The organism is Haloplanus sp. C73 (genome assembly GCF_051195115.1).
In the GTDB taxonomy this organism is placed as follows: Archaea; Halobacteriota; Halobacteria; order Halobacteriales; family Haloferacaceae; genus Haloplanus.
Map to the genome: position 1 here is coordinate 654,492 of NZ_JBNTJZ010000001.1, position 53,517 is coordinate 708,008.

General features: G+C 66.4%; 59 protein-coding genes and 1 pseudogene (2 of these 60 running past the window's edge). 40 read left to right on the forward strand and 20 right to left on the reverse strand.

Annotation, left to right across the window (positions count from 1 at the left end; translation table 11 throughout):
• The 10 genes and pseudogenes from ACQUSQ_RS03505 to ACQUSQ_RS03550 all read left to right on the forward strand — a co-directional run.
• Positions 1-1,065, forward strand: partial view of a proton-conducting transporter transmembrane domain-containing protein gene (locus ACQUSQ_RS03505; protein WP_435067109.1) — the 3' portion only. Its footprint begins 429 nt before the window's first position; the window shows 1,065 of its 1,494 coding nt (coding positions 430-1,494); the start codon falls outside the window, past its left edge; its stop codon occupies positions 1,063-1,065.
• On the forward strand, positions 1,062-2,702 hold the full coding sequence (locus tag ACQUSQ_RS03510; protein ID WP_435067110.1) for a proton-conducting transporter transmembrane domain-containing protein: 1,641 nt from the start codon (positions 1,062-1,064) through the stop codon (positions 2,700-2,702). The genes ACQUSQ_RS03505 and ACQUSQ_RS03510 overlap by 4 nt, the downstream gene beginning before the upstream one ends.
• Complete coding sequence (locus tag ACQUSQ_RS03515) at positions 2,702-4,408, forward strand: Na(+)/H(+) antiporter subunit D (RefSeq protein WP_435067111.1); 1,707 nt, start codon at positions 2,702-2,704, stop codon at positions 4,406-4,408. Before ACQUSQ_RS03510 ends, ACQUSQ_RS03515 begins: the two co-directional genes overlap by 1 nt.
• Positions 4,409-4,441: 33 nt before the next feature.
• Positions 4,442-4,879, forward strand: a complete 438-nt coding sequence (locus ACQUSQ_RS03520; protein ID WP_435067112.1) for a type IV pilin — start codon at positions 4,442-4,444, stop codon at positions 4,877-4,879.
• Positions 4,880-4,922: 43 nt separating this feature from the next.
• Positions 4,923-5,489 (forward strand): hypoxanthine/guanine phosphoribosyltransferase, encoded by a 567-nt coding sequence (hpt, locus tag ACQUSQ_RS03525; RefSeq protein ID WP_435067113.1) that lies wholly within the window; start codon positions 4,923-4,925, stop codon positions 5,487-5,489.
• An 88-nt stretch (positions 5,490-5,577) separates the two neighbouring features.
• Positions 5,578-7,428 (forward strand): ABC transporter substrate-binding protein, encoded by a 1,851-nt coding sequence (locus ACQUSQ_RS03530; RefSeq protein WP_435067114.1) that lies wholly within the window; start codon positions 5,578-5,580, stop codon positions 7,426-7,428.
• Positions 7,429-7,453: 25 nt separating this feature from the next.
• The gene (locus ACQUSQ_RS03535) at positions 7,454-8,422 is read left to right on the forward strand and encodes an ABC transporter permease (RefSeq protein WP_435067270.1); all 969 of its coding nucleotides are present in this window, start codon (positions 7,454-7,456) and stop codon (positions 8,420-8,422) included.
• Positions 8,422-9,582, forward strand: coding sequence for an ABC transporter permease (locus ACQUSQ_RS03540; protein WP_435067115.1), 1,161 nt, complete (start codon positions 8,422-8,424; stop codon positions 9,580-9,582). The genes ACQUSQ_RS03535 and ACQUSQ_RS03540 overlap by 1 nt, the downstream gene beginning before the upstream one ends.
• Entirely contained in the window at positions 9,579-10,613 is a 1,035-nt protein-coding gene (locus ACQUSQ_RS03545; RefSeq protein WP_435067116.1) for an ABC transporter ATP-binding protein, read from the forward strand. Before ACQUSQ_RS03540 ends, ACQUSQ_RS03545 begins: the two co-directional genes overlap by 4 nt.
• A pseudogene (locus ACQUSQ_RS03550) lies at positions 10,610-11,824 on the forward strand (ABC transporter ATP-binding protein); the annotation flags it as partial. The gene ACQUSQ_RS03545 and the pseudogene ACQUSQ_RS03550, both read left to right, overlap by 4 nt.
• Before the next feature lie 331 nt (positions 11,825-12,155).
• On the opposite strand, the gene ACQUSQ_RS03555 reads toward ACQUSQ_RS03550, so the two are convergent.
• Complete coding sequence (locus tag ACQUSQ_RS03555) at positions 12,156-12,437, reverse strand: transcriptional regulator (RefSeq protein ID WP_435067117.1); 282 nt, start codon at positions 12,435-12,437, stop codon at positions 12,156-12,158.
• An 88-nt stretch (positions 12,438-12,525) separates the two neighbouring features.
• On the opposite strand from ACQUSQ_RS03555, the gene ACQUSQ_RS03560 reads away from it, so the two are divergent.
• The gene (locus tag ACQUSQ_RS03560) at positions 12,526-13,494 is read left to right on the forward strand and encodes a sugar phosphate nucleotidyltransferase (protein ID WP_435067118.1); all 969 of its coding nucleotides are present in this window, start codon (positions 12,526-12,528) and stop codon (positions 13,492-13,494) included.
• Here ACQUSQ_RS03560 and ACQUSQ_RS03565 read toward each other — a convergent pair.
• The 9 genes from ACQUSQ_RS03565 to purB all read right to left on the reverse strand — a co-directional run bounded on the left by ACQUSQ_RS03565 (position 13,491) and on the right by purB (position 19,428).
• Entirely contained in the window at positions 13,491-14,198 is a 708-nt protein-coding gene (locus tag ACQUSQ_RS03565; protein ID WP_435067119.1) for a diphthine--ammonia ligase, read from the reverse strand. The two genes, ACQUSQ_RS03560 and ACQUSQ_RS03565, sit on opposite strands and share 4 nt — an antisense overlap.
• A gap of 57 nt (positions 14,199-14,255) precedes the next feature.
• Positions 14,256-15,224 carry a phosphoadenosine phosphosulfate reductase family protein gene (locus ACQUSQ_RS03570; protein ID WP_435067121.1) on the reverse strand — a complete coding sequence of 323 codons (969 nt, stop codon included), beginning with the start codon at positions 15,222-15,224 and terminating at the stop codon, positions 14,256-14,258.
• Positions 15,225-15,340: 116 nt separating this feature from the next.
• Positions 15,341-15,520: a DUF5786 family protein gene (locus tag ACQUSQ_RS03575; protein ID WP_435067122.1), complete on the reverse strand. Its 180-nt coding sequence runs from the start codon at positions 15,518-15,520 to the stop codon at positions 15,341-15,343.
• A gap of 104 nt (positions 15,521-15,624) precedes the next feature.
• A complete protein-coding gene (locus ACQUSQ_RS03580; RefSeq protein WP_435067123.1) occupies positions 15,625-16,035 on the reverse strand; it encodes a DUF5518 domain-containing protein in 411 nt (136 codons plus the stop codon).
• A 60-nt stretch (positions 16,036-16,095) separates the two neighbouring features.
• A complete protein-coding gene (locus ACQUSQ_RS03585) occupies positions 16,096-16,422 on the reverse strand; it encodes a hypothetical protein (protein WP_435067124.1) in 327 nt (108 codons plus the stop codon).
• 3 nt (positions 16,423-16,425) lie between these two features.
• Positions 16,426-16,758, reverse strand: a complete 333-nt coding sequence (locus ACQUSQ_RS03590) for a YbjQ family protein (RefSeq protein WP_435067125.1) — start codon at positions 16,756-16,758, stop codon at positions 16,426-16,428.
• 160 nt (positions 16,759-16,918) lie between these two features.
• Complete coding sequence (locus ACQUSQ_RS03595) at positions 16,919-17,482, reverse strand: DUF7110 family protein (protein WP_435067126.1); 564 nt, start codon at positions 17,480-17,482, stop codon at positions 16,919-16,921.
• A gap of 173 nt (positions 17,483-17,655) precedes the next feature.
• Positions 17,656-18,000 carry a glutaredoxin family protein gene (locus ACQUSQ_RS03600; protein WP_435067127.1) on the reverse strand — a complete coding sequence of 115 codons (345 nt, stop codon included), beginning with the start codon at positions 17,998-18,000 and terminating at the stop codon, positions 17,656-17,658.
• A 51-nt stretch (positions 18,001-18,051) separates the two neighbouring features.
• The gene (gene purB, locus ACQUSQ_RS03605; protein ID WP_435067128.1) at positions 18,052-19,428 is read right to left on the reverse strand and encodes an adenylosuccinate lyase; all 1,377 of its coding nucleotides are present in this window, start codon (positions 19,426-19,428) and stop codon (positions 18,052-18,054) included.
• Between the two features lie 96 nt (positions 19,429-19,524).
• Here purB and purH point away from each other — a divergent pair, with 96 nt between their 5' ends.
• The 17 genes from purH (at position 19,525) to ACQUSQ_RS03690 (ending at position 37,424) form a co-directional block, all read left to right on the forward strand.
• On the forward strand, positions 19,525-21,102 hold the full coding sequence (gene purH, locus ACQUSQ_RS03610) for a bifunctional phosphoribosylaminoimidazolecarboxamide formyltransferase/IMP cyclohydrolase (RefSeq protein ID WP_435067129.1): 1,578 nt from the start codon (positions 19,525-19,527) through the stop codon (positions 21,100-21,102).
• 114 nt (positions 21,103-21,216) lie between these two features.
• Entirely contained in the window at positions 21,217-22,665 is a 1,449-nt protein-coding gene (locus ACQUSQ_RS03615; protein ID WP_435067130.1) for an ATP-binding protein, read from the forward strand.
• An 81-nt stretch (positions 22,666-22,746) separates the two neighbouring features.
• On the forward strand, positions 22,747-23,901 hold the full coding sequence (locus tag ACQUSQ_RS03620; protein WP_435067131.1) for a 5-(carboxyamino)imidazole ribonucleotide synthase: 1,155 nt from the start codon (positions 22,747-22,749) through the stop codon (positions 23,899-23,901).
• Entirely contained in the window at positions 23,898-24,515 is a 618-nt protein-coding gene (purE, locus tag ACQUSQ_RS03625) for a 5-(carboxyamino)imidazole ribonucleotide mutase (RefSeq protein WP_435067132.1), read from the forward strand. Before ACQUSQ_RS03620 ends, purE begins: the two co-directional genes overlap by 4 nt.
• A gap of 121 nt (positions 24,516-24,636) precedes the next feature.
• Entirely contained in the window at positions 24,637-25,050 is a 414-nt protein-coding gene (locus ACQUSQ_RS03630; protein ID WP_435067133.1) for an NADH-quinone oxidoreductase subunit A, read from the forward strand.
• Entirely contained in the window at positions 25,047-25,754 is a 708-nt protein-coding gene (locus ACQUSQ_RS03635) for an NADH-quinone oxidoreductase subunit B (protein ID WP_435067134.1), read from the forward strand. The genes ACQUSQ_RS03630 and ACQUSQ_RS03635 overlap by 4 nt, the downstream gene beginning before the upstream one ends.
• Positions 25,751-27,415, forward strand: a complete 1,665-nt coding sequence (locus ACQUSQ_RS03640; RefSeq protein ID WP_435067135.1) for an NADH-quinone oxidoreductase subunit D — start codon at positions 25,751-25,753, stop codon at positions 27,413-27,415. Before ACQUSQ_RS03635 ends, ACQUSQ_RS03640 begins: the two co-directional genes overlap by 4 nt.
• Positions 27,415-28,521, forward strand: a complete 1,107-nt coding sequence (locus ACQUSQ_RS03645; RefSeq protein ID WP_435067136.1) for a complex I subunit 1/NuoH family protein — start codon at positions 27,415-27,417, stop codon at positions 28,519-28,521. Before ACQUSQ_RS03640 ends, ACQUSQ_RS03645 begins: the two co-directional genes overlap by 1 nt.
• A complete protein-coding gene (locus tag ACQUSQ_RS03650) occupies positions 28,518-28,979 on the forward strand; it encodes a NuoI/complex I 23 kDa subunit family protein (protein ID WP_248896717.1) in 462 nt (153 codons plus the stop codon). Before ACQUSQ_RS03645 ends, ACQUSQ_RS03650 begins: the two co-directional genes overlap by 4 nt.
• Before the next feature lie 63 nt (positions 28,980-29,042).
• Positions 29,043-29,327, forward strand: coding sequence for an NADH-quinone oxidoreductase subunit J (locus ACQUSQ_RS03655; protein WP_435067137.1), 285 nt, complete (start codon positions 29,043-29,045; stop codon positions 29,325-29,327).
• On the forward strand, positions 29,324-29,698 hold the full coding sequence (locus tag ACQUSQ_RS03660; RefSeq protein WP_435067138.1) for a proton-conducting membrane transporter: 375 nt from the start codon (positions 29,324-29,326) through the stop codon (positions 29,696-29,698). Before ACQUSQ_RS03655 ends, ACQUSQ_RS03660 begins: the two co-directional genes overlap by 4 nt.
• Positions 29,698-30,000, forward strand: coding sequence for an NADH-quinone oxidoreductase subunit NuoK (gene nuoK / locus ACQUSQ_RS03665; RefSeq protein WP_435067139.1), 303 nt, complete (start codon positions 29,698-29,700; stop codon positions 29,998-30,000). The genes ACQUSQ_RS03660 and nuoK overlap by 1 nt, the downstream gene beginning before the upstream one ends.
• 1 nt (position 30,001) lies before the next feature.
• On the forward strand, positions 30,002-32,014 hold the full coding sequence (nuoL, locus tag ACQUSQ_RS03670) for an NADH-quinone oxidoreductase subunit L (RefSeq protein ID WP_435067140.1): 2,013 nt from the start codon (positions 30,002-30,004) through the stop codon (positions 32,012-32,014).
• A complete protein-coding gene (locus ACQUSQ_RS03675; RefSeq protein WP_435067141.1) occupies positions 32,011-33,540 on the forward strand; it encodes a complex I subunit 4 family protein in 1,530 nt (509 codons plus the stop codon). The genes nuoL and ACQUSQ_RS03675 overlap by 4 nt, the downstream gene beginning before the upstream one ends.
• Positions 33,540-35,045: an NADH-quinone oxidoreductase subunit N gene (locus ACQUSQ_RS03680; protein WP_435067142.1), complete on the forward strand. Its 1,506-nt coding sequence runs from the start codon at positions 33,540-33,542 to the stop codon at positions 35,043-35,045. Before ACQUSQ_RS03675 ends, ACQUSQ_RS03680 begins: the two co-directional genes overlap by 1 nt.
• A 65-nt stretch (positions 35,046-35,110) precedes the next feature.
• Positions 35,111-36,583 (forward strand): DHH family phosphoesterase, encoded by a 1,473-nt coding sequence (locus ACQUSQ_RS03685; RefSeq protein ID WP_435067143.1) that lies wholly within the window; start codon positions 35,111-35,113, stop codon positions 36,581-36,583.
• A gap of 40 nt (positions 36,584-36,623) precedes the next feature.
• On the forward strand, positions 36,624-37,424 hold the full coding sequence (locus ACQUSQ_RS03690; RefSeq protein ID WP_435067144.1) for a CBS pair associated ParBc domain-containing protein: 801 nt from the start codon (positions 36,624-36,626) through the stop codon (positions 37,422-37,424).
• Here the strand turns inward: ACQUSQ_RS03690 and ACQUSQ_RS03695 are convergent.
• Positions 37,421-38,587 carry a DUF7544 domain-containing protein gene (locus tag ACQUSQ_RS03695; protein WP_435067145.1) on the reverse strand — a complete coding sequence of 389 codons (1,167 nt, stop codon included), beginning with the start codon at positions 38,585-38,587 and terminating at the stop codon, positions 37,421-37,423. The two genes, ACQUSQ_RS03690 and ACQUSQ_RS03695, sit on opposite strands and share 4 nt — an antisense overlap.
• 85 nt (positions 38,588-38,672) lie before the next feature.
• On the opposite strand from ACQUSQ_RS03695, the gene ACQUSQ_RS03700 reads away from it, so the two are divergent.
• Both ACQUSQ_RS03700 and ACQUSQ_RS03705 read left to right on the forward strand, forming a co-directional pair.
• Complete coding sequence (locus tag ACQUSQ_RS03700) at positions 38,673-39,773, forward strand: aminopeptidase P family protein (RefSeq protein ID WP_435067146.1); 1,101 nt, start codon at positions 38,673-38,675, stop codon at positions 39,771-39,773.
• 89 nt (positions 39,774-39,862) lie between these two features.
• The gene (locus ACQUSQ_RS03705; protein WP_435067147.1) at positions 39,863-40,675 is read left to right on the forward strand and encodes a ZIP family metal transporter; all 813 of its coding nucleotides are present in this window, start codon (positions 39,863-39,865) and stop codon (positions 40,673-40,675) included.
• Here the strand turns inward: ACQUSQ_RS03705 and ACQUSQ_RS03710 are convergent.
• Both ACQUSQ_RS03710 and ACQUSQ_RS03715 read right to left on the reverse strand, forming a co-directional pair.
• Complete coding sequence (locus ACQUSQ_RS03710; protein WP_435067148.1) at positions 40,672-40,956, reverse strand: DUF7545 family protein; 285 nt, start codon at positions 40,954-40,956, stop codon at positions 40,672-40,674. The two genes, ACQUSQ_RS03705 and ACQUSQ_RS03710, sit on opposite strands and share 4 nt — an antisense overlap.
• A 45-nt stretch (positions 40,957-41,001) precedes the next feature.
• Positions 41,002-42,078 (reverse strand): NAD(P)/FAD-dependent oxidoreductase, encoded by a 1,077-nt coding sequence (locus ACQUSQ_RS03715; RefSeq protein ID WP_435067149.1) that lies wholly within the window; start codon positions 42,076-42,078, stop codon positions 41,002-41,004.
• Between the two features lie 80 nt (positions 42,079-42,158).
• Here ACQUSQ_RS03715 and ACQUSQ_RS03720 point away from each other — a divergent pair, with 80 nt between their 5' ends.
• Positions 42,159-42,443 carry a DUF357 domain-containing protein gene (locus tag ACQUSQ_RS03720; protein ID WP_435067150.1) on the forward strand — a complete coding sequence of 95 codons (285 nt, stop codon included), beginning with the start codon at positions 42,159-42,161 and terminating at the stop codon, positions 42,441-42,443.
• Positions 42,444-42,481: 38 nt separating this feature from the next.
• Here ACQUSQ_RS03720 and ACQUSQ_RS03725 read toward each other — a convergent pair whose 3' ends face one another.
• On the reverse strand, positions 42,482-42,946 hold the full coding sequence (locus tag ACQUSQ_RS03725; RefSeq protein ID WP_435067151.1) for a DUF6789 family protein: 465 nt from the start codon (positions 42,944-42,946) through the stop codon (positions 42,482-42,484).
• 118 nt (positions 42,947-43,064) lie between these two features.
• Here ACQUSQ_RS03725 and ACQUSQ_RS03730 point away from each other — a divergent pair, with 118 nt between their 5' ends.
• The gene (locus ACQUSQ_RS03730) at positions 43,065-43,424 is read left to right on the forward strand and encodes a winged helix-turn-helix transcriptional regulator (RefSeq protein ID WP_435067152.1); all 360 of its coding nucleotides are present in this window, start codon (positions 43,065-43,067) and stop codon (positions 43,422-43,424) included.
• A 16-nt stretch (positions 43,425-43,440) separates the two neighbouring features.
• Here the strand turns inward: ACQUSQ_RS03730 and cysS are convergent, their stop codons facing one another.
• The gene (cysS, locus tag ACQUSQ_RS03735; protein ID WP_435067153.1) at positions 43,441-44,922 is read right to left on the reverse strand and encodes a cysteine--tRNA ligase; all 1,482 of its coding nucleotides are present in this window, start codon (positions 44,920-44,922) and stop codon (positions 43,441-43,443) included.
• A gap of 45 nt (positions 44,923-44,967) precedes the next feature.
• Positions 44,968-45,465 (reverse strand): DUF7523 family protein, encoded by a 498-nt coding sequence (locus ACQUSQ_RS03740; protein ID WP_435067154.1) that lies wholly within the window; start codon positions 45,463-45,465, stop codon positions 44,968-44,970.
• Positions 45,466-45,691: 226 nt separating this feature from the next.
• On the opposite strand from ACQUSQ_RS03740, the gene proC reads away from it, so the two are divergent.
• The 3 genes from proC to ACQUSQ_RS03755 are packed head-to-tail and all read left to right on the forward strand — an operon-like array spanning position 45,692 to position 48,636.
• The gene (proC, locus tag ACQUSQ_RS03745; RefSeq protein ID WP_435067155.1) at positions 45,692-46,468 is read left to right on the forward strand and encodes a pyrroline-5-carboxylate reductase; all 777 of its coding nucleotides are present in this window, start codon (positions 45,692-45,694) and stop codon (positions 46,466-46,468) included.
• The gene (proB, locus tag ACQUSQ_RS03750) at positions 46,461-47,306 is read left to right on the forward strand and encodes a glutamate 5-kinase (RefSeq protein WP_435067156.1); all 846 of its coding nucleotides are present in this window, start codon (positions 46,461-46,463) and stop codon (positions 47,304-47,306) included. The genes proC and proB overlap by 8 nt, the downstream gene beginning before the upstream one ends.
• Positions 47,299-48,636 carry a glutamate-5-semialdehyde dehydrogenase gene (locus ACQUSQ_RS03755; protein WP_435067157.1) on the forward strand — a complete coding sequence of 446 codons (1,338 nt, stop codon included), beginning with the start codon at positions 47,299-47,301 and terminating at the stop codon, positions 48,634-48,636. Before proB ends, ACQUSQ_RS03755 begins: the two co-directional genes overlap by 8 nt.
• Before the next feature lie 6 nt (positions 48,637-48,642).
• Here the strand turns inward: ACQUSQ_RS03755 and ACQUSQ_RS03760 are convergent, their stop codons facing one another.
• Entirely contained in the window at positions 48,643-49,062 is a 420-nt protein-coding gene (locus ACQUSQ_RS03760; RefSeq protein WP_435067158.1) for an Hsp20/alpha crystallin family protein, read from the reverse strand.
• A 114-nt stretch (positions 49,063-49,176) separates the two neighbouring features.
• Between ACQUSQ_RS03760 and ACQUSQ_RS03765 the strand changes: the two genes are divergently transcribed.
• The 4 genes from ACQUSQ_RS03765 to ACQUSQ_RS03780 all read left to right on the forward strand — a co-directional run bounded on the left by ACQUSQ_RS03765 (position 49,177) and on the right by ACQUSQ_RS03780 (position 51,753).
• The gene (locus ACQUSQ_RS03765) at positions 49,177-49,935 is read left to right on the forward strand and encodes a DUF2267 domain-containing protein (RefSeq protein ID WP_435067159.1); all 759 of its coding nucleotides are present in this window, start codon (positions 49,177-49,179) and stop codon (positions 49,933-49,935) included.
• 64 nt (positions 49,936-49,999) lie between these two features.
• Positions 50,000-50,362 (forward strand): hypothetical protein, encoded by a 363-nt coding sequence (locus ACQUSQ_RS03770; protein ID WP_435067160.1) that lies wholly within the window; start codon positions 50,000-50,002, stop codon positions 50,360-50,362.
• A gap of 66 nt (positions 50,363-50,428) precedes the next feature.
• Positions 50,429-51,061 carry an HAD family hydrolase gene (locus tag ACQUSQ_RS03775; RefSeq protein ID WP_435067161.1) on the forward strand — a complete coding sequence of 211 codons (633 nt, stop codon included), beginning with the start codon at positions 50,429-50,431 and terminating at the stop codon, positions 51,059-51,061.
• Positions 51,062-51,111: 50 nt separating this feature from the next.
• Complete coding sequence (locus tag ACQUSQ_RS03780; protein WP_435067162.1) at positions 51,112-51,753, forward strand: dienelactone hydrolase family protein; 642 nt, start codon at positions 51,112-51,114, stop codon at positions 51,751-51,753.
• A 9-nt stretch (positions 51,754-51,762) separates the two neighbouring features.
• Here ACQUSQ_RS03780 and ACQUSQ_RS03785 read toward each other — a convergent pair whose 3' ends face one another.
• The 3 genes from ACQUSQ_RS03785 to ACQUSQ_RS03795 all read right to left on the reverse strand — a co-directional run bounded on the left by ACQUSQ_RS03785 (position 51,763) and on the right by ACQUSQ_RS03795 (position 53,069).
• On the reverse strand, positions 51,763-52,185 hold the full coding sequence (locus ACQUSQ_RS03785) for a CBS domain-containing protein (RefSeq protein WP_435067163.1): 423 nt from the start codon (positions 52,183-52,185) through the stop codon (positions 51,763-51,765).
• A 64-nt stretch (positions 52,186-52,249) separates the two neighbouring features.
• Entirely contained in the window at positions 52,250-52,831 is a 582-nt protein-coding gene (locus ACQUSQ_RS03790) for a DUF7524 family protein (RefSeq protein ID WP_435067164.1), read from the reverse strand.
• A 49-nt stretch (positions 52,832-52,880) separates the two neighbouring features.
• Complete coding sequence (locus ACQUSQ_RS03795; protein WP_435067165.1) at positions 52,881-53,069, reverse strand: methytransferase partner Trm112; 189 nt, start codon at positions 53,067-53,069, stop codon at positions 52,881-52,883.
• 88 nt (positions 53,070-53,157) lie between these two features.
• Between ACQUSQ_RS03795 and ACQUSQ_RS03800 the strand changes: the two genes are divergently transcribed.
• A protein-coding gene (locus ACQUSQ_RS03800; protein WP_435067166.1) for an SRPBCC family protein crosses the window boundary here: on the forward strand, positions 53,158-53,517 show its 5' portion. 57 nt of this gene lie beyond the right edge of the window; the window shows 360 of its 417 coding nt (coding positions 1-360); the start codon lies at positions 53,158-53,160; its stop codon lies beyond the right edge, outside the window.

Genomic DNA, 53,517 nt, shown 5'->3' on the forward strand with positions numbered 1-53,517 from the left:
GCGCTCGTCGCCAGCGCGGGCACCGGGCGCTCGGCCGTCGCGGCGTTCAAATACCTCATGTTCGGCACCGTCGCCGCCTCGCTGTACCTGCTCGGCGTCGGCTACGCGCTCGTCGCGACGGGGACGCTCAACATGGCGGACCTGTCGGTCGAACTCGCGCAGGCGGGCTACGACTCGACGCTCGTGCTCGCCTCCTTCGGCTTCATCGTCGTCGGCCTCGCGACCAAGACGGCGCTCTTCCCGCTGCACACGTGGCAACCCGACGCCTACGACGACTCGCCCGACAGCGTGAGCGCGCTCATCGCCGCCCTCGTCTCGACGGTGGCGGCGTACGCCCTGTTGCGACTCATTTACACCGTCTACACGCCCGCCTTTTTCGAGGCGGTGCCCGGCGCCCGCACCGCGCTCGTCGTCTTCGCCTGCGTGAGCATCGTCGTCGGGAGCGTCCTCGCCGTCGCCCAGTCGCGGGTCAAGCGGATGCTCGCATACTCCTCCGTCTCGCAGTACGGCCTCGTCGTCGTCGGCCTCGCCATCGGCACGCGCGCCGCCGTCTTCGGCGCCATCGTCCACCTCGTCGGCCACGCCATCATGAAAGGCGGGCTGTTCGTGGCGGCGGGCACCGTCGACGACGTCCTCGGCGCGCGGACGGTGGAGGAGTACGCCGGCCTCGCCGACCGCTACCCCGTCCTCGGGGGCGCGAGCGCCGTCCTCATGCTCGCGATGGTGGGCATCCCGCCCGCCGTCGGCTTCGCCGGCAAGTGGTACATCGCCCTCGGCGCGGTCCGGGCGGGGGCTTGGCCCGTCGCCGTCGTCATCTTCGCGTCGACGCTCCTGACGCTCGCGTACTTCGCGCGCCTGATTGAGCGGATGTACGTCGCGCCGGCGACGACGCCCGACGCGGCGGCCACCGATGGCGGCGTCGGCGAGGACCTGCTCCCCAGTTCGCCGCCGGTGGGGCGACTCGCCCTCGTCTTCGGCGCCGCCGTCGTCGCCGTCGTCCTCGGACTCACCGTGACCGACCTTCAGACAGCCCTCGAACCGACCCTCGATACGCTCCTCTCATGACCGAAATCACCTCACTCAGACCGGCGCTGCCCGTCGCTATCGCGGCGCTCGCAGTCGTCCCGATTCTCGCGTCGCGTCGCCGACCGAACGTCCGCGAGGGATGGACGGTGCTCGCCGCGGCGAGTGCCTTCGTCGTCGTCGCCAGCATGCTTCCCGGCGCCATCGCGGGAACGACCCGCGTCGCCTCGCTCGGCCCGCTGGTCGCCGGCGTCGAACTCTCGCTGAAAGCGGACCCGCTCGGCCTCCTCTTTGCCACCGTCGCGAGCCTCCTCTGGCTCATCACCAGTTTCTACAGCATCGGCTACATGCGCGGCCTCTCGGAACACGCCCAGACGCGCTACTTCGCCTCCTTCGCCGCGAGCGTCGCCGCCGCTCTCGGCGTCGCCTTCGCCTCGAATCTCGTCACCATCTTCGTCTTCTACGAACTCCTGACGGTGGCGACGTACCCCCTTGTCACCCACGACGAGACGCCCGAGGCACGGGCCGCCGGGCGGAAGTACCTCACCTACACCTTCGGCGGCGGCGTGGCCGTTCTCGCGGGAACAGTCCTTGTCGCGACGATGACGGGAACGACGTCGTTCACCGCCGGCGGCATCGCCGGCCTCGCCACCGCCGACCCGGTGCTCGCGCGAGCCGCGTTCGTCCTCCTCGTCTCGGGCTTCGGGGTGAAGGCGGCGCTCATGCCGCTTCACTCGTGGCTCCCCGACGCGATGGTGGCGCCGACGCCCGTCTCCGGCCTGCTCCACGCCGTCGCCGTCGTCAAGAGCGGCGTGTTCGGCATCGCGCGGGTCGTCCTCGACGTCTACGGCGTCGACCTGACCGGCGCGCTCGGACTGGGCCTGCCACTCGCCGTCGTCGCCGCCGCGACGCTTCTCGTTGCGAGCATCATCGCGCTCAGACAGGACAACCTCAAGCGCCGGCTGGCGTACTCGACGGTGAGCCAACTGTCCTACATCGTCCTCGGCATCGCCATCCTCAGCCCACACTCCATCGTCGGCGGCCTCCTCCACATCCCCGCCCACGCGTTCATGAAACTCACTCTCTTCTTCACCGCGGGCGCCATCCACGTCGAAACCCACACCGACGACATCAGCGAGATGGCTGGCATCGGCAAGCGAATGCCGTTGACCATGCTCGCGTTCGGCGTCGCCGCCGCGGGCATGGCCGGCATCCCGCTCGTCGCCGGCTTCGTCAGCAAGTGGTATCTCCTCATCGGGAGCGTGAGCGCCGGCCAGACCGTCTTCGCCGTCGTCCTCCTGCTCTCGGGAATCCTCAACATCGCGTACTTCTGGCCCGTGTTCTATCAGGCCTTCTTCGAGAGCGAGGACGCCGCGGACGCCAAGCCGCTCATCGAGTTCCCGCTCGGCGGTGAGGAGCGGTCCATCCGACCCGACCACGACGAGGACCACGGCACGGTGACCGACGGCGGCCACGACGACGACCATCACCACGGCGGCCCGCCCGCAGACGGGTGGGAGCGCCGCGGGTGGCGCGGCCGTGAGAGCACGTGGTTCATGCTCGGCCCGATTCTCGCGGCGATGACGGGCGCCGTCGTCCTCGGCGTGATTCCGCGAACGGCGGTGTTCCTCCGTCTCATCGAGGTCATCGTCGCGGCGGCGACGGGGGTGAGCGTCTGATGGCGTCCGGCCCACTCACCGCTTTCCCGCCCGGACTGCTCGTCCTTGCGGCGGCGCTCGCGACGGGACTCGCCGGCCGCCGTCTCGGCCACCTGCTCGGCGGCCTGACGACGGCGCTAGTCACCGTCTGGATATGGGTCGCCCCCGCGGGCACCCACCTGTCGGGCCAACTGTTCGGCTTCGACGCCGTCTTCTTCGCCGTCGACCCCTTCTCGCGGGTCGTCGGCCTCGTCTTCGCGTTCATCGCCACCGTCGCCGTCACGTACTCGTGGGCGACGGGTGCGAGCAACCGCCAGACGGCCTACGCGCTCACCTACGTCGGGTCGAGTATCGGTACCGTCTTCGCCGGCGACTGGCTGACGATGGCCGTCTGGCTCGAAGCCATGGCCGTCACGAGCACGATTCTCGTCTGGGACTACGGCGGCGAGGCCATCCGCGCGGGCTTCCGGTACGCGCTCCTCCACGGCATCGGCGGGAGCCTCGTCCTCGCGGCGGTGGCGTGGCACTACGTCGCCGTCGGGTCGTTCCTCCTGAGCGCCGCCCCCGGCGGCATGGCGGGGACGATTCCGCAGGTCCTCTTGGCCGTCGGCATCGGGGTCAACGTGGGCTTCATCGGTCTGCACGCGTGGCTCCCCGACACCTACCCGCGACCTCATATCGCCGCGAGCGTCTTCCTCTGTGTCTACACGACCAAGACCGGCGTTTACGTCATGTACCGCGCGTTCCCCGAGGGCAACCTCTGGGTCGCGTACATGGGTGGAGCGATGGCCGTCTTCGGCGCCGGCGCCGCCCTCCTGCAGAACGACATGCGCCGACTGCTTTCCTACCACATCCAGTCACAGGTGGGGTACATGGTCGCGGGGGTGGGCATCGGCTCCGCTCTCGCCACCGCGGGGGCGTTCGGCCACGTCTTCAACCACATCCTCTACAAGAGCCTCCTGTTCATGACGGCGGGCGCCGTCGTCTACCAGACGGGCGAGGAGAACCTGAAGAAACTCGGCGGACTGGCGCGGAAGATGCCCGTCACCGCCGCGGCGTTCACCATCGCGGCGCTCGCCATCGCCGGCTTCCCCGGCTTCAACGGCTTCGTGAGCAAGGGCATGGTCATCGGCGCCGCCCACTACGAGCATCTGGACGCGCTCTGGTATCTCCTGCTTCTCGGCGGCGTCGGCACCTTCCTCTCCTTTATCAAGTTCGGGTACTACGCCTTCCTCCACGGGCCGTACGAGGGCGACGCCGAGGTGTCCAGCGCGCCTCGCGTCCAGCAGCTAGCCATGGGGTCGGTCGCCGTACTCTTGGTCTTCTTCGGCGTCGTCCCCGACGCACTCTTTGCCATCCTGCCGCTGGAGGGCGCCTACGAGTTCCACACGTTCACGCTCGGCCACGTCGGCGAGGGCCTCGCGCTGGCGGCGGCGGGCGTCGTCGGCTTCCTCGTGCTCAAAAAGCCACTGTCGAAAGTGGGACGCGTACCCGATATCGACGCCGTCTACAACCCGATTGCCTTCTACGGCACGCGAGCGGTGGTCCACGCTGTGACCGAGACGTACGCGGCGGTGGACCGCGCGGTGGTCGCGGTGGTCGAGCGCGGCATCGAGTTCCGCGCCGACCCGGCCCTGCTCTCGCGGTATCGCGCGAACGTCGGCGGCAGCATCTTCATCCTGATGGTCGTGCTCGCCGGCGTACTCGCGTGGCTCGGCATCGTGTGAATCTTTTTGTCGGCTGGATGATTCGAGACGGACATGTCCGTCCGTCGACTGGTGTGCGACGACGCGGCTCAGAGCGAGGCACTCGGCACCCTGCTTCTCGTCGCGCTCACCATCCTCGTCGCCGGAACGCTCGGCGTCGTCGTCCTCGACGTCGGCCAGCAGGTGGAGTCGACGCCGCAGTCGTCGTTCGACACCGACTTCGGCGAGTCGACGGTGACGATAACCTACCGCGGCGGGAGTACGGTCCCCGAGGCCGACACGCTGGAGACGAAGGCGAGTTCGGGGAGGCTCACCGGCGACGACTGGGAAGCAATCGACGGCCCCGTCACGTCGGGGACGAGCGTCACGCTGACGCTCACCGCCGCCGACGGGTCGGCGCGAGCGTGGAACGGCGAGACGCTGCGCATCGTGTGGACGAGCGCCGACGGCGACACGTCGACGACGCTGGTGCGAACGCAGGCGCCGCGATGAGCAGAATCGCCAGTTTTTATTCCAGACACCGGATACGGTCGACATGGACCAGTTGCGGCAGTCGCTCCTCGACGCGCCAATCATCGAAAAAGGGGACTACGAGTACTTCGTCCACCCCGTCAGCGACGGGGTGCCGATGCTTCGACCCGAACTCCTTCGCGAAATCGTCATCAAAATCATCCGGAAGGCAGACTTAGAGGACGTCGACAAAATCGTCACGCCGGCGGCGATGGGTATCCACATCTCGACTGCCGTCTCGCTGATGACCGACATCCCGCTGGTGGTCATCCGGAAGCGCCAGTACGGCCTCGACGGCGAGGTGTCGCTCGCGGCCCAGACCGGCTACTCCGAGAGCGAGATGTACATCAACGACGTGGAGGCGGGCGACCGAGTGCTCGTCCTCGACGACGTGCTGTCGACGGGCGGGACGATGAAGGCGATTCTCGACGCCCTCGAACACATCGGCGCCGAGATTATCGACGTGGTGGCGGTCATCAAGAAGGCGGGCCCGAACGAACTCGACGACGCCGGCTACAGCGTCAAGACGCTCATCAACGTCACCGTGGAGGACGGCGAAGTCATCATCACCGACCCCCACGGCGACGGGTAGTCGAAACCGACCGCTCCGAGACTAGCGGCGTCTATCGATTTTTCGCATGACCGATGGGTATTAGTGCGCACCGCCGTTGTGAGGTAGTATGCCGTCTGGTAACGACCGCCGAAGTGACTCGGGCACGGGGGGTCGGGGACGACGCCGACGGGACGTGTTGCGACTCCTCGGGGCGACGGGGGTCGCCGGGCTCGCAGGCTGTTCGGGGGGTGGAGGAAGTGATGAAACGACGAGCGAACCGAGCGTCCGGGGCACGTACGTCTCGGCCACCAGCGTGGACGCCCAGTCGCTCAACTGGCTGACCATCGCCGACGCCACGTCGGGCACGTTCATCACGAGAACCCTCGACGGAACGTGGGCCATCACGCCCGACCGGGAGATTTTCCCGTTGTGGGCGGATTACTCGACAGACGACGGCCGCGTCTACGAAATCGAACTCCGCGACAATTTGGAGTGGGGCGCCGGCTACGGACAGATGACCGCCGAGGACTGGGTCTATATGATTCGAAACGTCTTCCAAGCCCAGCCCAACTGGAGCGGCTACCCCGACGCCGACGCGTGGTTCAGGACGAATCCCGAATCGGGTGAGCGGGAGCCGATTCCGGTCGAGCAGACGGGGACGCGAACCTTCGAAATCAGGCTGTTCGACGTGGACCCCTCGTTCCCGTTCAAGCCCGTGCTGTGGCGCCAGCAGTGCATCCCGAAGGGCATCCTCGAGAAGTACGTCCCGGACCAGGACACGGAGGGCCTCCAGCAGGACGAAGAGCTCAACACGCTAGCCTACACCGGGAATCTGGGACCGTATTCGTTCGATTCGTGGGAGCGCTCGGCGCGCTACACCGTCACCCGCAACGAGGACTACTACCTTCGGGACGTCGACGACGTCCCCGAGCGCTTCTTGGAGGCACCCTACTTCGACGAGAAGGTGTATCGGGTCATCAACGAGGAGAGCACGCGTCTCGGTGCCTTGGAGTCGGGCGAGGTGGATTCGGCGGGCGTCCCGCCCGACAAGGCGACGCGGTTCGAGAACCTGCCGAACGTCAACCTCAACGTCTCGCCCCAGCCCTACGCTCGCATCATCGTCTACAACATGCGGTCGAACGGCTGGGAGCCCTTCCGCTCGACGGCGGTACGACGGGCGCTCGGATTCGCGGTCAACAAGGAGACGCTGGTGTCGAACGTCCTCCGGGGCTACGGAGAGGTCGCCCAGACCATGCAGCCCGAGTGGTCGCAGTGGTACGACGACAGCCGGGTCGAGGAGTTCGGCGTCGGCGACCGATACGGGCCGGAGGAGACGCGCTCGCGGCTCGAATCCGCCCTTTCGGACACGGAGTACGCCTACGACGGCGAGCGATTGGTCGACGGGTCGGGCGAACAGGTGTCGCTCTCGATTTACTACGACTCCGGGCAGTCGACCGAAGGCACCACCGCCGAGTTCATCGCACAGGAGTTCAGGGAGAACGCCGGTATCGACGTCCAACCGGAGGCCGTCGCCTCGTCGACGTTCCAGAGCAACTACGTCCAGACGTCGCCACCGGAGGGTACGGACCCCGAGTGGAGCGTCAGCACCTTCAACGGCGGCCCGCGCGATGTCGCCACCAGCGCCGAGCCGTGGGACATGTCCATCAACCTCCAGTTCAACACGTACCCCTTCACGCCCGCCTCCAGCAAGGGCTTCTTCGAGAAGCGCGGTGGCATCAACTTCTACGGCTACTATCCGGACGCGGACATCGCGGGGCTGTACGAGCAGGCGTCGGCGACCACGGACGAGCAACGCCGACTAGAACTGTTCGGGGAGGCGTTCGGGCTCATCAGTCAGGAACAGCCGTTTGGCTTCCTGACGATGCCGTCGAGCGTGAGCGGGTACGCCGACGACGTCCGGGGCTACGACGAGGAGTTCAACACGGTATGGGACGCTCAGACATGGTACTTCGCGTGAGCGGAGGTTGGGACGAGCAGTGAGCATGCGCTGGTACGTGGTTCGGCGGGTGCTGTGGTCGGTCGTCGCCACGTTTCTCATCCTCTCTATCACGTGGGGACTGCTGGCGATTACGCCGAATCCGGCGGCGGAGCAACTGCAGTTCCAAGCCGCCGCGAGCGGCGGGTCCGCCGAGGCAGCGGAGGAAGCCTTCGAGACACGACGCGGCCTCGACCGGTCGCCGTGGGTGCGCTACCGCGAGTACATGCTCAACATGGCGACGCTCAACTGGGGCTGGTCACAGAGCCGCTCCCAGCCAGTCGTCGACGCCATCGCCGCCGCGCTCCCCTACACGGCAATCTACTCCGTGCCGACGACGATCCTCTCCATCCTGATTGGCCTCTCAATCGGCCTCTACTCGGCCACCAACCAGTACACCAAAACGGACTACGCCGCCACCTTCGTCGCCTTCTTCGGCTACGCCATCCCCAACTTCTGGTTCGCCATCATCTTGCTGCTGGTCTTCGGCGTGCAACTCGGCTGGTTCCCGGTGGTGTTCGACTCCGACCTCCCCCTCTTCAGCCTCGGGATGGCGCGTCAACTCGTCCTCCCGGTCATCGTGCTGGTGACGGGGACCATCGCGGGCATCATGCGCTACTCGCGCGCCGAGGCGCTGGAGTACGTCGAAAGCGAGTTCGTCAAGACGGCGAAAGCGAAAGGCGCCAGCGAGTTCCGCATCCTCACCCGCCACATCCTGCGCCCCGCGGCGGTGCCGCTGATGACCATTCTCGTCGGCGACATCCTCGGCATCTTCCTCGCGGCGTCGTACCTCGTCGAAGTCGTCTTCGGCATCCCCGGCCTCGGCCAACTCTCGTACAACGCCATCTTGGCGCAGGACACGTCGCTCGTGTTGGGGACGACGCTCATCTTCACGTTCGTCTCGGTCATCGGCAACCTGTTACAGGACGTGGCCTACACGATACTGGACCCGCGAATCGAGTACGGTGACCGCTGATGTCGGGCGACACCTTCGAATCGGTCGACTGGTCGGAGACGGGCGGGCGCCTCTCGACGCTCTCGCGGCGCGACTGGGGCGCGGTACTCGCCGGCCTCGCGCTCGTCGTCGCCTTCTGCTACGACTACCTTCTCCTCCCCGCGGACCGGCCGACGATTACGGCGCCCGTCGAGTGGAACGTCACGCAACTCGACTGGCTGTTCGTGGTGACGCTGCTCGCGCTCCTGTTTTACGTCGTGGTCCCGCTCTACGGCAACCGCCGGCTGACCGCCTACTACTGGCAGGAGTTTCGGAAGAATCGGCTGGCCGTGGTGAGTCTCGCGTACCTGCTCGTCGTCTTCTGTATCGGCGTCGTCGGCCCCCTGTTCTTGGAGCAGCCGACGCTCGCACTCGACCAAGCGTACCAGCCGCCCGCCTTCCTCAGTGTCGACTCGACGGTGCCCGTGAACTGCGTCGGGAGCGTCGTCGACGGGCGGTGTCAGGGGACGATGGCACACCCGCTCGGCACGACTGGCGACGGGAAAGACATCCTCGTCCTCGTCATCTACGGGATGCAGGTGAGCATGAAAGTCGGCCTCATCTCCACCCTGCTCGTGGTGACCATCGGGACGACAGTGGGAACGGTCGCCGCCTACGGCGGCGGACTCGTCGACGAACTCCTGATGCGCTACGTCGACATTCAACTCGTCTTCCCCGCGTTCTTCCTCTATCTCCTGCTGACCTACCTGTTCGGCGGGAGCCTGTTCATGTTCATCGTCATCTTCGGACTGACTGGCTGGGGGTCGATAGCCCGCCTCGTCCGCTCCGAGGCGCTCCAGCGCGCCGAGGAGGCGTACATCACCGCGGCCCAAAGTGCGGGCGCGGGCACGCTCTATGTCATCCGACGCCATCTCGTCCCCAACGTCTCGAACAGCGTCATCACCGCCGCGACGCTCCTCATCCCGGGATTCATCCTCTTCGAGGCGTCGCTGTCCTTCCTCTCGCTGGGGGACCCGACCGTCCCCTCGTGGGGGCAGGTCATCGCCACCGGCCGGAGCGACCTCTCGACGGCGTGGTGGGTGTCCACCGTGCCCGGCGTGTTCCTCTTTACGACCATCCTCGCGTTCAACTTCATGGGCGACGCGCTCCGTGACGCGCTCGACCCCCGACAGGAGACATGACCGAGCCACTACTCTCGATACGTGACCTGCGCACCGTCTTCCACACCGACGAGGGCCTCGTCCGCGCCGTCGACGGCGTCAGTTTCGACGTGGGCCGCGGCGAGACTGTCTGTCTCGTCGGCGAGTCGGGAAGTGGCAAGACCGTCACCGGCGAGTCCATCACCCGTCTCATTCGGACGCCGCCCGGCGAAATAGCCGGCGGCGAAATCGTGTTCGACGGACAGGACCTGACGGCGCTCTCGGACGCCGACCTCCGTGCCCTCCGCGGCGACCGCATCGCTCACGTCTTCCAGAACCCACAGGGCGCGCTCAACCCGGTCTACACCGTCGGCTGGCAGATAGTCGAGGCCATCCAACTCCACGAGGACGTCGACAGAGAGGCGGCGCGGTCGCGGGCCGTCGACCTCCTCGACCGCGTCGGCATCCCCGAGGCAACCCGCCGGTTCGACGACTACCCACACGAGTTCTCGGGCGGCATGAAACAGCGCGTCTCGCTCGCGATGGCACTCGCCACCAGTCCCGACCTCCTGATTGCGGACGAACCCACGACGGCACTCGACGTGACCATCCAGAACCAGATTCTCGACCTGCTCCGCGAGATTCAAGACGAGTTCGACACGAGCATCCTGCTCATCACACACGACTTGGGCGTCGTCGCCGAAGTCGCGGACCGCGTGGTGGTGATGTACGCGGGCAAGGTGATGGAGCAGGGTGGCGTGTTCGACGTGTTCGAACATCCCTCTCACCCATACACCCGCGCGCTACTCGACTGCCTGCCGGGGCGGGGCGAGGGCGAGTCCATCGGCGGCACGCTCCCCTCGGTGACGGACCCCCCGGACGGCTGTCGGTTCCACCCGCGGTGTGCGTACGCCGTCGACGCCTGTTCGACGGGCGAGCAACCGCCGATGTGCGCCGCCAACGATGACGACGACCACGTCGTCTCGTGTGTCCACTACGAATCCGGCGGCGACCCGTCGGTCGTCCGAGGCGACGCGCGTCCCGCCACGACGGGACGGGAGGACGAGTCGTGACCCGGCCCCTGCTCGATGTCGAGGGGCTGACGAAACACTACCCGGTGACGGAGGGCGTCCTTCGGTCCGAGGTGGGGCGGGTGCGCGCCGTCGACGGCATCAGTTTCACCGTCGACCGGGGCGAGACGCTGGGTCTCGTCGGCGAATCCGGGTGCGGGAAGTCGACGGCGGCGCGGACGGCGCTCCGCCTCGAAGAACCGACGGAGGGCCAAATCGTCTTCGACGGCGAGGACGTGACCGAGTATGGCGAGCGCGAACTGACGAAGTTCCGCCGACGGGCGCAACTGGTGTTTCAGGACCCCACGTCGAGTTTCGACCCGCGGATGAGCATCGGCGAGTCGGTGGCCGAACCCCTGCGCGTCCACGGGATGCGCGACCGGGGGCGACGCCGGCGCATCGTCGCCGACCTCCTCGAACGGGTAGGGCTGGCGGCCGAGGATATGGACCGCTACCCGCACGAACTCTCGGGCGGGCAGAAACAGCGGGTGGGGCTGGCGCGTGCCCTCGTCATCAACCCGGACCTCATCGTCGCCGACGAACCCGTGAGCGCCCTCGACGTGAGCGTGCAGGCCGACATTCTCGACCTCATCGACCGCCTTCAGCAGGAGTTCGGCCTCGCCATCGTCGTCATCAGCCACGACTTGGGCGTCGTCCGCGAGGTGTGTGACCGGGTGGCCGTGATGTATCTGGGCGAACTCGTCGAGACGGCGCCGACCGAGGACCTGTTCGAGGACCCGCGCCACCCCTACACTCGCGCACTCTTGGGGTCGACGCCGGTCGCCGACCCCCGTCGCCGCGGGCAGGGGACGACGCTCACGGGCGACGTACCGAGTCCGTCCGACCCGCCGCCGGGCTGTCGGTTCCACACCCGCTGTCCCGAGGTGATTCCCGACGAGGCGTACGACCTCGACAGCGAGACGTGGCGCTCGGTGTTGGACCTCCGGCTCCGGGTGCTCTCGGGACGCGTCGATACCGAGGCCGTCCGCACCTACGCGGCGCCGGACGACGACCCCGCGAACGCCGACCCCGATGCGGTGCGGGCCGCGATTCGCGAGGAATTCGACCTTCCCGCGACGCTGTCCGACGCCGAGGCCGAAGCCGCGCTGTCGGACGCGCTGACCCGACTCGCGGACGCCGACGTCGACGGCGCCGCCGACCGACTGAACGACGCCTTCCCGACCGTGTGTCGGCGCGAACAGCCCGCACTCCGTCCCGCAACGGGCGCGCTCGATGCCGACGAGTGGGCGGCCATCAAGCGACTCCGGGTGTGGGTCGCGACCCGCGTCGACGGCGACGACGTTCTCGACCACCTCGAACGGCGGTGTGCGAACGAGGCGGGCCGCGAGGGCGAGGTCGACCGGTTGGCGGTTCGTGCCGCCTTCCGGCTCCCCGAACCGCTGTCCGACGCCGAGGCGGAGCGGGCGGTGGGGGCGGCCATCGACGCCCTCCTCGCCGGGCGGGCGGGCGACGCCGCCGACGAACTCTACGGTGCGTTCGGGTCCGTCAGAGAGCGCGCCTGCCACCTCGACGGGTAGGCGCCGGTCAGTCCTCGATGAGAAACGCGGGTTCGTCGATGCTCTCGCTCCGGCACTCGGGGCAGGTCGAGGGGTCGTTTATCGGGTCGTCGAAGCCGTCGAAGCCGCAGTCGCGACAGGTGGGCGGCGAGACGAGAAATTCCTCGTCGTCGTCGATAGACTGGGCGACGTGTCGCAGGTGGTCGTAGACGGCGGTGCGGGCCGTGCCGACGCGGGTGGAGAGTTCGCTCGCCGTCGCCGGCGCCTCGCGAATCGCCGCCGCGATTCGTTCTCGTGTCGTCGACTCCATGGCGGTCGTTGCGGTGGCGGGGACAAATCGCTTGCCACCCGACGCAGGATACAAAAAGAACTTGTCGCTGTGGGTGGTCGGGACGAGCATGAAGGCTATCGTCCTGGCGGGAGGATACGCGACCCGCCTCTGGCCGATTACCAAACATCGGCCCAAGATGTTCCTCCCGGTCGGGGATTCGACGGTCATCGACACCGTTTTCGAGGACCTCGAAGCCGACGACCGCATCTCGGAAGTTTACGTCAGCACGAACGAGCGCTTCGCTGACGAGTTCGCGTCCTATCTCGACGATAGCGGGTTCGAGAAACCGACACTGTCCGTCGAAGACACGACGGGCGAGGACGAGAAGTTCGGCGTCGTCGGCGCACTCGCCCAACTCATCGACCGCGAGAACGTCACCGAAGACCTCGTCGTCGTCGCCGGCGACAACCTCATCAGCTTCGACGTCTCCGAGTTCGTCGACTTCTTCGAAGCCAAGGGCACCCCCGCGCTCGCCGCGTACGACGTGGGCTCGAAAGAGCGTGCGCGCTCGTACGGACTGGTCGACCTCGACGGCGACCGCGTCGTCGACTTTCAGGAGAAGCCCGACGACCCCAAGAGCACGCTCGTCTCGATTGCCTGCTACGCGTTCCCCGCGGAGACGCTCTCGCTGTTCGAGGAGTATCTCGACGCGGGCGAGAACCCCGACGAACCGGGGTGGTTCATCCAGTGGATACAGTCGCGACGCCCGGTCCACGCCTTCACCTTCGACGGCGCGTGGTTCGACATCGGGACCCCGGAGAGCTATCTCGATGCGGTGGCGTGGCATCTCGACGGCGACGTGCGCGTCCATCCGGACGCGACCATCGAAAACAGCGACCTTCGGGAGAACGTCCACGTGATGGCGGGCGCGGAGGTAGTGAATTCGACGCTCGAAGGTACCGTCGTCTTTCCGAACGCGACCATCCGCGACGCGGACGTGCGCCGCTCTATCATCGACGAGGAGACGCGCGTCGAGAACCTCGACCTCGCGGACGCGCTCATCGGCGCCCACTCGACGATGACGAACGGCGGCTAAGCCAGTCGCGCGTCGGTGATGTCGAGGTGACCTCGCGTTCCCTCCCACACTCGCTCCCACGTCAGTTCGATGGGACGGGACATGTGCGGGCCGTCGGTCACGAGCGTCTCGAACTCCCCGCCCTCGCCGAGCGGGTGGACGCCGTAGCGCTCGTTGAGTTCGAGTAGCTTAGCGAGCGCGTCCCTGTCGAGACGCCGCCCCAGCCACGACTCGTCGAGGCCGCCGGCGGCGACTTGGATGATGCGAATCTCGAAGCCGGCGTCGAGCATGTCTTCGGCGAGGGCGACTGGGTCGCGCTGCCACAGGGGGGCATACAGGTCGATACCGAGTCGGTCACACATTCCTTCGATACGGCTGGTCTGGAACTCGCTCTCGATGGCGCCGGCGGTGACGCCGGTGAGTCCCTGCTCGACCAACTCGCCGAGCGCCGCCTCCAGCGGTTCGAGTTCGGCGTCGCCCTGCGCGCCCGAATCGGTTGCCGCCGCCGCGCCGAAGTCGTCGGGGTCGATTTCCAGTAGGTCGATGCCGATGCTCTCGGCGGCGAGCGCCGCGAGGTCCGTCGCGGGGACGTGGTACATGTAAGAGTCCTCGCCGGGGTGGACCGTCACCAGTTTCGTCACGTTCAGGCCGTCTTCGAGCGCGCGGTACAGCGCCCACGAGGAGTCCTTGCCGCCGGAGAAGAGACTCGCCCACTGCTCTGTCATTGGCGAGTGTACGCGAAGAAGGGGGTTAGGAACTGCGGTTTGCGGTGCGGGAGGCGCCTACATGTAGCCCAAGTCGCGGAGGCGCTCCATCAGGTCCTCCTTGTCCTGGGCACGGCCGGCGCGCTCGGTCGTGTTCTCGATGTCTTGGAGCCACGCGGGCTCTTCGTCGGATTTCTCGGTGCTGACCTCGCTCCCGAGCGAGCGGAAGCCGGCGAAGTACTTCGGACTGACCGGGATGTCGTCCTGCGTGAGGCCGTTGGGCAGGTCGTCGGCGCTCTGGGGGACGTAGCCCTCGTCCGGGAAGCCCTCGACGGTGTCGGGGACGACGTAGTTCCAGAAGACGTCCCAGACGTCGCGCTCGGCGAACTGGAGAATCGGCTGAATGCGGTCGTGGGGCGGGTAGATGTCGGGGTCGTGACGCGGGCTGAAGAACGTCTCGTCGGCGCGGGCCTCCTGTTCGTCCCAGCGGACGCCGGAGATGACGCCGTCGATGCCGTACTCCTCGAGGGCGTCGTTGAGCGCGACGGTCTTCAGCAGGTGGTTGCCGACGTAGGTGTCGAGCAGGAACGGGAAGGTGTCGTCCTCGTATTCGAGGATGTTGCGGACGTGGTGCTGGTTGTGCTCGGAGAGCTCCGAAACCGGAATCTCGTCACCGGGAGTGAGGCCGTTTGCCTCGACGTACTCGCCCACGTCCTCGTTGCGGGCGTAGATGACGTCGAGGTCCCACTTCTCGGCCCAGTGGTCGACGAAGTCGTGGATGGCGTCGAAGTGCTGGTAGTGGTCGATGAAGACCGCCGGCGGCGTTTCGAGGTCGAACTTCTCGGCAACCTCCTTGATGAAGTAGAGGGTGAGCGTCGAGTCCTTGCCACCCGTCCACATCACGGCCGGGTTCTCGTACTGTTCGAGGCCGATTCGCGTCACGTCGATGGCCTTCTCGATTTTGTCTTCGAGCGTCGGATAGTCGTCCGGCGACTCGCCCTCGCCGTCCGTGTAGTCGACGTCGAGGTAGTCTGGGAACTCGCTCATCGTATAATGACATGTAATTACCGACGGTAAAGTGTTTTTTGACATGCGTCCGGGGTGTGTTCACACCGAGCGAGTCGCTAGAAGCCGATGAAAGCACGAAAAACCGGCACGGCGACCTACTCTTCGTCGTCGTCTTTCATCTCGCCGAGGCGGTCGACCAAGTCGTCGGTCGATGCGTCGGTTTCGAAGGAGACGGAGCCATCGTGGTCGTTCTCGCGGACGCTGACGCCCTCGCTGTCGTCTGCGTCTACCTCTTGGTTCTTCTGTTCGGATTCATCGTAGCTCCCAAAGCCCATACCCTATCCTTCGCAGCCACCGAATTAAAGGGTCCGGTGTGTGGTTGATGCGGCGCCCGTTTGGTGCCAACCGTCGACACTCGACGCCGTCGACGCGGGCGAACTCACCGAATCTCTCCGCTCGAATCGCTGCTCGACTGGTCGCCACCGCTGAAAAACGAGTGGAGACCGCCACCGATGAGCCCACCGCCCAAGCCGAGCAGTAGCGAGTGGCCGACGATAACGATTGCCACGATAATCGCCGACCCCGCCAACAACCCCCCGATTACGGGCACGTCCGCCAGAAGCGCACCGGCGATAATCGAGATAGGTATGGCGGGAATTATCATCAACCCGCCCTTCGCCCCGCCCGCCTTGAGGCCGCCAGTGACGCCCTCCTGTTGGAGATAGCCGGCGACTGCCCCACCGAAGACTGGCCCGATGGTGTTTATCCCCGGGACGAAGTACAGCAACGACGATACGAGCACCCCGATACTTGCGTTCTTGAGCGTCTCCCCCTCGAGGTCTGAGTCCATGACTTACATGTCTATGTATCGATATTACAAATAAACGTTTGCCCGATTTCCTGCCGTTTACTAGTGCGGGAAAAGTATCGAGACGCCACTCGAAATCGCAGCCGCCGTCAGAACTGACGCGACGAGGGCCGAGAGCGGCGTTCCAATAAACAGCCAGCCCAGCGGAAAGAGCGCGAACGCCACCCCGACGAGTCCTCCGATTACCCCGCCGGAGACACCCGACGTCACGCCGAGCGGGGCGGCAGTCGCTGCGCCGGCGATAGCCGGCGACACGATGTCGACAATCGTCGCCATCCCACCCCCGACGCCCATCATCGCACCCATTGCCAGACCGAAGACGCTGCCGACGACGGCCCCGACGACGCCCGTTACGGTGAAGTGAGCCATCGTCTATTCGAGACTCACGGCCGTCCCGTAGGCGAGCACCTCGGTCACCCCGTCGGTCACTTCGGTTATCTGGAAATCCAAATTCACGATGGCGTCTGCATCGGCCTCCATAGCCGTCTCCTCCATGCGGTCCAGCGCCTCGTTTCGAGCATCCGTGAGCAGTTCGGAGTACCCGTCGAGTTCGCCGCCCCGAATGTTCTGGAGGGACGCCTTCATGTCCTGTCCCACGTTTCTCGCCCGGACGGTGTTGCCCATCACGACCCCGATTTCCGATTGAATCTCCTCCCCAGCTATCGATTCACGGGTCGATATGGTCGGTCGGCGTCGCCGCGACATAATATACACCTACGACATCGAACATATAAAATTTGTCAGCGTTCTGTCCGCGCCGGGGACTCATCCGTTCGGCGAGCGGCCGCAAAAGCGAGCGTCTACCGTGGTCGTGCCGTCGACTCGGGGCGCCGAACGCCCCACGAGAATCCGACCGCGTCGGGCGTTAATCCGAAATGAACTGATTGTCCCGCCAGTTGACGCCGTTTTTCTCGGCCTGTGACTGGCTGGGGTTCTCGACGACTTCGACCGACGCGGGTCGGTCTTCGCCCTCGACGATACGCGTCGCTTCGAGTTCGTCGTCCTCCTCGACGATGGCGGTAAGCGTCCCTTTCTCCGCCATCCGAGCGATGTCTCGGAGGACGAGGAACATGGGGTACTGGAGCGCGGTGTTCTGGAGGACAGTCTCGCGGTCACCCTTGAAGCAGGCGAACTCGACGAGTTCGGACGGAATCTCCTCTTCCTCTTCCTCCCACGGGCCCCCGGCCCGGGGTGGCTCTTCCTCGTACACCCGCGTCTCGGTGACGCTGGCTTTCAGTTGCGCCGTCGGCGTGTACTTGCTCAGGTCCTCGTCCTCGGCGACGGCCTTGAGGATGAGCGTGTTATTGCGTCGGGTGAGGTTGACGTCGGCGATTTCGGGTGGGAGCTCCGGGTCCCCATCGAAGTAGTCCTGCACGTCTTCGAGTGGCAGTTCGAGCGTCGAGTGGAGTCGATATACGCGGCCTGACATAGTTTGTTCTCGGCGAGGTGGCACCGCTGCGCCCGTCTACGTTCTCGTAGGGGGCGTATGTTTATATGACCTGCTGTTCTCCTTGGACGGCGAACACGTCGTGGTCGGTGTCGCGTCTCGGCGGTCATAACTCGCCACGGGCGACGACCGGGCGCGACACGCGACCAGTCGGCTCATTCGCCGGCGAGTTTGGCTTCGAGTTCGCCCCGCTCGTCGAGTTCGGCGAGGATGTCGCTCCCGCCGATGAACTCGCCCTCGACGAACGTCTGGGGCGTCGTCTCCCACCCGCTGTGGGCTTCGAGCGCGTCGCGGAACTCGTCGACGGCCGGCAGCACGTCGACCGTCTCGAAGTCCTCGACGTACTGGCTGATGAGTTCGAGCGCTCGCTGGGAGTAGCCACACTGGGGCATGAGGCGGTTGCCCTTCATGAACAGCACCACGTCGTTCTCCTCGATTGCGGTGTCGACTCGCTCCTGCACAGTATCGGCGTCAAGGTCGCTCCCGGGTTGGAACGTCATACCGTTATGTAGGACACGGCACCTGAAAGGGGTTGCGCACCGACCGTCGGCTCACTCCGAGGCGAGGTCCGACGCTCGACCGGTGTAGCCCGCGGGCGTCAGCGCCCGAAGCTCCTCGCGCACCGACTCGTCGACCGCGAGGTCGTCGAACAGCGCTCGGAAGTCGTCGAGGGTCACGCGCTGGCCCCGCGTGAGTTCCTTCACGCGCTCGTAGGCCTCGGTGTCGCCCTCACGGCGGAGGATGGTCTGGACCGCCTCGCCGATGACTTCAGGCGTCGCGTCGAGTTCCTCGCGCATCACCTGCTCGTTCGGCACGACTTTCTCCAGCCCGGCCTCGGTCTTGCGGTAAGCGATGAGACAGTGGCCGAGCGCCGCACCCATGTTCCGCTTGACGGTGGAGTCCGAGAGGTCGCGCTGGAGGCGGGAGGTGGTGACGTAGTCGGCGAGGAAGGTCAGGTCGGAGTTGGCCTTCGAGAGGTTGCCCTCGCTGTTCTCGAAGTCGATGGGGTTGACCTTGTGGGGCATCGTCGACGACCCCGTCTCGCCCTCGACGGCCCGCTGGCCGAGATAGCGGTCGGAGACGTAGAGCCACGCGTCCCGGTCCAAATCGAGGAGGACGTTGTTGACGCCGCGGAGGGCGTCGAAGAGCGCGGCCACGTCGTCACAGGGGTTGACCTGCGTCGCGAGCGGCGTGTGGTCGAGGCCGAGGCCGGTCACGAACTCGCGGGCGAACCCCGGCCAGTCCACGTCGGGGTAGGCGGCGTGGTGGGCGGCGTAGGTGCCCGAGGCGCCGGCGAGTTTCCCCGAGAGGGCGTCGGCCGCCTCGCGGACCCGGCCCATCGTCCGACCGAGGCGCGCGGCGACGACGGCCATCTCCTTGCCGAAGGTGGTCGGCGTCGCGGGCTGACCGTGGGTGCGCGCGAGCATCGGCGTGTCGCGATAGTCGCGCGCCAGCGACGACAGTTCGTCTCGCACGTCCGCAAGCGCAGGAAGAAGCACCTCCTCCACGGCGGGTTTGAGCAGGAGTCGGTGCGCGAGGTTGTTCACGTCCTCGCTGGTCAGGCCGAAGTGAATCCACGGGTGGAGTTCGTCGTCGGTCCGGGTTCGCAGGAAATACTCCACGGCCTTCACGTCGTGATTCGTGGCCGAATAGCCCTCGGCGCCCTCGGTTTCGAGGCGCTTGACGAGGCGGGCGTCCTCGGCGTCGAACGACTCGTAACAGTCGCGGAGCGCGTCGGGGTCGTCGACGGTGACCGGCGTCACGTCGAGGTCGGCTAGCGCGAGCAGATACTCGACTTCGACGCGGACGCGAGCGCGCATGAGCGCCGACTCGCTGGCGTAGGGCACCAGCGGTTCGGTGTACCGAGCGTAGCGACCGTCGAGCGGCGAGACCGCCGCGAGCGGGTCGCTTCGTGGCAAATCTGTCATAGTTCGCAGTCTCCGTGGGCGACGCAAAAACGTGCCGGTCGGGACGGAGCCGGCGGAGTCGGAACTGTTTTTCCCTCGCGCGAGCCTCCCACGACCATGCTCCGAATCGCGGGTCTCGCCGGCAATCGCGGACGGAATCTGATGCACATCGCGGACATGGCACCGGGCGGCGCCGAGGTGGCTGTCGTCCTCACCGACGACGAGTCGGCGCCGGCGCTCTCGGCGGCGGCCGACCGCGGCATTCCGACCGAAGTGGTCGAACGCGGTGACGACGAGTCCCACGCCGACCACGAGAAGCGTGTCCTCGCACATCTCGACGACTACGAGTTCGACCTCGTCTGTCTCGACGGCTACATGCGCGTCCTCTCGGGCGACTGCCTCGACGCCCTGCCGACGACGCTCAACGTCCACCCCTCGCTACTCCCCGCCTTCCGCGGCGAGGACGCCCACGAACAGGCGCTGGACGCCGGCGTCCGAACCACGGGCTGTACCGTCCACGTCGCCACCGAGGAACTCGACGCCGGCCCCATCGTCACGCAGGAGGCGGTGCCGGTCCACGAGGACGACGACCCAGCCGACCTGAAAGAGCGTGTCCTCTACCGAGCCGAGTTCAAGGCCTACCCGCGGGCCGTCCGCTGGTTCGCCGAGGACCGCGTGACTGTCGACGAGGATGGCGTCACCGTCGACGGCGACGAATCGGGGCAGTTCCCCGCCCGGCGCGTCGTCTCCGACGACCGGAACCGGACGCTCCGCTACGGCGAGAACCCGCATCAGGACGCCGCGCTCTACGCCGACGCCGCGAGCGACACCGCGAGCGTCGTGCAGGCCGACCAGTTGAATACGGGCGCGAAGTCGCTTTCCTACAACAACTACAACGACGCCGACGCGGCGCTCGAACTGATTCGAGAGTTCGAGGACCCCGCCGCGGCGGTCATCAAACACACCAACCCGGCGGGGTGTGCAACCGCCGACACGCTGGCCGAGGCGTACGCCGACGCGCTCTCGACGGACGCGATGAGCGCGTTCGGCGGCATCGTCGCCCTCAACCGCCCCTGCGACGCGGAGACGGCCGCGGCCATCGTCGAATCGTTCAAGGAAGTCGTCGTCGCCCCCGGCTACACCGAGGGCGCGCTCGACGTCCTCACCGAGAAGGAGAACCTCCGCGTCCTCGACGTCGGCGAGTTCGACGGCGAGCGCCCGACGCTGACCGAGAAGCCGCTGACCGGCGGCCGACTCGTGCAGGAGCGAGACGACTGGGTGCCGACCCGCGACGACCTGGACGTCGTCACCGAACGCGACCCGACCGAGGCGGAGATAGAGACGATGCTGTTCGCGTGGCGGACGCTCAAACACGTCAAGTCGAACGCCATCCTGTTCGCGTCGGGGACGGAGACGGTCGGCATCGGCATGGGACAGGTCAGCCGCGTCGACGCCGTCCGACTGGCGGCGATGAAAGCCGAGGAACACGCCGACGGGAAGTCCGCCGAGGGTGCGGTGATGGCCTCGGACGCCTTCTTCCCGTTCCCGGACGGCGTGGAACAGGCGGCCGAGGCGGGCATCGACGCCGTCATCCAGCCCGGTGGCTCCGTCAACGACGAGGACGTCATCGCCGCCGCCGACGAACACGATATGGCGATGGCCTTTACCGGAAAGCGGTGTTTCCGGCACGACTAACGGGAGTGCCGGAAGCCAGCAGGGCGAGCGGAGCGAGTCCTGCGCGGCTTCAGACACGACTGACGTCCGCGTCCCGTACGAAGTATCGACGCTGATAGCCGACGGCGAAAACATATGAGTACGGTCGTCGTACCCTCGCAGGTGCAAGACGACGGCGAGCCAATCACAGTCCTCTACGTGAACGACGACCCGGACCTGCTGGAGCTACTGGTCAGAGGGCTCGAACGCGAACGCGAGCAACTGAACGTGCTGACGGCGACGTCGGCGGACGAGGGGTTCGAGACGGTCCGCACCGAGGGCGTCGACTGCGTGCTGAGCGACTATCATATGCCGGGGCGGACGGGGGTGGAGCTACTCCGAGACGTTCGGGAGTTCGACGAGGACCTCCCTTTCATCATGTTCACCGAGACGGGCGACGAGGTGGCCGCCAGCGAGGCCATCTCGGCAGGCGTCACCGACTACATCATTCGAGAGCCAATAGGCAGTCAACACGAACTCGTCGCCCGGAAAATCATCTCTCACGTCGAGCGCCGCCGGATGGAGCGCCGGGCCGCCCGCGCGGACGAGCGACTGCACGAACTGGCGGCGACGTCGAACGACGTCCTGTGGACGTTCTCCGCCGACTGGGAGGAGCTTCTGTTCGCCAACGACGCGTACGAGGAGCTGTTCGGCCACTCTATCGAGACGCTTCGTGCCGACCCGAGCGCGTTTCTCGGCGTGGTCCACGACGACGACCGCGACCGAGTGCAACTGGCGATGGAGCGGGCCTCGACCGGAACGGCCCAGCAAATCGAGTTCCGAGTCGACCACCCGTCCGGCGTCCAGCTCTGGGTGGAGTCACACTGCAAACCCGTCATGGACGACGGGACGGTCCAGCGCGTCGTCGGCTTCACGCGCGACATCACGGAACGCAAAAACCGCGAACAGGACCTCGCGAGGAAAAACGAGACGCTGGACCAGTTCACCTCGACCGTCGCACACGACCTTCGAAACCCGTTGAACGTCGCGGACGGGCACCTCGGCATCGCTCGCCGGGAGTGTGAGAGCGACCACCTCGAACCGGCCGCGCGAGCGCTCGCCCAGATGAACGACATGCTGGAAGACCTGTTGACGCTCGCCCGGACCGGCGAAACCATCGACGAACTCACCACGGTCGACTTTGCCGATATCGTCGAGGCGAGCAGTAACAACGTGGCGACGACACAGGCGACACTCGAAGTCGTGGACTCCGCCCGGATTCGGTGTGACCCCGGCCGGCTGAAAGAGGCGATAGAGAACCTGCTCCGAAATGCCGTCGAGCACAACCCGGAGTCGGTCCGAATCACGGCCGGTATCCTCCCGGACCGAAGCGGCGTGTACGTCGAAGACGACGGCGAGGGGATTCCGGTCGAAAAGCAAGACCAGATTTTCGAGAGCGGCTACACGACGCTCCACGCCGGAACCGGCTTCGGGCTGTCCATCGTCAGCGAAATCGTCGACGCCCACGGCTGGGAGGTCCGCGTTCGGACCGCCGACTCCGGCGGCGCGCGATTCGAGATAACCGGCGTCGAGTTCGTCGACTGAACTCCCCGAATCGAAGCAGTCTACGACTGGCGGCAGTCCGCTGTAACAACGTTTAAGCGCGACTCGCCACCACCACCGGGTATGACGATAACCGTCCCCGGACCGACGCTCGGCGTCGTCGGCGGCGGCCAACTCGGCCGGATGATAGCCGAGGCGGCCGCCCCACTCGGCGTCGAGGTAATCGTACTCGACCCGACGCCCGACTGCCCGGCCGCGCCAGTCGCGCGCGACCAAATCGTCGGTGACTTCGACGACCCCGACGCAATCAGTCGGCTGGCCGAACGCACCGACGCACTCACCTACGAAATCGAACTCGCGGACCCGGACCACCTCGCAAGCGCGAGCGAGGCGGCGGACGTGCCGGTGCATCCGACGCCCGAGACGCTCCGGACGATTCAGGACAAGTTCGCGGAGAAGGAGATGCTCTCGGCGGCGGACATCCCCGTCCCCGACTACCGCCGCGTCGACTCGGTGGCGGACCTCGAAGCCGCCGTCGAGGAGTTCGGCGAAGTCATGCTGAAGGCGCGCCACGGCGGCTACGACGGCCGCGGGAACGTTCCCGTTCGCTCGGTCGAGGAGGCCGAGGCCGCGATTCGTGAGGTCGGCTCGGTCGAGGACCCCGACGCCATCGCGGAGGCCTTTGTCGACTTCGAGCGCGAAGTCTCGGTCATCGGCGTACAGGGCGAGGACGAGGTCCGAACCTTCCCCGTCGGCGAGAACGTCCACGAGGAGGAGATTCTGCGCGAGACCATCGTCCCGGCGCGGTCGAGTACGGCGACGAAAGGCCGCGCCCAGACCGTGGCTCGGGACGTCCTCGACGTCCTCGACGGCCGGGGCGTGTTCGGCATCGAACTGTTCGAGACGCCCGACAGCGAGATTCTGGTGAACGAAATCGCGCCACGCCCCCACAACTCCGGGCACTGGAGCATCGAGGGCGCGGTCACCTCGCAGTTCGAACAGCACGCCCGCGCGGTGCTGGGGTGGCCGCTGGGGTCGACCCAGCAACGGGCGCCGACGGTGAGCGCGAACATCCTCGGCACCGTCGACGAACGACAGCCGGCCGACCTCGCCGGCATCGAGCGAATCCTCGAACGCGACGCCACGCATCTCCACTGGTACGGCAAAGAGCAGGTGTACCCACTCCGAAAGATGGGTCACATCACGGCGACGGGCGAGGACGTCGACGAACTGCTCGAATCGCTCCGCGAACTGCGCGACAGCCTCACCTTCCAATGAGCGACGGACTCGACACCCTGATTCACGAACTGCACGCACAGGCCGACGACCCGACACCGACCGAGGAGACGCCCGAGGTGGGCATCATCATGGGGTCGGATTCCGACCTCGACGTGATGGAAGGGGCGTACGACGCCCTCCGCGAACTCGGCTTCGCCGAGCAGACGGACTACGACGACCCGCCCGAGGCCCGCTTCACCTTCGAGAGCTACGTCGTCTCGGCTCACCGGACGCCGGACCTGATGTACGCGTACGGCGAGACGGCGGCGGACCGCGGCCTCGACGTCATCATCGCGGGCGCGGGCGGGAAATCCGCGGACCTGCCGAACATGACGGCGTCCATCGCGTACCCGCTCCCGGTCATCGGCGTGCCGGTACAGGAGAAGTCGGTGGATTCGGTCATCGGGATGCCGACAGGTGCGCCCATCGTCGCCGTCGACGCGGGCAAGTCGTACAACGCCGCGCTGTCGGCCGTCCAGATTCTCGGACGCGAACACGCGGAACTCGTCGACCGCCTCGAGGCGGAACACGAGTCCCTGCGGGCGGGAGTCGCGGACGTGTCGAAATCGCTGCACGACCACGGCATCGACGGGTTCCGCGACCGTCGCGAGTGAGTGGGGTCAGTCGCGACAAATCGGCAGAATACGGGCGCGAAACCCGCTCATATCGTGAAACGGCATAAATCAACGCTTATGGGGTAGCGCTCCTAACCGCCGAGACGACAGGAACTAAGGTATGAATCAGTGGATAGCAATCGGTGCGCTCGGATTGGTCGGCGTCGGCATCCCCATCGGGATGATGGTGGTGTCCGCGCTCCTCCGACCGACCGTCACCGAACAAGGAAAGACCGTCATCTACGAGAGTGGAGAGGTCCCGACGGGAACGGCGCACGTCCAGTTCAACATCCAGTACTACATGGTCGCGCTGCTGTTCGTCGTCTTCGACGTCGAAACCGTTCTCATCTTCCCGTGGACGCTCATCTATCGGTCCGCGCTTGAGAACGGGGCGACGCTCACAGAGACCCTCGTGCCGATGCTGGTGTTCATCGGGGTTCTCGTCGTCGGTCTCGTCTGGGCCTGGCGAAACGGCGCGGTCGAGTGGGTCAAGAGTCCGCGTGCATCTCGCCGCAAAACAGAACGTCAATCATGAGTAGCGAACAGGAACGATTCGTCACCGACACACGGAAGGTAGGAAACGAGACACGCGACGCCCGTCTCGGGGCGTCGGGAACCGACAACCGGTTCAACTCAAAGCTTCGCGAGGCGTTCGGCTCGTCGCCGTTCATCCTCACGAAGTTCGACCGATTCATGGAGTGGGTGCGTGGCTCCTCGATGTTCATGCTACAGTTCGGCATCGCCTGCTGTAGTATCGAGATGATGCACACGTACGCGGTCAAACACGACCTCGACCGATTCGGGGCCGGCGTCCCACGCGCCTCGCCGCGACAGGCAGACGTCATCATCGTCCCGGGGACCATCGTCTCCAAGTTCGCCCCGCGGATGAAGCGCGTCTACGACCAGATGCCCGAACCCAAGTTCGTCGTCGGCATGGGGTCGTGTACCATCTCCGGCGGGCCGTTCCAGGAGGGGTACAACGTCGTGAAAGGGGCCGAGGAGGTCATTCCGGTCGACATCCACGTCCCCGGCTGCCCGCCGCGCCCGGAGGCGCTCATCTACGGCGTCGCCAAACTGCAGGAGCGCATCGCCAACGGCGAGAGTTCGCCGGTGACGGTCAAGCCCTACGAACTCGAACAGTTCAGCGACCTCGAACGCGACGAAGTGGTCGACAAACTGGCCGAAGAGATAGACGAAGACGACCTCGTCATGCGGTACAACTGGGCAGATTCACCATGAGCCTCGAAGAATCCGAGCCGGACACCGTCGAGTCGGCACGGACGACCGCCGAGGAAATCGAGGACCTCCTCGGAGACTATGTCCTCGACCGGGACGACCATCTCAACGCGCCGGGCTTCGTCGTCCGACCGGACGAGGTACAGGACGTCCTCTTCCGACTGCGAGACGAAGCGGGCTACGACCACCTCTCCTGTGTCACGGCACAGGAGTACGAGGACCGCTACGAGTCCATCTACCACCTCAAGAAGTACGACGACCCGACGGACGAGGTGAGCGTGGTCGTGCCGACGCCGGTCGACGACCCGGTGAGTCAGTCCGCGGAACCCGTCTACCGCACCGCCGACTGGCACGAACGCGAGGCGTACGACCTCGTCGGCATCGAGTACGACGACCACCCGGACATGCGGCGCATCCTCCTCCCCGAAACGTGGCAGGGGCACCCGCTGGGGCAGGACTACGACCAAGACCGACCCCAGATTGTCCCCCTGCGCGAACACGCCAACCCGCTGGAGGAGGACCACGAGAGCGACTCGGGCGACACGATGTTCCTGAACATCGGCCCGCACCACCCGGCGACACACGGCGTGCTCCACCTCAAGACCGTCCTCGACGGCGAGCAGGTGGTCGACGTGGAGTCCGATATCGGCTATCTCCACCGGTGCGAGGAACAAATCTGCCAGCAGAGCACCTATCGCTACCAAATTATGCCGTATCCGGACCGCTGGGACTACATCTCGGCGGGCCTCCTCAACGAGTGGGCGTACGCCCGCGTCGCGGAGGACCTCGCGGACATCGAGGTGCCGGAGTACGCACAGGTCATCCGGACGATGGGCGCCGAACTCTGCCGTATCGCGGCGCACATGCTCGCGGTCGGTACCTTCGCGCTCGACGTCTACGGCGACTTCACGGCCATCTTCATGTACGCCGTCCGGGACCGCGAGAAGACCCAGAGCATCCTCGAAGAACTGACCGGACAGCGCCTGATGTTCAACTACTTCCGACTCGGGGGCGTCGTCTGGGACCTGCCCGAACCCCGCGAGGACTTCTTCGAGATGATTCGGGACTTCCTCGACGACCTGCCCGAGGCGCTGGAGGAGTACCACGACCTCATCTCGGCGAACGAGATTCTGCAGGCCCGAACCATCGATACGGGCGTCCTGCCGCCGGAAGTCGCCAAGAGCTACGGGGCGACTGGCCCCGTCGCCCGCGGGTCGGGCATCGACTACGACCTGCGCCGTGACGACCCCTACGGCTACTACGACGAACTCGACTGGGACGTGCCCGTCGAGGACGGCTGTGACAACTACAGCCGCCTGCTCGTCCGCCTGCGAGAGGTGGAGGAGTCGGCCAAAATCATCGAGCAGTGTGTCGACCTGCTCGAAGACTGGCCGGAAGACGAGCGCACCATCCAGTCGAACGTTCCGCGAACGATTCGCCCCGACGACGATACGGAAGTGTACCGTGCCGTCGAGGGTGCGAAGGGCGAACTCGGCATCTACGTGCGCGCCGACGGGACCGAGAAGCCGGCCCGATTCAAGATTCGGAGCCCGTGTTTCTCCAACCTCCAGACGCTGCCGGAGATGTCGAACGGGGAGTACATCCCCGACTTGGTTGCGGCGCTCGGTAGCCTCGACATCGTCCTCGGAGAGGTGGACCGCTAATGGAATCGGTGGTCCTGCAGTCGGGGACGGCAACGCCGACCAACGCCAGCGCCTCCGGCCCGGTGACGACGCTCCCCGAGACCATCTCGGGCGCGCTCGGCCTCTCGGGCACCCTCGGCGACATCGTCGGCGGCCTCATCGGCGCCTTCCTCATCGCCAACATCATGCTGGGGATGACGGCGCTGGCGGGGCCGTGGGCCAAGCGTAAGATTACGGCGGCGTTTACCGACCGCATCGCGGTCAACCGGGTCGGGCCGTTCGGCCTGCTCATCATCGTCGCCGACGCGGTGCGGCTCCTCTCGAAGGAGCTTATCGTGCCCGAGGGCGTCGACCGGCCGGCGTGGGACCTCGCGCCCATCATCCTGCCGTTCTCGGCACTGCTCGGCTTCGCGGTCATCCCGCTGGGGAGTGGCCTCCAACTGGCCGACCCCGAGACGGGCATCGTCTTCGCGTTCGCGGCGGCCTCGATTGCGTCGCTCGGTCTCGTGATGGCCGGCTACGCCTCGAACAACAAGTACTCCGTGCTGGGGTCGCTCCGCTCGATTGCACAGAATCTCGCCTACGAGATTCCGCTCGTCGTCACGGCGGCGTCGGTGCTCATCTTCGCCGGCACCTTCCGGACGAGCGAAATCGTCGCGGCGCAGACGGAGACGCTCGTGACGATTGCGGGTATCGCCATCCCCGGCTGGTACGCCTTCGTCAACCCCTTCGCGTTCGTCCTGTTCGTCGTCGCGAACCTCGCGGAAATCGGGCGTAACCCGTTCGACATTCCGGAGGCGCCGACCGAAATCGTCGCCGGGTACCAGACGGAGTATTCGAGCGTCTACTTCGTGCTGTTTTACCTCGGCGAGTTCATCCACATCTTCCTCGGGGGCGCGCTCATCGCCGTCCTCTTCCTCGGCGGTCCGGCGGGGCCGGTGCTGCCCGGCTTTGTCTGGATGGTCATCAAGATGTGGGCGTTCTTCCTGTTCACGCAGTGGGCCCGCTCTGCGGTCCCGCGCGTGCGCATCGACCAGTTAATCGAAATCGGGTGGAAGGGGATGCTCGTGCTCTCCTTCGCCAACCTCGTCCTCACGGCAATCCTCGTGGGAGTGATAGCGCAATGATTGGAATCCTCAAAGGCATGGCGACGACGATGAAACACGCACTGGACGGTAAGACGTTCACCGTCGAATACCCGGACGTGGCCCCGGAGGTCAGCCCCCGGTTCCGCGGCGTCCACAAGTTCAGTCAGGAGCGGTGTATCTGGTGCCGACAGTGCGAGAACGTCTGTCCGAACGACACGATTCAAATCGTTCAGGACGACCAGCGCAACGGCGAACAGTACAATCTCCACATCGGCCAGTGTATCTACTGCCGGCTCTGCGAGGAGGTGTGTCCGGTCGACGCCATCCTCCTCACGCAGAACTTCGAGTTCACGGCCGACACCAAAGACGACTTCGTCTACAACAAAGAGCAGTTGAAAAACGTCCCGTGGTACAAGGGCATCGACCCCTTGGAATCGCGAAACCCTGACCGGAGCGCGTGGATTGGTGAGGGGGACGGCGAAATCGACTACCAGTGATGGCCGAGCCGGCACTGCGCCGTCTCGAAACGTTCAAAAGAATACCTCAAGCAAACTCAAGCAATGGTGTATGAAACGATAGCGTTCGTGCTGTTTGCCCTGGTCACACTGGGCTGCAGCCTGGGCGTCGTCCTCGTCGAGGACGTGTGGCACTCCGCACTCCTCCTGGGCGGCGCCCTGTTGAGCGTCGCGGTACATTACGTGATGCTGCAGGCGGAGTTTCTCGCCGCCATGCAGATTCTCGTCTACGTGGGCGGGGTGCTCATCCTCATCACGTTCGCCGTGATGCTCACGAAATCGACCTCGGCAGCGGAATCGACAGGGACAACGGAGGTGCGTGAGACGTGACGACGAAGCCGGAACTCCGGACCGGAGCGAATCTGCTCCCCGGACTCGCGGCCGTCGCGCTGTTCGTCGTGATGGCCGCCGCCATCCTCAGCGCCTCGTTCGGCGACCCGCAGGGCTTTGCGCCCGACGCGCCCATCACCGCGAGCATCGGCTACGCGATGTTCAACCTCGATATGGGCGCGGTGCCGGGTGAGGGGATGCTCGTCGCGTTCATCGCCATCGCGGTTACGCTGGACGCCGCGCTCGACGGCTCGCTCTTCCTCGCAAAACGCGAGGAGTCGGGGAGTCCGGTCGCGCTACTGGCGGACGGTGGCCGCGAGATTCGTGACCGTCTCCGTGACGACGCGGACGACGACGGAGGTGACCGCTGATGGTGCCGGTCCAGTGGTATCTCCTGCTGGCCGCGGCGATGTTCTGCATCGGCCTGTTCGGCATCCTGACCCGGCGGAACGCGCTGCTGTTCCTGATGTCGGTCGAACTGATGCTGAACGCCGCCAACATCAACCTCGTCGCCTTCTCGGCGTACTGGGGTAACGTGACCGGGCAGACGTTCAGCCTGTTCACGATGGCGCTTGCCGCCGCCGAAGTCGCGGTGGGCATCGGCATCATCCTCGTCCTGTATCGCAACTTCGACAACGTGGACGTGACCACAGCCGCGGAGATGAGGTGGTAAGATGGCCGGAGCATTCGACTTCGCACCCGTCATCGTCCTCCTCCCGTTCCTCTCGTTCGTGGTGTCGCTCGCGGGCGGGAAGTACCTGCCAAAGGGCGGCGCGTTCGGCGGTATCGCTGCCACCGCCGGCTCGCTCGTCCTCTCGGCGTGGGTCTTCCTGACCGTCAGCGCCGGCAACGCCTACAACGAGACGCTGTACACGTGGGTCGCGGGCGGTGAGACGTCGCTCACCTTCGGCCTCCTGCTCGACCCGCTGGCGGCGATGATGCTGCTCATCGTCTCGCTGGTCGCGCTGCTGGTTCACGTCTTCAGCCTCGGCTACATGAACGACGAGGGCGAGACGGGGCTACCGCGGTACTACGCCGGCCTCGGCCTCTTTACCGCCTCCATGCTCGGGTTCGTCGTCGCCGACAACCTGCTCATGGCGTTCATGTTCTTCGAACTGGTCGGGCTCTGCTCGTATCTCCTGATTGGCTTCTGGTTCCGCGAGGACGGCCCGCCGAGCGCCGCGAAGAAGGCGTTTCTCGTCACCCGCTTCGGGGACTACTTCTTCCTCGTCGGCGTCGTCGCCGTCTTCGCCACCTTCGGCACCGCGAAGTTCGCGGGCGAGGGGTCGTTCCCGGTACTCGCCGAGGAGGCACTCGGCGGCGCCGCTGGGGTGAACACCTTCGGCTTCGCGCCCGAGACGTGGTTCACCATCGTCGGCCTCCTCATCCTCGGTGGCGTCGTCGGCAAGTCCGCGCAGTTCCCGCTGCACACGTGGCTGCCCGACGCGATGGAGGGTCCGACGCCCGTCTCCGCGCTCATCCACGCCGCGACGATGGTCGCCGCGGGCGTCTATCTCGTCGCACGGATGTACGGCTTCTACGCCCTGTCGCCGACGGCGCTCGGCATCATCGCGCTCGTCGGTGGCTTCACGGCGCTCTTTGCCGCGACGATGGGCGTCGTCAAACGGGAAATCAAGCAGGTGCTCGCCTACTCCACCATCTCGCAGTACGGCTACATGATGCTGGGGCTGGGCGCTGGCGGCTACGTCGCCGCGAGCTTCCACCTGCTGACTCACGCCTTCTTCAAGGCGCTGCTCTTCCTCGGTGCCGGCTCGGTCATCATCGCCATGCACCACGACGAGGACATGTGGAACATGGGCGGCCTGAAAGACCGGATGCCCGTCACCTACTACACGTTCCTCTCGGGGTCGCTCGCGCTCGCGGGCATCGTCCCCTTCGCGGGCTTCTGGTCGAAAGACGAGGTGCTCTACGAGGCGCTCGTCCACGGCCTCGGTGGCTCGCCGCTCCTGCTTGCGGGCTACGCGATGGGCCTCGTGGCCGTCTTCTTCACCGGCTTCTACACCTTCCGGATGGTGTTCCTGACGTTCCACGGCGAGCCGCGAAGCGAGATTGCGCGGAACCCACACGGCGTGCGCTGGAACGTCAAGGGGCCGCTGGTCGTCCTCGGGATTCTCGCCGCCACCGTCGGCTTCGTCAACATGGTGCCGGTCCAGGACCTGACGGGGATTCATCTCGAATACTTGCACGACTGGCTCGCCCACGGCGAGATTTCGGCGCTCACCTCGGAGCATTACAGCGAACTGCTCCACGACTACGCGCACTACACGTCGGCTGACGTGGCGTCGTACGTCGCGGGCGCGGTGTCGCTCGCGCTCGCACTCGCGGGCGCCGGCGCGGCACACGTCCTCTACAACGTCCCGGACCCCGACGAGCACACCGAAAAGCTCGGCGCGGTCAAGACGCTGTGGTACAACAACTACTATCAGGACGAGTATCAGGTCTGGATTGCCCAGTCGCTCGTCCTGCCGGTCGCTCGCGTCGCCGACCGGTTCGACCAAGGCGTCGTCGACGGCGTCGTCAACGGCGTCTCCAGCGTGAGCCTGTTCGCAGGGAGTCGCATCCGTCGGATTCAGACTGGTGTCGTGACTAACTACGCCGTCCTTCTCACCCTCGGGTTGACGGCGTTGCTTGTCGTCTTCGGACTGGTTGGAGGGTGGTTCGCATGATTATTGAAGCGCTGATAGCCGTCACGTTCGCCGCCTCGATGGTCGTCTTGCTGGCGCCCGACCGGGTCGCCGGCCGACTCGCGGCGGCGCTGAGCCTGCTCCCCGTCGTGGGCAGTCTCTACATGTGGAGTCGATTCGACGCGTCGGGCAACGCCCTCACGGGTGGCTCGATTGCGTTCGAGACGATGGTACCGTGGCTGGAACTGGGCGGCTACACGCTCAACTGGCACGTCGGCGTCGACGGCATCGGCCTGCCGCTGGTCGTGTTGACGACGGTGCTCACGACGCTGGCTATCGTCAGCGCGTGGACGCCCATCGACGACCGTCAGTCCCAGTTCTACGGCCTGATGCTGTTCATGGAGGCGAACCTGCTGGGCGTGTTCACCGCGCTCGATTTCTTCGTCTGGTTCGTCTTCTGGGAGGCCGTCCTCCTGCCGATGTACTTCCTCATCGGCGTGTGGGGCGGCCCCCGGCGGAAGTACGCCGCCATCAAGTTCTTCGTCTACACGAACATCGCGTCGCTGGCGATGTTCATCGGCTTCATCGCGCTGGTGTTCGGGCTGGGCGACTCGGTGTCGTCGCTCGACATGCCGGCCATCGCGCGGGCGCTCCGAGCGGGTGAACTCGGCGGGTTGCACGGCATCTCCGCCGGGACGCTTCGCGCCGTCGCCTTCGTGGCGATGTTCCTCGGGTTCGCGGTGAAGGTACCCATCGTCCCCTTCCACACGTGGCTGCCCGACGCCCACGTCGAGGCGCCGTCGCCAGTGTCGGTGATGCTGGCGGGCGTCCTCCTGAAGATGGGGACGTACGCACTGCTCCGGTTCAACTTCACGATGCTGCCGGAGACGGCGACCCAGTTCGCGGTGCCAATCGCACTCATCGCCGTCATCAGCGTCATCTACGGGGCGATGCTCGCGCTTGCTCAGCAGGACCTCAAGCGCATCGTCGCCTACTCCTCCGTCTCCTCGATGGGCTACGTCATCCTCGGACTCATCGCCTACACGACCTACGGAGTCGGTGGGGCGACCTTCCAGATGATTGCCCACGGCCTCATCTCGGGGCTGATGTTCATGTCGGTCGGCGTCATCTACAACACGACCCACACGCGGATGGTGGGCGACATGTCCGGCATGGCAGACCGAATGCCCGTCACGGTCGGCATCCTCATCGCCGGCGCGTTCGGCTACATGGGACTGCCGCTGATGGCTGGCTTCGCAGGCGAGTTCTTCATCTTCAAAGGCGCCTTCGCGTCGACGGTCACCGCGGCCATGCCCCTGTTCACGGCGGCCGCGATGTTCGGCATCGTCGTCGTCGCGGGCTACCTGCTCTTTGCGATGCAGCGGACGCTGTTCGGGACGTTCCGCCTCGAAACCGACTACGAGGTTGGTCCGGCGGCGCTCCACGAGACGGTGCCGCTGGCCATCCTGCTCGTGACCATCATCGTCCTCGGCGTCGCGCCCGACATCTTCTTCGGGATGATTCGTGACGCCGTGACGCCGCTGCTGGACTTCGGAGGTGAGCTCTAGTGACACCACTACAGATTCAACTGCCGACTTGGACCGCCGTCGCACCGACGCTGCTGCTCGGGCTGACGGCGCTCGTCCTGTTCCTCGTCGACAGCATCGACCCCGACTCGACGCGCTCGGCCCTACTCGCAGGCATCTCGACGCTCGGCAGCGTCGCCGCGGCGGCCGTCGCCGGCTGGTTCCTGTTGGCCGGCACCGGACAGACGGGCGGTGCCATCGAACTCTACGGCGGCTCGGTCATCGTCGACGGCCTGAGCCTCTTTTTCACCGTCATCTTCGCCAGCGTCACCGCCATGGTGTCGGTCGCGAGTTACGACTACCTGCGTGGCCGGAGCAATCAGGCAGAGCTCTACTCGCTGATGCTACTGGCGGCGACTGGGATGAGCCTCATGGCCTCGTCCGGGTCGCTCGTGACGGTGTTCGTCAGTCTCGAACTCGCGTCCCTACCCTCGTACGCGCTCGTGGCCTACCTCAAGCACAACCGCGGGAGCGTCGAGGCGGGGCTGAAGTACTTCCTCGTCGGCGCCGTCTCCTCGGCGGTGTTCGCGTTCGGCGTCTCGCTCATCTACGCCGTCACGGGGACCCTCCGCCTCTCGGAGGTGGCAAGCGCCATCGGCTCGGCAGAGAGCCTCGTCGGCGTCGCGGGCGTGGGCGTGCTGATGATTGCCGGCGGCTTCGCGTTCAAGACGGCCTCCGTCCCCTTCCACTTCTGGGCGCCGGAGGCGTACGAGGGCGCACCCGCTCCCGTCAGCGCCTTCCTCTCGTCCGCATCGAAGGCGGCTGGGTTCGCGGTGGCCTTCCGCGTGTTCGCCGTCGCCTTCCCCATCGACTCCGTCGTGCCCATGGGTATCGACTGGCCGCTGCTCTTTGCCGTCCTCGCCGTCGTCACGATGACACTCGGCAACTTCGCGGCGGCGACCCAAGAGAACGTCAAGCGGATGCTCGCGTACTCCTCGGTGGGGCACGCGGGCTACGCGCTCATCGGCCTCGCGGCCCTGTCGAGTGGCGGCCCCAACGGGTCCGTGATGGGCGCGAGCATGGCGCATCTGCTCGTCTACGGCTTCATGAACACCGGTGCCTTCCTGTTCATCGCGATGGTTGAACACTGGGAGGTCGGACGGACCTTCGAGGACTACAACGGACTCGCGACGCAGGCACCGGTCGCCTGTGTGGCGATGACCGTCTTCATGTTCTCGCTGGCCGGCCTGCCGCCCTTCGGGGGCTTCCTCTCGAAGTACGCCCTGTTCTACTCCGCGATTCAGGGTGGGTTCTGGTGGCTCGCTGCCATCGGCGCCATCAACAGCGCGCTGTCGCTGTTCTACTACTCCCGCGTCGTGAAGGCGATGTGGATAGAGGAGCCCTCGGCGTCGCTCGACTTGGGTTCGACGCCGCTCAGCATCTACGCGGCCGTCCTCGTCGCCGCCGTCGGGACGCTCCTGCTCCTGCCGGCCTTCGGCCCGGTCATCGAGACGGCCCAGAGCGCCGCGACGGCGCTGTTCGCGTAGCGCCACTCCATTTCTCACGCTTTCCGTGACGGTAGGGTTTTGAGTGACGGGCGTAAGGGACGGGTATGGTGAGGCGGCTCGTTCTCGGCTGTGGCCGCGCCGGCGAAACCGTCGTAGGCGTCGTCTCGACGTGGGGCGGTGACCTCCATGCAGTCGTTTCGAGCGAAGCCCGACTCGACAGCATGGACGGCGTCGCGAACGTCGTCCACGGCGACCCCGCGGACCCGGAAACGTACCCCGACGCGACCGACGTGGTGCTAGTGCTCGGCGACGACGACGCCGACAACCTCGACGCGGCGCGACAGGCCCGCGAGTCGTTTCCGGACGCCCTGATTCTCGCGTGTCACAGCGGCGCGTCCGAATCGGCGACGGCGTTAGCATCGGTCGCCGACCGCGTCGTCGACACTCGACAACTCCTGACCGACCATCTCCTCGATTTGGTCACGGGGACGAACGCGACCCGAGTCTGCCGACTGCTGCACGTCCTCCGCGGCATCGACGGCCGACTGGCAGTCGTGATGCACGACAACCCGGACCCGGACGCCATCGCCTCGGCGCTCGCCGTCGCCCACATCGCGCGGTCGGTAGGCGTCGACGCCGACGCGTGTTACTTCGGCGATATCTCCCATCAGGAGAACCGGGCGCTGGTGAACCTCCTCGAACTCGACCTCCACAACATCGAGTCGGAGGACGCCCTCGACGGGTACGCCGGCGTCGCACTCGTCGACCACTCCCGACCGGGCGTGAACGACGGCCTCGACCCGAACACCGAGGTGGACGTGGTCATCGACCACCACCCGCCGCGCGCGCCGGTCGAGGCGCGCTACGTCGACCTTCGGAGCGACGTCGGAGCGACGAGCACGCTCCTCGCGTCGCATCTGAAGCGGCTGGGCATGACGCCGGACCGGACGGTGGCGACGGCGCTGCTCTACGGCATCCGGGTCGACACCCGCGATTTCACTCGCGAGGTGTCCGAAGCGGACTTCGAAGCGGCGGCGTTTCTCCTCCCTCACGTCGACGGGACGGTACTCGAACGCGTCGAGGAGCCGAGCATGGGGTCGGAGGTGTTCGAGACGCTGGCGGCGGCGATTCGCAACCGAGAGGTGCGCCACGACGTTCTCACGAGCGGGGTCGGGCGCATCACCGACCGGGACGCCCTCGCGCAGGCCGCGGACCGACTGCTCGATATGGAGGGCATCAGCATCGCCGTCGTCCACGGGTTCATGGACGAGACCATCTACGTCTCGGGCCGGGCCCGCGGGACGGATGTCGACCTCGGGGAGGCATTTCGGGACGCACTCGGCCCGATTGGGAGCGCGGGCGGCCACGCCGACATGGCGGGCGCACAGATTCCCCTCGGCATCCTCGGCGCCGTCGAGGACGCGTCGACGGAGTCGCTGTCGAGCATCGTCGACGACGTCATCGCCGGCCGGCTGTTCGAGGTGCTCGAAAACCCGCCGAGTGCGCCGCGTCGGGACGCCGACGCCGATATCGCCTTCGAGTTCCCCCTCGCAGACGAGGAGTCGGAGCGCGAGTAGTCGAACACCCTTTTGAGAGTCGGCGTCGTACGACTCGACAATGGCCGCCAATGCGACAGTCGAAGACTACATGACGCGGGACGTGGCGACGGTGTCACCGGACGACACCGTCGCCGAAGTGGCGCGTCGAATCGTCGAGAGCGAGGGCCACACCGGCTTCCCCGTGACAGACGGTCGACACGTCGAGGGGTTCATCAGCGCCCGCGACCTGCTGAAGTCGGACGACAACGCGCGCGTGTTCACCGTCATGTCCGACGATTTGGTCGTCGCCCACCCGGACATGAAAATCAACGACGCCGCGCGGGTCATCCTCCGCTCCGGGATTCAGAAACTCCCGGTCGTCGACGACGCCGGCAACCTCGTCGGCATCATCTCGAACACGGACGTCATCCGGAGTCAAATCGAGCGCGCCACCCCCGAGAAGGTGGACAAGTTGATGCACACGCTCGAAGATATCCACGACATCGAGGTGACCGAGGAGCGCCGGCAGATTGACCTCGCGAACCTCACCCCCACGCAGTCGCGGGTGTACGCCGACGAGTTGCAGGGTCGGAGCTACGAACTCGAACACGGGCTGGCCGAACCGCTGGTCGTCATCGACAACGGCGGGCAACTCCTGCTCGCGGACGGCCACCACCGCGTCATGGCCGCGAATCGCCTCGATATCGAGGACATGGACGCGTACGTCATCGTCGTCGACGAGGCGGACGAACTCGAACTCGGCATGCAACGCACCGCCGAGAAGGAAGGACTCGACTCCATCGACGACATCGACGTCGTCGACTACGCGCGTCACCCGCTTATCGAGACGACCGAGCGCCTGCAAGAGCGCGACCGTTAACTCGACTCGTCGGTCGTCGCAGGGTCGTCGTCGGTCGTGAACGAGTTGTCGTTCTCGTCGGCCGTGGGTGACCCGTCGTCACCGTCGGTCGTGAACGAGTTGTCGTTCTCGTCGGCCGTGGGTGACCCGTCGTCACCGTCGGTCGGTCCGTCGTCACCGTCAGTCGACCCGCCACCCTCGTCAGGGCGGTCGACCCCGACGAGGTCGAGGTCCGAATCGAGCATTCCGAGCACCGACAGCGAGTAGTAGCGGACGAACGTGAGCGCGGGCACCTGCACGAGGAGGCTGACGATAAAGAGCGCGATGGCGAACAGGGCGGCAAACAGCAGGAATATCACCCAGCCCGCGGCGTGGATACCGGCGGCGGAGGCGGCGAGATACAGCAGGCCGCCGACGATGATGAGGGGGATGGCGAGGACGATTGCCGCAATGAGGACGACGATGGAGACGGCGAGGCTCACGCCGATGCCGAGGACGAACTTCGCGACGATGTAGAGTCCGACCTGCTTCCACTCGGCGCGGAGCGTCGGCCAGACGCGCCGCCAGCCAGCGATGACACCCGACTCCTCGGCGAGCATCGCCGGCACAACGAAGTCGGTCGTCAGGCCGTTGACCACGCCGCTGACGAGCGCGACGAGGGCAAACAGGAAGATGAGCGGGAGGACGAGCAAGAAGAAGGCGGCCGAGACGCCCATCCCGACGCCGAACACCGCCAGCAAGGGGATGGCGATGAGCAACAGTCCAACCAGACCAACGGCGATTCGGAAGCCGAACAGGCGGAGACCGGCGCCGAAGTGCTCGCGGAACGGCTCGCGAATCGAAATCTCGCGGTCGCGCAGGCCGGTGACGAGGACGAACTCCATCACGGCGCCGACGAGGCTCCAGAGGAGGACGAGTGCGACGACGAGGACGACGATGCCCACGAGGATGGCGAGCGTGGAGGATTCGGGGAGCGACGGCGCCGGCACGTCGGCTGGCGTGCCGCCGCCACCGCCGGAGGGGATATCGAAGTTGCCGCTTCCGGTCGGGAGGTTGCCGCCGACGCCGACGAACAGGGCTATCACGGCGAGTCGGAGCCACTGTCCGCGGTCGATTGGGCGGAGGAGGTCTTCGGTCGCGTCACGGGCGGTGTGGAGGGCCGCGAAGGCGTACCAGGACGACATACGTCACTCGTCACACGCATATGACAAAAATAGCTGTGGTCACGTCCGCGACGGGCCTTTACCTGCGGGCGCGTACGGACGCACAATGACGCCGTTCGAACGCCGGACGCGACGGGCGCAGGAACGCCTCCGCGACGCCGGCGCCGACGCTCTCGTCTGTGCGCCGGGCCGGGACTGCCAGTATCTCTCGGCCGTCGAGAGCGAGCAGAGCGACCGCCTGCAACTGCTGGTCGTCCCCGCCGAGGGCGACCCGACGTTCGTCGTGCCGACGCTCGAAGCCGACTCGATTCGCGAGGCGACGTGGGTCGACGACGTCCGGTCGTGGGACGACGACACCGGGCCGGGACCGGTGCTCGACGCCCTGCTCTCGGCGCTCTCGCCGTCGCGACTTCTCCTCTCGGAACGGTTGTGGGCGCGCTTTGTCCTCGACATCCGAGAGCGGTGTCCGGCGGCGGACCTCGGCCTCGCGAGCGACGTCCTCGCGCCGCTTCGGATGCGGAAAGACGAACGGGAGCGAGCGGCGCTCCGCGCGGCCGGCGAGGCGGCCGACGCGGCGATGCGAGACGTGCGAGCGCTGGGTGCCGACGCCGTCGGAAAATCAGAATCGGACCTCGCGGCGTTCGTCGCGGAGCGACTCGACGCTCACGGCGGGTCGGGAACCGCCTTCGACACCATCGTCGCCTCGGGCCCGAACGGCGCCGACCCGCATCACTCGACCGGGGACCGAGTGATTGGAGCCGGCGACCCCGTCGTCCTCGATTTCGGGACGCGAGTCGACGGCTACGTGAGCGACCAGACGCGGACCGTCGTCTTCGACGGCGACCCCGACCCGGAGTTCGAAGCGGTCCACGACGTGGTTCGGGCGGCACAGGCGGCGGGCGTCGCCGCCGTCGAACCCGGCGCGACGACGGACGCCGTCGACCGGGCGGCGCGCGAGGTCATCGAGGGGGCGGGCTACGGCGACCGGTTCGTCCACCGGACGGGCCACGGCGTCGGCCTCGACGTTCACGAGGCGCCGTCGGTCGTGGCGGGCGACGGCACGACGCTCGAACCGGGGGTGGCAATCAGCGTCGAACCGGGCGTGTACCTGCCCGACCGCTTCGGCGTCCGCATCGAGGACGTGGTCCTCGTGACCGACGACGGCGCGACGCGGCTCAACCGGACCGACCGCGGCTGGCGATGCTAGCGTCAGGACGGTGCCGCTCGGGTTTAGGCCGACCAAATATATCGAAAATATGATAATACTTAACCGCGTTCGCGGCGTCGAATCGGCCGATGGCGTTGCTCGAAAACGTCGTGTTCGTCTTCGCCGCCGGGCTGGTGACGGCGCTCGCGACGGGGTTGGGGGCGATTCCCTTCTTCCTCGTCGCCGACGTGAGCGACCGCTGGAACGTGGCGCTGTGGGGACTGGCGTCGGGTATCATGGTGTCGGCGTCGATTTTCGGCCTCATCTTCGAGGGACTGTCGGCGGCCGACACGCCGCTCGAAATCGTCCCCGGCCTCGTCGCGGGCGTCGTCCTCGTCGTCGTCGCTCACGAGGTTATCGACGACTACGAGATGGACCCGAAGGAGTACGAGGAAGCCGACTTTCAGAAATTACTGCTCATCCTCGGGGTGTTGACCGTCCACAGTTTCCCCGAGGGCGTCGCGGTGGGCGTCGCCTTCGCCGACCTCGGGTTGGAGGCGGCCGCCGATAGCTCGATTGCCATTCTCGGACTGGCGGTGCCCCTACTGGCCGTGTTCATGACCCTCGCTATCTCGATTCACAACGTCCCCGAGGGCGTCGCCATCTCGATTCCGCTCCGGACGCTCGGCGTCTCCGAGTGGAAGATGGTCTGGTGGGCCGTCTTCTCCAGCCTTCCCCAACCCATCGGCGCGGTCATCGCCTTCCTGTTCGTCCGGTTCGCCCGCGAGTTCCTCCCCGTCGGCTTCGGCTTCGCCGCCGGGGCGATGATTTATCTCGTCGTCACGGAGTTCATCCCCGAGGCACTCACCATCGGGAAAGGGTTGCCGGGGGACGGACGGCGCGAACTCGTCGCCGGCGTCGTCGCCGGCGTCGCCGCGATGGTGCCGCTCCTGTTCCTTTAGTGGTCGTGGCCCGTCGCCTCGCCGAAGGTCATGCCGAAGCGCTCCTCGAAGAGTTCCTCGGCCTTCTCGTTGATTTCGGTGAGGTCGGCCGGCGCCTCACCCTCGGCGTGGTGGACGATGGCGTGAGAGCGCTGGACAAAGGAGAGTAGCGCGATTTCGGTGACGACTGTCGTCGGCGACTCGCCCTGTTCGGCGAGGGCGTCGACGAGGCCCTCGGGCAGTTCGAGTTCGTCGGTTTCGCCGTCCGGTCCTTCGATAGTGTACGTCTCGGTATCGACCATGCCCCCCACTCGGGGCGCCCGGTATAAGGGCGTGTGGGAAACGACCTAGTCGTCGCTCTCGGCCGCGGCGGGTTCCTCCGCCTCGGCGGCGGCGCGTTCTCGCTCCAAGTCTTCGAGGTAGCCGTCGGCGTCGATGGCGGCCTTACAGCCCATGCCGCCCGCGGTGATGGCCTGCTGGTAGTGGTAGTCGACGACGTCGCCCGCGCCGAACAGGCCGGGGACGCCCGTCGCAGTCTGGCGCGCGCCGTCGCCGCCCGCGGTTTCGAGATAGCCGTCCTCGTCCATCTCGACGTCGAGGCCTTCGAGATACGCCGTGTTCGGCGTGTGGCCGATGGCGTAGAACACCGCGCCGGCGTCGAAGTCGAACTCCTCGGTGTCGGGGTCGTCGAGTTTGTCGGTCGGATGCCCCTCGGGGTGGTGGACCATCGTCGCGTGGTCGACACCCTCCTCCTGCGTGCCGTGGAGTTCCGTGACCTCCGTGTTCAGTTTGAGTTCGATGTCGCCGTCGTCGACGTGTTCCATCACGCGGTCAATCCAGTAGTCCTCGGCCCGGAACTCGTCGCGCCGGTGGACGAGATAGACTGTCGAAGCGAACTTCGTGAGGAAGACGGCCTCCTCACAGGCGGCGTCGCCCCCGCCGACGACGACGATTTTCTCGTCGCGGAAGAACGCGCCGTCACAGGTCGCACACGTCGACAGGCCGTAGCCCATCAGTTCGTCTTCGCCGGGGATGCCGAGAGTGCGCGCACTGGCGCCCGAAGCGGCGATGAAGGCGTCCGAAGTGTAGGTGTCGCCATTGGTCAGCGTGACGTGGAAGGTGCGGCCCGGCCCGGCGCCGTCCTCGACGTCGACGGATTCGATGACGCCGTTCTCGATGTCGGCGCCGAACTTCCGCGCCTGCTCTTTCATGTTGGTGACCAGTTCGGGGCCGCTGATTCCCTCGGGGAAGCCGGGGAAGTTGTCCACATCGGTCGTCAGCGTCAACTGGCCGCCGGGTTCGTCGCCCTCGAACACCAGCGGGTCGTTGTTCGACCGGCCGGCGTAGATGGCGGCCGTAAGCCCCGATATTCCGCTCCCTGCGATGATGAGACGCCGGTGGTCGGCGCCGTCGCTCTCGCTCATACCGGTGGTAGGGGGGAGAGACCCATTTACCTTGTGTTGTCGGCTGAACCTTCTTGCCGCGGGCGCCCCCACCACCGTCCATGCCCGCCGACCTCATCGAGAAGACCGACCGCTACGAACGGATGCTCGCCGACGCCCTCGACGCCGCGGAGGTTCGCCCGCCCGACGACACCCCCCTCGGCGTCGCCGCCGCCGAGTGCCGGGAGATGGCGCAGTCGTATCTCGACGACGGCCGTCACTTCCGCGACGCCGACGACCCCGTGAACGCCCTCGCCTCGTTCTCCTACGGCTACGGGTGGCTCGACGCCGGCGTCCGGATGGGTCTCTTTTCGGTGCCGGAGGAGACGGAGCTGTTCACGACGTAGCCCCGTCCCGCTCGATTCGTCGACTGCGCGGTTCGGGATTAGTTCGACGCGCTGGAGACGCTCCGGGAGCGGCCTCGCGTCTCGCGACCGAGTGCCCATCCGAGAGTGCCGCCGTACACCAGGTGCAGACCGAGCGTCGCGACGGCGATTTTCGGGGTGAGCGCCGTCCCGAAGACGCCCCACCCGAGGAGGGGTAGCACCACGACGCCCATGCCGAACCAGAGCAAGACGCCGAAGCCGAGTCCGTTCCGAAGGGACGCGGGGCGGTCGAGTCGGGCGAACACGACGCCGAAGACACCGCCGTAGAGCAGATGGGCGGCGAGCGCGAGTCCCATCCGGAGCGGTTTGGGAGCGTCCCCGAGCACGAGACTTACGAGTGCCTCCGGAATCGGTCGCGGCATCGGAGCAACTCCGGTGACGACGCCGGCGACCATCGGTATCGACATCACGAGCGTCGCAACGATTCCCCACGCGAAACCGGTCTGGATGCGAGTATCAGTCACGTCCGTTCCGTAGTTCGCCGTTGATATATCTCTAATCTAATGTGAAACTAAGTCGGTTAGGTATTACAACCAGCTTATCTATGACAACCACTTTGTGTTCCCGGTTCGACGGGCGAACATGGCCAGTAGCGACTGCCTGGCAGAGTGGTGCCGCGACGAGGACTGGTGTACCATCACCTGCACGGCAGAGATTATCGGGAAGAAGTGGCATCCAGTCATAGTGCATCGACTCCTCGTGAACGAGGCGCTCGGGTTCAACGCGCTCGAAGAGGCAGTCGGTGGCATCTCCAGTAACGTCCTCTCGAACAGTCTCGACGACCTCGAAGCGAACGGGCTGGTGAACCGCGAGATAGTCAGCGAGAAACCGTTTCGGGTCGAATACTCGCTCACCGACCCCGGCGAAGACCTCGCCCCGCTCATCGAAGCGATGGGAGAATGGGGCGAAAAGCACGCCAGGCCCCCCGGAGGCGAGACGTGAGAGAGAAGCGTCGCCGTCAGTACCGGTAGCTCGGCCCGTCGTCGCTGTCCTCGACGTCGACACCGATGGCTTCGAGTTCGTCGCGAAGGTCGTCCGCTCGCTCGTAGTTGCCCGCCTCGCGTTCGGCCTCGCGCACGTCGAGGACGAGTTCGATGAGATCGTCGGCGAGGTTGGCCTCGCCCCCGTCGGCGTCACCGAACTGGAGGCCCAAGACGTCGCCGCCGAGGTCCTCGAACGTCTCGATAGCGCGACGAAGCCCCACGTAGTCGTACTGGTCGCTCCCGTCGACGTGGCGGTTGACCGCCGTCGCGAGTTCGAGCAGTGCCGCCGTCGCCTCGCGCACCCCGAAATCGTCGTTCATCGCGGCGGCGAACTCCTCGCGCGTCGACTCGACCGCCGAGCGAAGCGCCTCGTCCTCGACTTTCGTCCGGGCGTCGACGCCGTCACAGGCCTCGACCGCCGCCTCGTAGGCGCGTTCGAGCCGTTCCCAGCGCTCCTCGGCCTCCGTCATCGCCGCCGCGCTGTAGGTCTGTTTCGACCCGTAGTTGGTCGAGAGATAGAAGGTGCGGATGACGTTCGGGCCGAACTCCGCCAGCGCGTCGGCGACGTAGAAGTAGTTGCCGAGGCTGGAACTCATCTTCTCGCCCGCGGTTTCGAGCAGGCCCGTGTGGAGCCAGTAGCGGGCGAACTGCTCGCCCGTCGCCGCCTCGCTCTGGGCGATTTCGTTCTCGTGGTGAGGGAAGACCAAATCGTGGCCCCCGACGTGGATATCGATGGTGTCGTCGAGGTGGGTCGTGCTCATCGCCGAGCATTCGATGTGCCAGCCCGGCCGCCCCTCGCCCCACGGCGACTCCCACGTCTCGCCGGTCGGCGGGTGGTCACCGAGCGGGCGGTCGTCTTTGCGGTGTTCGGCCACGTCCGCGGGCGAGACGCCGCCGGCTTTCCAGAGCGCGAAGTCGGCGGGGTTGCGCTTCTCCGAGCGCTCGGTCGGGTCGCCTTGAGTCTCCATCTCGTCGAGTTGCTGGTTCGAGAGTTTGCCGTAGTCCTCGAACTCGGTCACGTCGAAGTAGACGGAGCCGCCGGCCTCGTAGGCGTAGCCGCGGTCGAGCAGCGTCTCGACGAGGTCGATAATCTCGGGGATGTGCTCGGAGACGCGGGGGTACACCGTCGCTCGCTTCAGGTTCAGCCCGCGCATGTCCGAGAGGACGGAGCCGATAAAGCCCTCGGCCACGTCGAGTTCCGAGTCGCCGAGGTCGTCCTCGCCGACGCGAGCGACGATTTTCTCGTTCACGTCGGTGAAGTTCTCGACGTGGCGCACGTCGTAGCCGAGGTGGTCGAGCCACCGGTGCATCACGTCGGCGTGCGTCCACACGCGGGCGTGCCCGAGATGGGCGTCGTCCGAGACCGTCAGCCCACAGACGTACAGCAGGACTTCCTCGCCCGCCGGCTCGAACTCCTCGTGGTCGCCCGTCAGCGTGTTGGTCACGGACAGCGTCATGCCAGAGTCGTTCCGCGCCGAGGCATTAATATCTGAAGAAACGCGTCAGGCGGCGTCGGGCACCGACTCCAGTGCCGCCTCGACGACGCGGAGCGCCCGCCCACCGGTTTGCACCACGACCAACAGGTGGTCGTCGGCAACGCCCGCCGCCACGACGTCGATGTCGGCGGCGCTGAGCCGGTCCAGAACGGTCGCCAGCGCCTCCCCGTCGACGTCGCCGACGGCGAGGAGCGCGGTGGCCGACCCCGCGTCGGCGTAGAGGTGGTGGTCGCCGAGCGAGAACAGGGGGTCGGCGTCGGCGTCGTCGCCACCGAACCCGACGCCTCGTTCGACGGTCACGCGGGCGTCGCGGCTGGTCGTCGCGAGTTCGGGCAGGTCGTCCGCGAACCGGCGGAGCGCGGCGGCGACGGCGTCGTCGGACGCCGCGTCGTCGACGTCGAGCGTCGCCGCGGCGGCGCGGTAGTTGACGACGCCGGCCCGGAGCGCATCGAGCAGGAACGGCCGCTCGCGGACGGCCTCGCGTGTCGCTTCGGTGATGGACATACCCGCCGACTGCGGCCGGTCGCGGCATAAACGACCCGACTCCGAACGTATCAGGATGCGTACAGAAATGTGATTCGGACTACAGTTATGTCGGTCGAGAGTCTGAGCCCACACGCGGCGGGCGACGCCCTCCCCTCCGTCCCCGCGGCGCTTCTTCACACCGAGCAGCGACGGCACCGGAGAATCAAAGTCTGTTTATCGGGGTCGCCGCGTACATGGGGTACGAATGACTGACGTCAGCGTTATCGGATGCGGTCACATGGGGAGCGCCCTCATCAAGGGTCTCTCACGGGTCGACACGCACCGGGTGACGGCGTGTGATTTGGACACGGACATGCTCGAAGCGGTCGAGCCGTACTGTGCGCGGACGACGACGGACGTCGCGGAGGCGGCGACGGCCGACGTGGTGGTCATCGCCGTCAAACCGGCGGCCATCGAGGCGGTACTCGACGACCTCGACCTGCCCGCGTCGGCGACGCTCGTCTCCATCGCCGCGGGCGTCCCGCGGGCGTTCGTCCAGCAACACACGGACGCGGAAGTTGTGCGCGTCATGCCCAACCTCGCCGCGGAGACGGGCAACATGGCCGCCGCCGTCGCGTGGGACGAACCCAACTCGGCGGTCGCTGGCCTCCTCGACGATTTGGGCGAGTACGTCGCAATCGACGAGGAACAGATGGACGTGGCGACGGCGCTCAACGGGAGCGGCCCGGCCTTCGTCTACTACTTCATCCAGTCGATGCAGAAGGCCGCCGTGGCGGAGGGCCTCGACGCCGACGCCGCCGAGACGCTGGCCGCCCAGACGTTCAAAGGCGCCGCCGAGACGGTCCTCCGCACCGACGAGGACCTCGAATCCCTCATCGACGCCGTCTGCTCCGAGGGCGGCACGACCATCGAAGGGATGGAGGTGCTGTGGGACAGCGACGTGGAATCGGTCGTCGGCGAGACGCTGGGCGCCGCCGCGGAGCGGTCCCGGGAACTCGCCAGCGGCTTCGACGATGAGTGAGAACGAGGCGGTGACGGCGGCGGAGATAGAGCGCACCCGCCGTCTCGCCGCCGACGCCGACCGCGTCGTCGTGAAAGCCGGTACCAACTCGCTGACCGACGACGAGTCCAACCTCGACGACGCCAAACTCGACAAACTCGTCGACGACGTCGAGGACCTCCTCTCCCGGGGCAAGGAGGTCATCCTCGTCTCCTCGGGCGCCATCGGCGCCGGCATGGGCCGCGTCGAGTACCCACAGGAGACGGTCGAAGACTCGCAGGCGCTGTCGACGGTGGGCCAGAGTCATCTGATGCGGCGCTACACGGAGAGTTTCGAGCGCTACGGCCGCACGGTCGCCCAGATTCTGGTGACCGACCACGACTTGGCGGACCCCGAGCGCTTCACCAACTTCCGCAACACCATCGAGACGCTCCTCGAATGGGGCGTCGTCCCCATCGTCAACGAGAACGACGCGGTGGCGACCGAGGAGATTCGCATCGGCGACAACGACATGCTCTCGGCCTCCGTCGCCATCGGCGTCGACGTCGACTTGCTCGTGACGCTCACCGACGTCGACGCCGTCTACACCGGCAACCCGAAACGCGACGCCGACGCGGAGCCAATCGAGGCCATCGGGCGCAACTACGGCCACGTGCAGGAACTCGTCGCGGGGAGTTCGAGTCAAGGCATGGGCTTTGGCGGCATCCAGACGAAAGTCGAGGGCGCGCGCGACGCCAGCGAACACGGCATCCCCGCCATCATCGCCGGGTCGGCGGAGCCGGACGTGCTGGAACGAATCGCTACTGGGAAACCTGTGGGGACGCTATTCGTTCCCGTGAACGGTGTCATCGATGACTGAACGAGCCACGGAACGGAAGGTCGCGGAGGCACAGACGGCGGCGCTGGAGCTAGCGAAATGCGACGACGAGACGCGCAGCGCCGCGCTACACGACATCGCAGACGCCATCGAGGACGCAGAAGCGCGAATCCTCGACGCCAACGAGAACGACGTCAGCGAGGGCGAGGAGATGCTCGAAGCGGGCGAGTACAGCCGCGCGCTCGTCGACCGCCTCGAACTCTCGCCGTCGAAACTCGAGAGCATCGCGGAGATGGTCCGAAGCGTCGCGGAGCAGGACGACCCGCTCGGCCGGACGCTCTCGGCCCGCCGCCTCGACGACGGCCTCGAACTCTACAAGGTGGGCGTCCCCATCGGCGTCATCGGCACCGTCTTCGAATCCCGCCCCGACGCGCTGGTCCAGATTGCCGCGCTCAGCCTCAAATCCGGCAACGCCGTGATTCTCAAGGGCGGCAGCGAGGCCAGCCACTCGAATCGCGTCCTCTACGAACTCATCCGCGACGCGACGGCAGACCTCGACGTACCCGAGGGCTGGGCGCAACTCATCGAGGCCCGCGAGGACGTCAACACCATGCTCGACATGGACGACGAAATCGACCTCCTGATGCCCCGCGGGAGTTCCGAGTTCGTCAGTTACATCCAAGACAACACGCAGATCCCCGTCCTCGGCCACACCGAGGGCATCTGTCACGTCTACGTCGACCGCGACGCCGACCTCTCGATGGCCGAGGACGTCGCCTTCGACGCGAAAGTGCAGTACCCCGCGGTGTGTAACGCCGTCGAGACGCTCGTCGTCCACGAGTCGGTCGCCGAGGACTTCCTCCCCGAGATTGTCGAGCGCTACCGCGAGGCGGAGGTCACCCTGCGCGGCGACGCCGCGACCCGCGAGATTGTGGATATCGACCCCGCAACCGACGACGACTGGGACACGGAGTACGGCGACCTCGAACTCGCGATTACGGTCGTCGACTCCCTCGACGCCGCCATCGACCACATCAACGCCCACGGCTCGAAACACACCGAGTCCATCCTGACCGAGACGAGCGAGCGCGCGAGTACCTTCATGCGGAGCATCGACGCCGCGAGCGTCTTCCACAACGCCTCGACGCGCTTTGCCGACGGCTACCGCTACGGTCTCGGCGCCGAAGTCGGCATCAGCACGGGGAAGATTCACGCCCGCGGCCCCGTCGGCCTCGAAGGCCTCACCACCTACAAGTACTACCTCGAAGGCGACGGCCACCTCGTCGCCACCTACGCCGGCGAGAACGCGAGGCCGTATCTCCACGAGGAGTTCGAAGGCGAGTGGGTTCCCGGCCACCTCGCCGAGGAGTGAGCGGCCCTACTCGATTTGGACCCGGTGGCCGCGAGCGTCTTCCGGGGCCGCCTGAGGGAGCGTGACGGTCAACACGCCGTCTTCGTACGCGGCGGACACCTCGTCCGTATCGACATCTCCCGGCAACTGGATTGACCGCGATACCGACCGATAGGCTCGCTCGCGCAGGTGATACGTGTCCGCGTCCGGTTCACGCTCCGCCGTGTGTTCGGCCGAAATATGCACTGTTCGGTCGGTCACTCGCAGGTCGATATCCGACGAATCGAAACCGGGGAGGTCGACGACGACGACGAACTCGTCATCTGTCTCGGCGACGTCGACTGCGGCCGTCGTCGCCTCATCGCCACCGTCGAAAGGCTCCTCGTCGAATCGGTCGGCCAACTCGTCGAGCATCCGGTCGAACTGCCGGAACGGTCGTCTGCGCATCATCCCAGCGGGCGGCTCCAAGACCGAAAAATCGACATCCTAATTCTCGACTGCCGCGACGGCCGCCTAGAGTAGGCTCCGTGTTTATCTTTCGTGTCGCCGAAGTGAATAGTGATGCCCAGCTCCGACCTTCTCGGCGTGGTCCACGAGTCGGACGCGTTCGACTCCGAGGACGAGGCCACACGGACTATCGACGCGACGCTTCGAGCGCTGGCGACGAACCTCTCGCAGGGGGAGCGCCGAGATATCGCAGCCAAGCTATCGGAATCGTACGCTTCGAGCGTCCGCGACGTCGAACAGAACGAACCGACACCGCTCGACGTGTCGTCGTTCGTCGAGCGGGTGCGCACCGAAGCGGCCATCGGCCAGCCACGGGAGAAAATCCGCGTCGTCTTGGCTGGCCTGACGACCGTCATCGGCGAAGACGAACTCGCCGATGCCCGGGCGCAGTTGCCCTCGGAGTACGGCCGTCTCTTCGAACCGGCGGACCTCGAACCGGGCACGACGTTCGTCGACGCCGTCGAAGCGGCGGGCGAGTTCGACCACGATACCGCCGAAACGGCGGCTCGCGAGACGCTCGTCGCGCTCGGCCATCGCCTCACGGAGGGAGAAGCGGCGGATATCGCGCCGTATCTCCGCGGAGAGGCGTCGGGATGGCTCGCTCGGCAGGCGACACACGACGCCGAGCGCCTCACGGCGGCTGAGTTCGTCGAAACCGTCGCCCGCCGGACCGACGTGCCCGAGGACCGGGCTCGGGAGTATACGGACGCAGTCGGCGATGCGCTCGTCGAGTTCGTCCCCGAGGCGGAACGGGAGCGTGCCGAGGCGCAACTACCGGACCAGTACGCAGCAGTCCTGAACCTCGGCGAGTAGCGACGCCCGCGGGCATAAGCACGTAGGGTCGCCTTCTTTTGCCGATACGTCGGAACCAGCCCCCATGAGTGACGACGAGTTTCCGGACGGACACGAGCCGAACCAAGCGGAGCACGTCGAGGCGATTCTCGAAGCGACCGAGTGTCTCGCCGACGAGAGCCAGAAGTTCCCGGTGCGTCGGGAGGAACTCGCGACGGAGTACGCCGACCAGATGATGGACCTTCCGAACGAGACGGAGTCGCTCGGGAGCGTCTTCGACCGCCTCGTCGACCGGCGCTACGAGAGTCCGGCCGCCGCCCGCGAGGCCGTCCTGAACGAACTCACCGGCGAGGAGTTCGACATGGGCGAGTACAACGACGAACGCGCAATCGAGCAGTTGGCCGAAGACACCCACGCCGTCGGCTCGCTGGAGAACGACCGGGAGTAGGAAGCGCCCGCGGGACGAAGATAGTTGGCGGGGGGGATATCCCCACTCACGGCGTTGTGTCAGACGATGCTCCTTGCATTCGATTTCGAGGGGACGCTGGCGGCGTCGGACCCCTACATCCGACTCGGCGAACAGCACGGCACGGGCGACGAGATAGCCGCGCTCCTCGACCGGATGGCGACCGGTGACCTCGACTACGAGGAGGGACTTCGAACGGTCGCGAGCCACCTCGAAGGCTTAGAGATTGCAGATGGGAAGGCGGCGCTCGACGACCTTCGGATTCGAGACGACGCCTCGGCGCTCTTGGCGGCGTTGCACGAGAGCGACCACCACGTCGCCGTCGTGACGGACGCCCCCGAGTGGGCGGTTGCGTCGTGTCTCGACCACGTGTCCTTCGACGTCGACGACGCCATCACTACCCACCTCCCGACCGAGAAGGGGGCGCTGACGGGCGATATCGAGGGGTCGCTCCTCGAATCCGGAAAGGCCGCCGAACTGGAGCGACTGGCCACCGAGGCGGGATACTCGCTCGGCGACACCATCGCCGTCGGCGGCGACCAGCGCGACCTGCCGATGTTACAGGCGGCGGGGACGGGCGTCGGCGTCGACCCCGTCCCCGTCGTCGAACGAGAGGCCGACCTCGTCGTACCCTCGATGAGCCGGCTTCACGACCGCCTCGAAGCGCGAAACGTCGTCTGACGACCGGTTAGGGTCGTGTTTTTCCGCGCTGTCGGCCGTCGTCTCCGGCGATGAGTCAGACTCGACGGGTCGCCGAAGTCCCTATCGGCGACGAGCGTCTCGAAGGCGAACTCGTCGTGCCGGACGACGCGAGCGGGGTCGTCCTATTCGCACACGGGAGCGGGAGCAGCCGACACAGTCCGCGAAACAACGCGGTGGCGGAGCGCCTTCGCGAGGCCGGTCTCGCTACCTTCCTGTTCGACCTCCTCACCGAAGCCGAGGACCAGAATCGGCAGAACCGGTTCGACATCTCGTTGCTCACCACCCGACTCGTCGGCGCGACACACTGGGTCGAGGACCAACCGGAGACGAGTGGCCTCGATATCGGCTACTTCGGGGCGAGTACGGGCGCGGCGGCGGCACTGCGGGCGGCGGACGCCCCCGATGTCGACGCCGGTGCCGTCGTCTCCCGCGGCGGCCGGGTCGACCTCGCGAGTTCGGTGGCGCCGTCGCTCGACGTCCCCTGTCTGTTCGTCGTCGGGGGCGAGGATACGGATGTCCTCGCGCGCAACGAGTCGGTGTTCGCGGAACTCACCTGCGAGAAGCGCCTCGAAGTCGTGGAGGGCGCGGGCCACCTCTTCGAAGGGCCGGGCCAACTGGAGGAAGTCGCCACCCTCGCGGCCGAGTGGTTCGCCGACCACCTCGGGGAGTGAGGGCGGCCGCTACTCCAATCGCGGGGACTGCGCCTCGATGACGTCTTCGGCCTCGTCCAGCGCCTCCTCCACGAAGTGCAACACGTCGTCGAGCGAGACGAGGCCCGTGAGGTGGCCGTCGTCGTCGACGATGGGGGCGCGACGCACGCCCGCCTCGGATAGCGTGCGGGTCGCCTCGTACACGTCGGCGTCGGCGGACACCGTCTCGACGGCGCGAGTCATGTGGTCGTCGACGGTGTCGTGACCGGCTTCGGGGTCGTCCGCCAACGCGAGTGCCACCTCCCGGTCGGTCAGGATTCCAATCGGCAGGTCGTCTTCCTCGACGACGACGCTCCCGACGCTCTCGTCGTCCATCGTCGACGCCACGCCGGAGAGCGTCTCGGTTCGCCCTGTGGTAACGACCTCGGTCGCGGCAATATCGAGTACAGACATCGTCTGCAGTCGGAGGCTTGACTCGACAGCCCATGAATGATGTGCCTAATCCGACAGCTTCGGCTCACCGAAGCAAGGCGACGAGGGCGACGAGGACTGCCCCGACGACGACGCCGGCGCCGACGAGAACGGCCGGACTCTGGACGGCGTTCGCGACGGCGAGGGCGACGGCGACGGCGACGAGGCCCAGTCCGATGACGGGAAGCGTCCGCCGACTGGGGAGGACGCTCCCGAGGCGTTCGGTGAGGGGTGGCGACGACGACCCAGTGTCGTCGCGCTGGGGCGTCGAGAGCGTCTCGTCGACGTCGACGGACTGGGAGTCGGTTTCGGGTTCGATTGTCACTTCGATTTCAGAGGTTTCGGCCCCGTAGCCGGTCGAGATTTGTAGCGTCCCCGTGACCGGCGAGTCGACGGATTCGACGCCGACGGGGACCGAATGGGTCGTGTCTTGCTCGACGAAAACGTTGCCGTCGGAGTCGATACGCGCCACCGCCGACAGGGCGTCGTCGGCGTGGACGTGGGTGTGGACGGCCTGACCGTGGTTGCGGAGTTCGAGGGAGAACGACTGGTCGATGGCGAACTCGGCAGGTGCTTCGATAGTGTGAAGCGCCCCACGGTTTAACTCGACGAGCAACACCGGAGTCACAGACGAGAGTCACACCGAGGGACGAAAAAACTTCAGGCCGAAGGTCGCCTCAGTCCTCGTCTCGCATATCCGGCGGGAGCAAGTTCGGGATGCCGTCCTCGATGGGGTACACCTCGCCCGTGGTGGAGCCGACGAGACGCCCCTCGATGATTTCCTCGCCGTCTCGCTCGTCGACTTCGAGTTCGAGGTCGCTCTTATCGAGCGGGTCACAGAGAATCTCCATCAGGGATTCTTTCATTACTCGGCAGGTGGCGTCGTGCCGATAAAAATCCACGGGTACCGCGGCGGGAGGGGGATTCTTGGGCGTGGCACCGAGAGCCCCAGATATGCAATCGGTGACCGTCTCGCGGACGATAGACGCACCGGCGGCGACGATTCAGGCGGCCATGGAGGACGTGGAGACGTTCATGCTCGCCGCAGGCTTCGACGACGTGACCGTCGAGGGTGACGTTATCGACATCCAGAACCGAGTCGGCATCGCGACCATCGAACTGACCGTCGAGCAAATCGACGTTCCGGAGGCCGTCTTCGCGTACGAACAGCGCGACGGCATCTTCGAGTCGATGCGGACCGTCTACCGCCTCGACGACGCCGGCGACGCGGGGACGACAGTCGAGGCGACGACCGATTTCGCCCTCGACGTTGCCCTCGTGGGCGACTTGCTCGACGCGACGGTCATCAAGCGA

Bases quoted from the DNA above. Each gene is read 5' to 3' on its own strand.
- ACQUSQ_RS03510 (WP_435067110.1), top strand. From the start codon at position 1,062: ATGACCGAAATCACCTCACTCAGACCGGCGCTGCCCGTCGCTATCGCG.
- ACQUSQ_RS03515 (WP_435067111.1), top strand. From the start codon at position 2,702: ATGGCGTCCGGCCCACTCACCGCTTTCCCGCCCGGACTGCTCGTCCTT.
- ACQUSQ_RS03520 (WP_435067112.1), top strand. From the start codon at position 4,442: ATGTCCGTCCGTCGACTGGTGTGCGACGACGCGGCTCAGAGCGAGGCA.
- hpt (WP_435067113.1), top strand. From the start codon at position 4,923: ATGGACCAGTTGCGGCAGTCGCTCCTCGACGCGCCAATCATCGAAAAA.
- ACQUSQ_RS03530 (WP_435067114.1), top strand. From the start codon at position 5,578: ATGCCGTCTGGTAACGACCGCCGAAGTGACTCGGGCACGGGGGGTCGG.
- ACQUSQ_RS03535 (WP_435067270.1), top strand. From the start codon at position 7,454: ATGCGCTGGTACGTGGTTCGGCGGGTGCTGTGGTCGGTCGTCGCCACG.
- ACQUSQ_RS03540 (WP_435067115.1), top strand. From the start codon at position 8,422: ATGTCGGGCGACACCTTCGAATCGGTCGACTGGTCGGAGACGGGCGGG.
- ACQUSQ_RS03545 (WP_435067116.1), top strand. From the start codon at position 9,579: ATGACCGAGCCACTACTCTCGATACGTGACCTGCGCACCGTCTTCCAC.
- ACQUSQ_RS03555 (WP_435067117.1), bottom strand. From the start codon at position 12,437: ATGGAGTCGACGACACGAGAACGAATCGCGGCGGCGATTCGCGAGGCG.
- ACQUSQ_RS03560 (WP_435067118.1), top strand. From the start codon at position 12,526: ATGAAGGCTATCGTCCTGGCGGGAGGATACGCGACCCGCCTCTGGCCG.
- ACQUSQ_RS03565 (WP_435067119.1), bottom strand. From the start codon at position 14,198: ATGACAGAGCAGTGGGCGAGTCTCTTCTCCGGCGGCAAGGACTCCTCG.
- ACQUSQ_RS03570 (WP_435067121.1), bottom strand. From the start codon at position 15,224: ATGAGCGAGTTCCCAGACTACCTCGACGTCGACTACACGGACGGCGAG.
- ACQUSQ_RS03575 (WP_435067122.1), bottom strand. From the start codon at position 15,520: ATGGGCTTTGGGAGCTACGATGAATCCGAACAGAAGAACCAAGAGGTA.
- ACQUSQ_RS03580 (WP_435067123.1), bottom strand. From the start codon at position 16,035: ATGGACTCAGACCTCGAGGGGGAGACGCTCAAGAACGCAAGTATCGGG.
- ACQUSQ_RS03585 (WP_435067124.1), bottom strand. From the start codon at position 16,422: ATGGCTCACTTCACCGTAACGGGCGTCGTCGGGGCCGTCGTCGGCAGC.
- ACQUSQ_RS03590 (WP_435067125.1), bottom strand. From the start codon at position 16,758: ATGTCGCGGCGACGCCGACCGACCATATCGACCCGTGAATCGATAGCT.
- ACQUSQ_RS03595 (WP_435067126.1), bottom strand. From the start codon at position 17,482: ATGTCAGGCCGCGTATATCGACTCCACTCGACGCTCGAACTGCCACTC.
- ACQUSQ_RS03600 (WP_435067127.1), bottom strand. From the start codon at position 18,000: ATGACGTTCCAACCCGGGAGCGACCTTGACGCCGATACTGTGCAGGAG.
- purB (WP_435067128.1), bottom strand. From the start codon at position 19,428: ATGACAGATTTGCCACGAAGCGACCCGCTCGCGGCGGTCTCGCCGCTC.
- purH (WP_435067129.1), top strand. From the start codon at position 19,525: ATGCTCCGAATCGCGGGTCTCGCCGGCAATCGCGGACGGAATCTGATG.
- ACQUSQ_RS03615 (WP_435067130.1), top strand. From the start codon at position 21,217: ATGAGTACGGTCGTCGTACCCTCGCAGGTGCAAGACGACGGCGAGCCA.
- ACQUSQ_RS03620 (WP_435067131.1), top strand. From the start codon at position 22,747: ATGACGATAACCGTCCCCGGACCGACGCTCGGCGTCGTCGGCGGCGGC.
- purE (WP_435067132.1), top strand. From the start codon at position 23,898: ATGAGCGACGGACTCGACACCCTGATTCACGAACTGCACGCACAGGCC.
- ACQUSQ_RS03630 (WP_435067133.1), top strand. From the start codon at position 24,637: ATGAATCAGTGGATAGCAATCGGTGCGCTCGGATTGGTCGGCGTCGGC.
- ACQUSQ_RS03635 (WP_435067134.1), top strand. From the start codon at position 25,047: ATGAGTAGCGAACAGGAACGATTCGTCACCGACACACGGAAGGTAGGA.
- ACQUSQ_RS03640 (WP_435067135.1), top strand. From the start codon at position 25,751: ATGAGCCTCGAAGAATCCGAGCCGGACACCGTCGAGTCGGCACGGACG.
- ACQUSQ_RS03645 (WP_435067136.1), top strand. From the start codon at position 27,415: ATGGAATCGGTGGTCCTGCAGTCGGGGACGGCAACGCCGACCAACGCC.
- ACQUSQ_RS03650 (WP_248896717.1), top strand. From the start codon at position 28,518: ATGATTGGAATCCTCAAAGGCATGGCGACGACGATGAAACACGCACTG.
- ACQUSQ_RS03655 (WP_435067137.1), top strand. From the start codon at position 29,043: ATGGTGTATGAAACGATAGCGTTCGTGCTGTTTGCCCTGGTCACACTG.
- nuoK (WP_435067139.1), top strand. From the start codon at position 29,698: ATGGTGCCGGTCCAGTGGTATCTCCTGCTGGCCGCGGCGATGTTCTGC.
- nuoL (WP_435067140.1), top strand. From the start codon at position 30,002: ATGGCCGGAGCATTCGACTTCGCACCCGTCATCGTCCTCCTCCCGTTC.
- ACQUSQ_RS03675 (WP_435067141.1), top strand. From the start codon at position 32,011: ATGATTATTGAAGCGCTGATAGCCGTCACGTTCGCCGCCTCGATGGTC.
- ACQUSQ_RS03685 (WP_435067143.1), top strand. From the start codon at position 35,111: ATGGTGAGGCGGCTCGTTCTCGGCTGTGGCCGCGCCGGCGAAACCGTC.
- ACQUSQ_RS03690 (WP_435067144.1), top strand. From the start codon at position 36,624: ATGGCCGCCAATGCGACAGTCGAAGACTACATGACGCGGGACGTGGCG.
- ACQUSQ_RS03695 (WP_435067145.1), bottom strand. From the start codon at position 38,587: ATGTCGTCCTGGTACGCCTTCGCGGCCCTCCACACCGCCCGTGACGCG.
- ACQUSQ_RS03700 (WP_435067146.1), top strand. From the start codon at position 38,673: ATGACGCCGTTCGAACGCCGGACGCGACGGGCGCAGGAACGCCTCCGC.
- ACQUSQ_RS03705 (WP_435067147.1), top strand. From the start codon at position 39,863: ATGGCGTTGCTCGAAAACGTCGTGTTCGTCTTCGCCGCCGGGCTGGTG.
- ACQUSQ_RS03710 (WP_435067148.1), bottom strand. From the start codon at position 40,956: ATGGTCGATACCGAGACGTACACTATCGAAGGACCGGACGGCGAAACC.
- ACQUSQ_RS03715 (WP_435067149.1), bottom strand. From the start codon at position 42,078: ATGAGCGAGAGCGACGGCGCCGACCACCGGCGTCTCATCATCGCAGGG.
- ACQUSQ_RS03720 (WP_435067150.1), top strand. From the start codon at position 42,159: ATGCCCGCCGACCTCATCGAGAAGACCGACCGCTACGAACGGATGCTC.
- ACQUSQ_RS03730 (WP_435067152.1), top strand. From the start codon at position 43,065: ATGGCCAGTAGCGACTGCCTGGCAGAGTGGTGCCGCGACGAGGACTGG.
- cysS (WP_435067153.1), bottom strand. From the start codon at position 44,922: ATGACGCTGTCCGTGACCAACACGCTGACGGGCGACCACGAGGAGTTC.
- ACQUSQ_RS03740 (WP_435067154.1), bottom strand. From the start codon at position 45,465: ATGTCCATCACCGAAGCGACACGCGAGGCCGTCCGCGAGCGGCCGTTC.
- proC (WP_435067155.1), top strand. From the start codon at position 45,692: ATGACTGACGTCAGCGTTATCGGATGCGGTCACATGGGGAGCGCCCTC.
- proB (WP_435067156.1), top strand. From the start codon at position 46,461: ATGAGTGAGAACGAGGCGGTGACGGCGGCGGAGATAGAGCGCACCCGC.
- ACQUSQ_RS03755 (WP_435067157.1), top strand. From the start codon at position 47,299: ATGACTGAACGAGCCACGGAACGGAAGGTCGCGGAGGCACAGACGGCG.
- ACQUSQ_RS03760 (WP_435067158.1), bottom strand. From the start codon at position 49,062: ATGCGCAGACGACCGTTCCGGCAGTTCGACCGGATGCTCGACGAGTTG.
- ACQUSQ_RS03765 (WP_435067159.1), top strand. From the start codon at position 49,177: ATGCCCAGCTCCGACCTTCTCGGCGTGGTCCACGAGTCGGACGCGTTC.
- ACQUSQ_RS03770 (WP_435067160.1), top strand. From the start codon at position 50,000: ATGAGTGACGACGAGTTTCCGGACGGACACGAGCCGAACCAAGCGGAG.
- ACQUSQ_RS03775 (WP_435067161.1), top strand. From the start codon at position 50,429: ATGCTCCTTGCATTCGATTTCGAGGGGACGCTGGCGGCGTCGGACCCC.
- ACQUSQ_RS03780 (WP_435067162.1), top strand. From the start codon at position 51,112: ATGAGTCAGACTCGACGGGTCGCCGAAGTCCCTATCGGCGACGAGCGT.
- ACQUSQ_RS03785 (WP_435067163.1), bottom strand. From the start codon at position 52,185: ATGTCTGTACTCGATATTGCCGCGACCGAGGTCGTTACCACAGGGCGA.
- ACQUSQ_RS03795 (WP_435067165.1), bottom strand. From the start codon at position 53,069: ATGAAAGAATCCCTGATGGAGATTCTCTGTGACCCGCTCGATAAGAGC.